The sequence below is a fragment of the Pedobacter nyackensis genome, assembly GCF_900176505.1.
Lineage (GTDB): Bacteria > Bacteroidota > Bacteroidia > Sphingobacteriales > Sphingobacteriaceae > Pedobacter > Pedobacter nyackensis.
Genome location: NZ_FWYB01000002.1, coordinates 544,280 through 601,950, shown reverse-complemented (window position 1 = coordinate 601,950; position 57,671 = coordinate 544,280). Strand labels below are relative to the sequence as shown.

General features: G+C 39.6%; 53 protein-coding genes (2 of these 53 running past the window's edge). 27 read left to right on the top strand and 26 right to left on the bottom strand.

Going from position 1 to position 57,671, the window contains the following annotated elements; all coding sequences use genetic code 11:
- From B9A18_RS06780 to B9A18_RS06765, 4 genes are all read right to left on the bottom strand, one after another.
- On the bottom strand, positions 1-919 hold the 5' portion of the coding sequence (locus B9A18_RS06780; protein ID WP_084288456.1) for an ABC transporter ATP-binding protein. Its footprint begins 914 nt before the window's first position; 919 of the gene's 1,833 nt are visible here — the first part of the coding sequence; it begins with the start codon at positions 917-919; its stop codon lies beyond the left edge, outside the window.
- 51 nt (positions 920-970) lie between these two features.
- Positions 971-1,960, bottom strand: coding sequence for a glycosyltransferase family 2 protein (locus tag B9A18_RS06775; RefSeq protein WP_235005253.1), 990 nt, complete (start codon positions 1,958-1,960; stop codon positions 971-973).
- 2 nt (positions 1,961-1,962) lie between these two features.
- Complete coding sequence (locus B9A18_RS06770; RefSeq protein ID WP_084288454.1) at positions 1,963-2,841, bottom strand: glycosyltransferase family protein; 879 nt, start codon at positions 2,839-2,841, stop codon at positions 1,963-1,965.
- Between the two features lie 63 nt (positions 2,842-2,904).
- Positions 2,905-3,561, bottom strand: coding sequence for a glycosyltransferase family 32 protein (locus B9A18_RS06765; RefSeq protein ID WP_084288453.1), 657 nt, complete (start codon positions 3,559-3,561; stop codon positions 2,905-2,907).
- Positions 3,562-3,603: 42 nt separating this feature from the next.
- Between B9A18_RS06765 and meaB the strand changes: the two genes are divergently transcribed.
- The 6 genes from meaB (at position 3,604) to recG (ending at position 9,999) form a co-directional block, all read left to right on the top strand.
- Complete coding sequence (gene meaB / locus B9A18_RS06760; RefSeq protein ID WP_084288451.1) at positions 3,604-4,494, top strand: methylmalonyl Co-A mutase-associated GTPase MeaB; 891 nt, start codon at positions 3,604-3,606, stop codon at positions 4,492-4,494.
- Between the two features lie 345 nt (positions 4,495-4,839).
- The gene (locus tag B9A18_RS06755; RefSeq protein WP_084288776.1) at positions 4,840-6,165 is read left to right on the top strand and encodes an OmpA family protein; all 1,326 of its coding nucleotides are present in this window, start codon (positions 4,840-4,842) and stop codon (positions 6,163-6,165) included.
- 77 nt (positions 6,166-6,242) lie between these two features.
- Positions 6,243-6,377 (top strand): DUF6728 family protein, encoded by a 135-nt coding sequence (locus B9A18_RS25605; RefSeq protein ID WP_317048221.1) that lies wholly within the window; start codon positions 6,243-6,245, stop codon positions 6,375-6,377.
- 130 nt (positions 6,378-6,507) lie between these two features.
- On the top strand, positions 6,508-6,888 hold the full coding sequence (locus B9A18_RS06750) for a RidA family protein (protein ID WP_084288449.1): 381 nt from the start codon (positions 6,508-6,510) through the stop codon (positions 6,886-6,888).
- A 3-nt stretch (positions 6,889-6,891) separates the two neighbouring features.
- Positions 6,892-7,803, top strand: a complete 912-nt coding sequence (locus B9A18_RS06745) for an EamA family transporter (protein ID WP_084288448.1) — start codon at positions 6,892-6,894, stop codon at positions 7,801-7,803.
- A 90-nt stretch (positions 7,804-7,893) separates the two neighbouring features.
- Positions 7,894-9,999, top strand: a complete 2,106-nt coding sequence (recG, locus tag B9A18_RS06740) for an ATP-dependent DNA helicase RecG (RefSeq protein ID WP_084288446.1) — start codon at positions 7,894-7,896, stop codon at positions 9,997-9,999.
- Here recG and B9A18_RS06735 read toward each other — a convergent pair whose 3' ends face one another.
- Positions 10,000-11,244, bottom strand: coding sequence for a serine hydrolase domain-containing protein (locus B9A18_RS06735; protein ID WP_084288445.1), 1,245 nt, complete (start codon positions 11,242-11,244; stop codon positions 10,000-10,002). It abuts the gene before it with no gap.
- Between the two features lie 162 nt (positions 11,245-11,406).
- Between B9A18_RS06735 and fumC the strand changes: the two genes are divergently transcribed.
- The 7 genes from fumC (at position 11,407) to B9A18_RS06700 (ending at position 18,363) form a co-directional block, all read left to right on the top strand.
- Positions 11,407-12,804, top strand: a complete 1,398-nt coding sequence (gene fumC, locus B9A18_RS06730) for a class II fumarate hydratase (RefSeq protein ID WP_084288443.1) — start codon at positions 11,407-11,409, stop codon at positions 12,802-12,804.
- 18 nt (positions 12,805-12,822) lie between these two features.
- Positions 12,823-13,323 (top strand): fumarate hydratase, encoded by a 501-nt coding sequence (locus tag B9A18_RS06725; RefSeq protein ID WP_084288441.1) that lies wholly within the window; start codon positions 12,823-12,825, stop codon positions 13,321-13,323.
- Between the two features lie 118 nt (positions 13,324-13,441).
- Positions 13,442-14,254 carry a S1/P1 nuclease gene (locus B9A18_RS06720; protein WP_235005252.1) on the top strand — a complete coding sequence of 271 codons (813 nt, stop codon included), beginning with the start codon at positions 13,442-13,444 and terminating at the stop codon, positions 14,252-14,254.
- Positions 14,255-14,273: 19 nt separating this feature from the next.
- Positions 14,274-14,711 (top strand): low molecular weight protein-tyrosine-phosphatase, encoded by a 438-nt coding sequence (locus B9A18_RS06715; protein WP_084288439.1) that lies wholly within the window; start codon positions 14,274-14,276, stop codon positions 14,709-14,711.
- Positions 14,712-14,720: 9 nt separating this feature from the next.
- Positions 14,721-15,290 (top strand): DUF1543 domain-containing protein, encoded by a 570-nt coding sequence (locus B9A18_RS06710; protein ID WP_084288437.1) that lies wholly within the window; start codon positions 14,721-14,723, stop codon positions 15,288-15,290.
- A gap of 60 nt (positions 15,291-15,350) precedes the next feature.
- Positions 15,351-16,031 carry a tetratricopeptide repeat protein gene (locus tag B9A18_RS06705; protein ID WP_084288436.1) on the top strand — a complete coding sequence of 227 codons (681 nt, stop codon included), beginning with the start codon at positions 15,351-15,353 and terminating at the stop codon, positions 16,029-16,031.
- Between the two features lie 157 nt (positions 16,032-16,188).
- Positions 16,189-18,363 (top strand): carboxy terminal-processing peptidase, encoded by a 2,175-nt coding sequence (locus tag B9A18_RS06700; RefSeq protein ID WP_084288774.1) that lies wholly within the window; start codon positions 16,189-16,191, stop codon positions 18,361-18,363.
- Positions 18,364-18,448: 85 nt separating this feature from the next.
- On the opposite strand, the gene B9A18_RS06695 is transcribed toward B9A18_RS06700, so the two are convergent.
- Entirely contained in the window at positions 18,449-19,378 is a 930-nt protein-coding gene (locus B9A18_RS06695) for an SPFH domain-containing protein (protein ID WP_084288434.1), read from the bottom strand.
- Between the two features lie 141 nt (positions 19,379-19,519).
- On the opposite strand from B9A18_RS06695, the gene B9A18_RS06690 reads away from it, so the two are divergent.
- On the top strand, positions 19,520-19,705 hold the full coding sequence (locus B9A18_RS06690) for a hypothetical protein (RefSeq protein WP_084288432.1): 186 nt from the start codon (positions 19,520-19,522) through the stop codon (positions 19,703-19,705).
- Here B9A18_RS06690 and B9A18_RS06685 read toward each other — a convergent pair.
- The gene (locus tag B9A18_RS06685; protein ID WP_084288431.1) at positions 19,702-20,802 is read right to left on the bottom strand and encodes a CapA family protein; all 1,101 of its coding nucleotides are present in this window, start codon (positions 20,800-20,802) and stop codon (positions 19,702-19,704) included. The genes B9A18_RS06690 and B9A18_RS06685 overlap by 4 nt on opposite strands.
- A 69-nt stretch (positions 20,803-20,871) precedes the next feature.
- Entirely contained in the window at positions 20,872-21,426 is a 555-nt protein-coding gene (locus B9A18_RS06680) for a C40 family peptidase (RefSeq protein ID WP_084288429.1), read from the bottom strand.
- A gap of 394 nt (positions 21,427-21,820) precedes the next feature.
- Here B9A18_RS06680 and pdhA point away from each other — a divergent pair, with 394 nt between their 5' ends.
- The 3 genes from pdhA (at position 21,821) to hisS (ending at position 25,997) form a co-directional block, all read left to right on the top strand.
- Entirely contained in the window at positions 21,821-22,816 is a 996-nt protein-coding gene (gene pdhA / locus B9A18_RS06675) for a pyruvate dehydrogenase (acetyl-transferring) E1 component subunit alpha (RefSeq protein WP_084288427.1), read from the top strand.
- Between the two features lie 30 nt (positions 22,817-22,846).
- Positions 22,847-24,496, top strand: a complete 1,650-nt coding sequence (locus B9A18_RS06670) for a pyruvate dehydrogenase complex dihydrolipoamide acetyltransferase (RefSeq protein WP_084288425.1) — start codon at positions 22,847-22,849, stop codon at positions 24,494-24,496.
- Positions 24,497-24,611: 115 nt separating this feature from the next.
- Complete coding sequence (gene hisS, locus B9A18_RS06665; RefSeq protein WP_084288423.1) at positions 24,612-25,997, top strand: histidine--tRNA ligase; 1,386 nt, start codon at positions 24,612-24,614, stop codon at positions 25,995-25,997.
- Here hisS and B9A18_RS06660 read toward each other — a convergent pair whose 3' ends face one another.
- Positions 25,998-26,468 (bottom strand): nuclear transport factor 2 family protein, encoded by a 471-nt coding sequence (locus B9A18_RS06660; protein WP_084288421.1) that lies wholly within the window; start codon positions 26,466-26,468, stop codon positions 25,998-26,000.
- Positions 26,469-26,816: 348 nt separating this feature from the next.
- Between B9A18_RS06660 and B9A18_RS06650 the strand changes: the two genes are divergently transcribed.
- From B9A18_RS06650 to B9A18_RS06640, 3 genes are all read left to right on the top strand, one after another.
- Complete coding sequence (locus B9A18_RS06650) at positions 26,817-27,164, top strand: hypothetical protein (protein ID WP_144009414.1); 348 nt, start codon at positions 26,817-26,819, stop codon at positions 27,162-27,164.
- Between the two features lie 105 nt (positions 27,165-27,269).
- A complete protein-coding gene (locus B9A18_RS06645) occupies positions 27,270-29,570 on the top strand; it encodes a TonB-dependent receptor (RefSeq protein ID WP_084288416.1) in 2,301 nt (766 codons plus the stop codon).
- A gap of 306 nt (positions 29,571-29,876) precedes the next feature.
- Entirely contained in the window at positions 29,877-30,866 is a 990-nt protein-coding gene (locus B9A18_RS06640) for an alpha/beta fold hydrolase (protein WP_084288414.1), read from the top strand.
- Between the two features lies 1 nt (position 30,867).
- Here the strand turns inward: B9A18_RS06640 and B9A18_RS06635 are convergent, their stop codons facing one another.
- Entirely contained in the window at positions 30,868-31,650 is a 783-nt protein-coding gene (locus B9A18_RS06635; RefSeq protein ID WP_084288412.1) for a M90 family metallopeptidase, read from the bottom strand.
- A 3-nt stretch (positions 31,651-31,653) separates the two neighbouring features.
- The gene (locus tag B9A18_RS06630; RefSeq protein WP_084288410.1) at positions 31,654-32,667 is read right to left on the bottom strand and encodes a Gfo/Idh/MocA family oxidoreductase; all 1,014 of its coding nucleotides are present in this window, start codon (positions 32,665-32,667) and stop codon (positions 31,654-31,656) included.
- A gap of 138 nt (positions 32,668-32,805) precedes the next feature.
- On the opposite strand from B9A18_RS06630, the gene B9A18_RS06625 reads away from it, so the two are divergent.
- Positions 32,806-33,171, top strand: a complete 366-nt coding sequence (locus B9A18_RS06625; protein WP_084288408.1) for a hypothetical protein — start codon at positions 32,806-32,808, stop codon at positions 33,169-33,171.
- Positions 33,172-33,270: 99 nt separating this feature from the next.
- Here B9A18_RS06625 and B9A18_RS06620 read toward each other — a convergent pair whose 3' ends face one another.
- The 7 genes from B9A18_RS06620 to B9A18_RS06590 form a co-directional block, all read right to left on the bottom strand.
- Positions 33,271-33,951 carry a YiaD family glycine zipper/OmpA-like lipoprotein gene (locus tag B9A18_RS06620; RefSeq protein ID WP_084288406.1) on the bottom strand — a complete coding sequence of 227 codons (681 nt, stop codon included), beginning with the start codon at positions 33,949-33,951 and terminating at the stop codon, positions 33,271-33,273.
- 163 nt (positions 33,952-34,114) lie between these two features.
- Positions 34,115-34,813 carry an ABC transporter ATP-binding protein gene (locus B9A18_RS06615; protein ID WP_084288404.1) on the bottom strand — a complete coding sequence of 233 codons (699 nt, stop codon included), beginning with the start codon at positions 34,811-34,813 and terminating at the stop codon, positions 34,115-34,117.
- A gap of 85 nt (positions 34,814-34,898) precedes the next feature.
- The gene (locus tag B9A18_RS06610; RefSeq protein WP_084288402.1) at positions 34,899-36,374 is read right to left on the bottom strand and encodes a DUF5687 family protein; all 1,476 of its coding nucleotides are present in this window, start codon (positions 36,372-36,374) and stop codon (positions 34,899-34,901) included.
- Between the two features lies 1 nt (position 36,375).
- Positions 36,376-37,656, bottom strand: coding sequence for a replication-associated recombination protein A (locus B9A18_RS06605; protein ID WP_084288401.1), 1,281 nt, complete (start codon positions 37,654-37,656; stop codon positions 36,376-36,378).
- A 53-nt stretch (positions 37,657-37,709) separates the two neighbouring features.
- Positions 37,710-38,951 (bottom strand): DEAD/DEAH box helicase, encoded by a 1,242-nt coding sequence (locus B9A18_RS06600; RefSeq protein ID WP_084288399.1) that lies wholly within the window; start codon positions 38,949-38,951, stop codon positions 37,710-37,712.
- 49 nt (positions 38,952-39,000) lie between these two features.
- Entirely contained in the window at positions 39,001-39,768 is a 768-nt protein-coding gene (locus B9A18_RS06595) for a DUF4197 domain-containing protein (RefSeq protein WP_084288396.1), read from the bottom strand.
- 14 nt (positions 39,769-39,782) lie between these two features.
- Positions 39,783-41,660 (bottom strand): vWA domain-containing protein, encoded by a 1,878-nt coding sequence (locus B9A18_RS06590; RefSeq protein WP_084288394.1) that lies wholly within the window; start codon positions 41,658-41,660, stop codon positions 39,783-39,785.
- Positions 41,661-41,758: 98 nt separating this feature from the next.
- Here B9A18_RS06590 and B9A18_RS06585 point away from each other — a divergent pair, with 98 nt between their 5' ends.
- Together B9A18_RS06585 and B9A18_RS06580 are read left to right on the top strand one after the other, a co-directional pair.
- A complete protein-coding gene (locus tag B9A18_RS06585) occupies positions 41,759-42,337 on the top strand; it encodes an RNA polymerase sigma factor (RefSeq protein ID WP_084288392.1) in 579 nt (192 codons plus the stop codon).
- Positions 42,330-43,589, top strand: coding sequence for an energy transducer TonB (locus B9A18_RS06580; RefSeq protein ID WP_084288390.1), 1,260 nt, complete (start codon positions 42,330-42,332; stop codon positions 43,587-43,589). The genes B9A18_RS06585 and B9A18_RS06580 overlap by 8 nt, the downstream gene beginning before the upstream one ends.
- A gap of 78 nt (positions 43,590-43,667) precedes the next feature.
- Here B9A18_RS06580 and B9A18_RS06575 read toward each other — a convergent pair whose 3' ends face one another.
- From B9A18_RS06575 to B9A18_RS06555, 5 genes are all read right to left on the bottom strand, one after another.
- Positions 43,668-44,678: an inorganic phosphate transporter gene (locus B9A18_RS06575; RefSeq protein ID WP_084288389.1), complete on the bottom strand. Its 1,011-nt coding sequence runs from the start codon at positions 44,676-44,678 to the stop codon at positions 43,668-43,670.
- A gap of 12 nt (positions 44,679-44,690) precedes the next feature.
- Positions 44,691-45,332: a DUF47 domain-containing protein gene (locus B9A18_RS06570; RefSeq protein WP_200816318.1), complete on the bottom strand. Its 642-nt coding sequence runs from the start codon at positions 45,330-45,332 to the stop codon at positions 44,691-44,693.
- A gap of 86 nt (positions 45,333-45,418) precedes the next feature.
- The gene (locus B9A18_RS06565; RefSeq protein WP_084288385.1) at positions 45,419-46,444 is read right to left on the bottom strand and encodes a sensor histidine kinase; all 1,026 of its coding nucleotides are present in this window, start codon (positions 46,442-46,444) and stop codon (positions 45,419-45,421) included.
- 70 nt (positions 46,445-46,514) lie between these two features.
- The gene (locus B9A18_RS06560; protein ID WP_084288383.1) at positions 46,515-47,162 is read right to left on the bottom strand and encodes an HD domain-containing protein; all 648 of its coding nucleotides are present in this window, start codon (positions 47,160-47,162) and stop codon (positions 46,515-46,517) included.
- Positions 47,163-47,178: 16 nt separating this feature from the next.
- Positions 47,179-48,372, bottom strand: a complete 1,194-nt coding sequence (locus tag B9A18_RS06555) for a THUMP domain-containing class I SAM-dependent RNA methyltransferase (protein ID WP_084288381.1) — start codon at positions 48,370-48,372, stop codon at positions 47,179-47,181.
- Between the two features lie 72 nt (positions 48,373-48,444).
- On the opposite strand from B9A18_RS06555, the gene B9A18_RS06550 reads away from it, so the two are divergent.
- Positions 48,445-48,813 (top strand): DUF3127 domain-containing protein, encoded by a 369-nt coding sequence (locus tag B9A18_RS06550; protein WP_084288380.1) that lies wholly within the window; start codon positions 48,445-48,447, stop codon positions 48,811-48,813.
- A 146-nt stretch (positions 48,814-48,959) separates the two neighbouring features.
- Here the strand turns inward: B9A18_RS06550 and B9A18_RS06545 are convergent, their stop codons facing one another.
- Positions 48,960-49,673: a membrane or secreted protein gene (locus B9A18_RS06545; RefSeq protein WP_144009413.1), complete on the bottom strand. Its 714-nt coding sequence runs from the start codon at positions 49,671-49,673 to the stop codon at positions 48,960-48,962.
- Positions 49,674-49,808: 135 nt separating this feature from the next.
- Between B9A18_RS06545 and B9A18_RS06540 the strand changes: the two genes are divergently transcribed.
- Positions 49,809-51,644, top strand: coding sequence for a sensor histidine kinase (locus B9A18_RS06540; RefSeq protein WP_084288376.1), 1,836 nt, complete (start codon positions 49,809-49,811; stop codon positions 51,642-51,644).
- Positions 51,644-52,339, top strand: coding sequence for a response regulator transcription factor (locus tag B9A18_RS06535; RefSeq protein ID WP_084288374.1), 696 nt, complete (start codon positions 51,644-51,646; stop codon positions 52,337-52,339). The genes B9A18_RS06540 and B9A18_RS06535 overlap by 1 nt, the downstream gene beginning before the upstream one ends.
- Here the strand turns inward: B9A18_RS06535 and B9A18_RS06530 are convergent.
- Positions 52,336-53,094 (bottom strand): GLPGLI family protein, encoded by a 759-nt coding sequence (locus B9A18_RS06530; protein WP_084288373.1) that lies wholly within the window; start codon positions 53,092-53,094, stop codon positions 52,336-52,338. The two genes, B9A18_RS06535 and B9A18_RS06530, sit on opposite strands and share 4 nt — an antisense overlap.
- Positions 53,095-53,105: 11 nt before the next feature.
- The gene (locus B9A18_RS06525; RefSeq protein WP_084288371.1) at positions 53,106-55,850 is read right to left on the bottom strand and encodes an outer membrane beta-barrel family protein; all 2,745 of its coding nucleotides are present in this window, start codon (positions 55,848-55,850) and stop codon (positions 53,106-53,108) included.
- A gap of 149 nt (positions 55,851-55,999) precedes the next feature.
- Here B9A18_RS06525 and B9A18_RS06520 point away from each other — a divergent pair, with 149 nt between their 5' ends.
- A protein-coding gene (locus tag B9A18_RS06520) for a DUF4153 domain-containing protein (RefSeq protein WP_084288369.1) crosses the window boundary here: on the top strand, positions 56,000-57,671 show its 5' portion. Its footprint extends 131 nt past the window's final position; 1,672 of the gene's 1,803 nt are visible here — the first part of the coding sequence; it begins with the start codon at positions 56,000-56,002; its stop codon lies beyond the right edge, outside the window.

Below are 57,671 nucleotides of genomic sequence, written 5' to 3'. Positions count from 1 at the left end.
GTGCGCCCGGTTGCTTGCTCATGATTAATGATCCACCATACCATACGATAAAGGTGACCATCAAAACTCCTAAAAACTCGGATACGGGTGAGCCCAATTGTTGCCTCCTTACCATTTTTCTATTCAGATTGGAATAAAAAACATTTTCATCATGGAACTTGTCTTTTATTCTTTGTGTAGCATTAAATGCTTTGATGATTTTTATACCACCTAGGGCTTCATCTAAAAACCCGATCATCTTCGCAAAAGACTCATGCGATTCTTTGGCTTGCTGTTTTAATCTTTTTACAATCTTACTAATAATAAAGGCAGACACGGGGATCACCATTAAGGAGAATAAGGTCAGCTTTACTGATATCGTTAATAGGGCAATTACATAAAAAATGAGTGTAACGGGCTCCTTAAATACCACTTGTAAGGTGTTGGTGACTGTAAACTGTACGACCTGCACATCAGAAGCAACTTTTGAAATGATATCTCCTTTGCGCTCATTATTAAAATAACCTACATGTAAGTTCATCACATTGTTAAATACTGTCTTGCGGAGATTCAATAAGGTGTGTACTCTTAAATCTTCCATAGTCCTTTGAGAAAAGTACTTGAAGATGTTAGAAAGCAATACGGAGATGATGATGATAATACAGATATAACTTAATGTTTTTTCCGGCCCATAGGTAGCCAGGGAATGATCAACAAACTCCTGGAATTTTGCAGTGATGTTAAAATTAGAAACTGCAGCTTCAGTTGGTGCCGGTGCAGCTTTGGTTTCCCCGTCTGACATCATTACGCCGAAAAGAGGTGATAATAAGGTAAGGTTTAATAGCCCAAAAAGTACAGCAAGTAAGGTGGTGATAATATATGGTATTGCAAATTTTTCTATTGGTTTTGCAAATGATAATAATCTGAAATAGGTTTTCATTTATAAAAATTAGGCTGCAAAGTTACGCTTTCTATAATAAAAGGTAAGTTGTTACAGGAATACTACATTCTTGTTGGAAATAGAGTCGTTAATCTTATCGATAATATCCTGCACTTCAAGCTCAGAATTGTGTTTTTTTTGGAGTGATACAATGGTTGCTCTTGAAGCTTTTACTTGAGGGATGTGCTGCAGATATTCCTTATAGCTTGCCATCATCCATGATTTTCCGAGAATCAGCTTCGGTAATACCTCCAAAAGGAATAAATAAGCAGGCCATATCCATCCTCTGAATCCATTTAGGTGGATTTTGTGAAATATAAACCTGTTCCGGTAATAGATCTTTTTAATAAAATCTGATTTAATCTGAGTTTTTGTACTTCCGCTAACCTGATGAAAACAGATTGATTGGTGCTCATAATAGCATTTCCATCCAACAAGCCATGCTCTTAAGCATAGATCCGAGTCTTCGGAAGAGAAGGGAGAGTAGATTTCATCAAAGCCATTTAGTTCTTTGAGTTTTTTGGTGTCTACTAGAGCATTTGCTCCGGAAAGGTAGGCCGTATAGGCATTTTGTTCGTTCGGGTCAGTGGAATAATAAAAACGATTTGCTTTAAGCCGGCAACCCTTGCGAAATAAAATCCGGGCTGCATCTTCTATTTTACTCCCGTCGGCACTCATAATCCGACCCATTACTCCAAAGGTGTCCTCGTGTTGGAAATATTTCCATTGTTTCTCGAAGTAGTCTTCAGTAAGTCTTACATCCGAATTTAAGAGAAACGTGAGTTCATATTGAGCTGCTTTTATGCCTTGGTTACAGGTATAAGAAAAACCGCGATTCTTATCATTTACCAGCAGGTTAATCTCAGGATAATTTTGTTCTATAAAATCTATGCTTTGGTCTTTTGAACCATCGTCGATGACAATGATTTCGAAGGGAACCTCTGCTTTTTTGACTGCTTGAAGTACTGATGGTAAATAGGCTTCCAGTAAGTGTTTGCCATTGTAGTTTGGGATAATGACAGAAAGGCTTTTCTTCATCATGATTATTTAACGATCTTATAATTACGGTATTCAAATAGTCTGATTCCTGTTAGATCTTCTATTTTTTGTAATACTCTTCTTTTAAAGTTCATTTTGAGAGTTTTTTTCGTCAGATCCTCATTAAATGTCCAGTTTGTTGCTGCTATCCTGTTTTGAATCACTTTGGGATGTGTGCCTTCAAATCTAACCAGACGATCTGCATTCCGCATATCAAAAGCTTCCTGAACCGGAAAGTTCTGCTCAACCCAGTCTTGGGTTTGATAGAACTGATTAAAGTTTCTGACCTTTCCTTGCAGGGCCTTAGGTGTTTTTACCCAGCCATAATGGTAGATATAGGCGTCAATTAGTTTTACCTTTAACTTCCTTTCATTGATTCTGAAACCTTGTGCATCTCTGTAAGAATGTATTCCAGGTAAGTTTTTCAGCACCCGGATTTCTCTTCTGTACCAACGTCTTGACTCCGCATAATAGTCATAAGAGCCATAGAAGTGCACATATTTTAAAAGCAGCCCTTCTATTTGCTCATCATTCAGGTTATCTTTCATCTCCTGTTTGATCACATCATGGTACTTTTCATGTATGCACTCATCACCCTGTATATAAATCATCCAATCAGTGTCCGGTGAAATCGCTTTTAGAGCTTTGTTGGTTTCCTCTGCAAATACCTGCCCTCCTTTTTGAAGAGAATCATCCCAAACCGTATTGATTATTTTTATCTTATCGGGTGAAATTGATTTTATAAGTTCGGCTGTTTCATCGGTTGAAATCCCTAAGGCAACAACAAATTCATCGCATAGCGGTAAAACAGAACGAATGGCTTCCGCTACCGGGTAGTCGTTTGCGATTGCATTTCTTATAAAGGTAAAGCCTGTAACTTTCATTGATGGTATTAAAAAGGTATTTTTTGCAAATGTAAGTTTTATTAAAGCAGAATTTGCTTTGCACTATTGGTTTACCTTAAGTACAGGCTGTGTTAATTGCTGTTTTTTCCAATGTGTGCCTTTCTGATATAGCAGCTTACTTAGTGGATACTTAAACTTAAAATGACCATTATAATCTATTCCAAGTTTACGGTACGGGATGTTAGGGTTTTCCTTTAAGCATTGCTTTATCGCCTCTGAATAAACCGTTGGCCCAGTCATTTTATGTACGTCGTGCGGGTATTTGTTATTCCTGATGTTGTCGGACATCAATTCCATAGTTTTTTGCAGAAAGGGGTGATTGGCTTCAAATACCAATGCCCACTGTACGGATAAACCAGGATTGCGCTCATCAGAAATAATGGCAACATCATCCGGTAGGATGAAATCATTTAAACTCCCTTTTATCGAGCTGTCAATATCCAAATAAATCCCACCCTTTTTTAACAATATGGCATACCTAAAGAAATCAGCCTTTGCTGCACCAATGTTAAGTCGCTGATATAGCTTCAATGTCTCCTCGCTATAAGCTTCTTTCAAAAATGATTCAATCCTTTTATCATCATAGAATTCATAGCTGTAATCCCGGTTTTTGTTTCTGAATCTTGAAATGTGCCAGCGTGTAATAAATGGCAGCTTATCTGATTTAAATGTTTGGTAGATGATCTTCGGTATTGACATTCCTAATAAATTCTATTTCTTTGTAGCAAAGATACTTTATTAATGGATGCCAACGACCCACTTTTAAAAGGAATTGAACAGGGAAGCTTTCTCGCTTTGGCAAGAGCATTAACTTTTGTTGAAAATAGTACCGCCTACTCAGCAGATTTGCTCCGTCTATTGAAAGTAAATGGTGAAGTGCCCGTGATTGGGATTACAGGCCCTCCGGGGGCAGGTAAAAGTACCCTGGTAAACGCTATTACTTCCAAGTTTGTTCAGGACAATAAGCGGGTGGCAATTCTTGCTGTTGACCCAACTTCGCCATTTAATTTTGGTTCTTTGCTGGGCGACCGGATCAGGATGTCTCAGCAATTTAATAATCCTAATGTTTACATCAGGTCGGCAGCAACTCGGGGTGCTTTGGGAGGGATCTCTGCCAAAACCATTGAGATGGTGGATGTCATGCGCTCGGCCGGTTTCGATCTGATTATTGTAGAGACCGTAGGTGTTGGTCAGTCTGAAATTGAGATTGCCGGACTGGCAGATAAAACAGTGGTGGTGCTTGTACCTGAATCAGGTGATGAGATTCAAAATATAAAATCGGGACTGATGGAGGTAGCTCAGGGTTTTGTGGTGAACAAAGCCGATAGAGAAGGTGCTGATACTTTTGCTAATAACCTTAAAAAACTAGTTCATCAACAACATCAGCATATTCCTGTTTTTAAAACTGTAGCGGATAAGCAGGAAGGTATAAGTGAGTTGTGTGACTGGCTGCTTGAGCCCGCTTTTGTTGATAATAAACGCAAATCGTTTCTGCTTGCAGAAAAAGCTTTTAAAATTATACAGCACTACCGTATGGCCAATGTAGACAGAAGGAAGCTACATGCTGATATTGAGGAGGCTATGAAGCAGAAGGACTTTAATATCTATCGTTTTACTGATAATTGGGCCTGATCGTGATCATTGACCTGTCTTAAAAATAGGACTCATCTGTATTGTGGCTCAAATTGGCAATTAAGGCTGTTTTTACTGTTTTATCAGGTAATTGAAACACTGCTGAAGTGTATTTTGAACACCGATTTTCTAAAGCTTCATTTCTTTTAAGGACATATGTAGTTTTTTTTAGTGTTTTAAAGGCCTGCAGGTGTATTTTGGCGCTTTTGGTACAGTTATTTATGAAGGATTTAGAAGTTTGGAACGGAGTTTGTATAAGTGTTTTGAGAATTTAAAAATTTGTTTAATTTTGCTACACAAAAAAATTATACAATTAAAATTTGTTTAACCTTAAAAAAGAAAATTATGAATTATTCTACTTTAAAAAAGAGTCTTGCAGTCTCTTTCGTAGCATTAATGGGAGCGACGACTCTTGCTAGTGCACAAGATGCAACGACTTCTTCTTCAGCCAAGGTATTTGGTGGAAGATCACAGTACAGAACATGGTCAATCGGTGTTAACGCGGGTGTTTTATCTCCATTCGTTGCTATCGGTGGTACTAATGATTTCAACAAAATGGACGTTAACTTAGGTTACGGTATCTCATTGAGAAAACAACTAGGTCATGCATTTGGTTTAGAAGGTAACATTTTCCGTGGAAAAGTTTCTGGTACTAACGAAGCTGGTCCTGATGCACTTGGTGGTGGTATTAGAGGTTTTGAAACTGAAATGCAATATGGCGTTGATTTAAGAGGTGTTGTTAATGTAGCAACAGTTGACTTCTTACGTCGCGAAAATTCAGTAAACTTCTTCGTAACTGCTGGTTACGGTTTGCTTGCTTATAACCCAATCGTTGACGGAAATGACAGAAAAGGACAATTCGGTGAAGATGGCGATAAAGATTTCATCAAAGAAGCTTACATCCCAGTTGGAGCAGGTGTTAAATTTAAAGTTTCTGATCGCGTAGCATTCAACTTAGGTTACACTATGCACTTTATTGACGGTGATAACTTTGATGGAGTATATGCAAAAGCAACTACTAAAGATAAATTCTCTTACGGATATGCTGGTTTAGAATTCTCTTTAGGTTCTAAATCTAAACCGAACTTGGATTGGGTTAACCCATTAGCTTTAATGTATGATGAATTGAAAGATCCTTCATTACGTAACGAAGTTGAAGCTTTGAAAACTCGTGTATCTGCTGTTGAGGCTTCTGTTGAAGCTTTGAAAAAAGATAGCGATGGTGACGGTGTATCTGATCAGTTTGATAAATGCCCAGGTACTCCAGCTGGTACTGCTGTTGATGGTTCAGGATGTCCTCTACCTAAAGCACCAGAGCCTACTGCTTTAAATGCTGGTAACTTAACTGGTTTCGAAACTATCCAATTTGAATTCAACTCTTCAGTTTTAAAAACTGAGTCTTACCCTACTTTAGATAAATTATCTTCAGTATTGCGTGAAAACGGTGGTAAAGTAACTGTAAACGGTTACGCTTCAAGCGAAGGTACTGCTGCATACAATTTGAAATTATCTAAAGACAGAGCTAACTCTGTTAAAACTTACTTAGTTAACTCTGGTGTTAACGCTAGTCAAGTTGTAACTAAAGGTCATGGTGAAGCTAACCCAATTGCTTCTAACGATACTGAAGAAGGTCGTATCCAAAACCGTCGTGTTGAATCAGCTAGAAACTAATTATTTCTAAATTAAATACGAAAAAGAGGGCTTCAATTTTGAAGCCCTCTTTTTTTTATTTATACCTTTGTGTACGTATGTACTTATTCAGAAAAAAGGGTCCAAACAGACCCACAAATACCAATATCAAAATCATGCACATTATTAATGCGATTGCAATTACTGTGTTTGCAGCGGGTATATTGTGGAAACTTATAGATTGGTTTTTTTAAGCATATGATAGCTTCATTACAAATAAAAACAAAACTATAACCCAATGAAACCTGCATAAGCTTACTTATTACAAAACACAGTGAATAAGCTTTGCAAGCTTCATAACCGTAAAAAAACAATTTATATACTATGAAAAAGGTAATAAACACCATCGACGCTCCAGCTCCAATCGGACCATATAGCCAGGCAATAATTGCTAATGGCTTTTTATTTTTGTCAGGCCAGATAGCAATTAATCCTGAAAATAATGAGTTAACTGAATCTTCTATAAAAGAAGAAACACACCAGGTAATGAGGAACATTAAGGCTGTGCTAATTGAAGCGTCTTATAAATTTGAAGATGTAGTGAAAACTACTATTTTCTTGTCAGACATGAGTTTATTTGCAGAGGTAAATGAAGTTTATGGTTCTTATTTCGTTCGTGATTTTCCTGCCCGTGAAACGGTTGCTGTAAAAGGTTTGCCAAAGGGTGTAAATGTGGAGATTTCAATGACGGCATATAAAGGTTAAGCTTTGCCTAAGTCAAATTTACGGTATTTTTTCGCAGGCATCTTATCATTTGCTATCTGGGGGTTTTTCTCAATTCCTTTAAGGAACCTGAAGGCTTTTCCTTCGGAAGAGATCCTGTATTACCGTATTTTTACTTCTCTTGTTTTTATCTGGGTGGCCATTCTTATATTCAGAAGAAAGCACTTGAAAAGTGACCTGGCTTATCTTTCGTCAGTAACCACCAAAGAGAAGCGTAATATTCTACTGCAGCTTGTTGGCTCAACGCTGTTGCTTACCTCTAACTGGTATACTTATATTTATGCGGTAAACAATGTTAGCCTGCAGTCAGCAGCCTTCGCTTATATGGTTTGTCCGCTGATTACCGCTTTTGGCGGGTACCTGATTTTAAAGGAATCATTATCAGGTTTGAAATTGATTTCGCTTGGAATCGCATTGCTCAGTATTTTACTATTGGCTACAGGATCATTTGTCGAAGTGTTATGGTCTGTCGTTATCGCTTCTTTATATGCATTTTACCTCATCATTCAGCGTAAAATGCAGAACCTGGATAAGCTGAATGTGCTTGCCGTTCAAATTGGCCTGGCCGTTATATTGATGCTGCCTTTTTATTTATTGAAGCATGAAGGTATTCCTCAAGGGCTCTGGTTTTGGGGAAATATCACCGTTATTGCAGTTTTCTTTACAATTATTCCCTTGTTTATGAGTTTGTATGCCTTAATAGGTATTCCTTCATCTACTTTAGGGATCATCATTTACATTAATCCGATCATTGCATTTGCTGTGGCCATCTTTTATTTTGGAGAGCATGTTGATGCACATAAGCTGTTTGCTTACTTACTGCTCCTGGTCTCAGTGATCGTATTTAATTGGAGTATAATAAAAGATATCTTTACATTTAAGGGTAAACCATCATGAGCAAACGCTCGGGAGCTTGAAAAATATTGCTCATGATAGCTTCAATACCATTGAAAAAAGATTATATTCCATTGAAAAACCATTAAAGCTTTGTTTGCTTCAACATTAGACACGACTATCGAATTTCTGAAGGGCGTAGGACCCAAACGCGCAGAACTTTTGCAGAAGGAACTGGGTATCTTTACTTACGACCAGTTGCTGAACTATTTTCCTTTCAGGTATATAGACCGTACCCGGTTCTATAAAATAGCTGAACTTAGTCCGGAGCTCCCTTATGTGCAGATATTAGGTAGGATTACGGGCAAGGAACAGATTGGCGAAAAGCATAAAAAGCGAATTGTAGCAAGATTAACTGATGAAACCGGATCTATCGAACTGGTATGGTTTCAGAGTTTAAAATGGGTGGATGAGCATGTAATGAAGGGGAAGGTTTATATCGTGTTTGGTAAACCTACTGTTTTTAACGGGAGTTTTAGTATTTCCCATCCGGATCTGGAGACTTATCCACGGCCTGCTACTATTACAGGAAACCTGAGATTGCAGCCGGTTTATAATTCGACCGAAAAGTTAAAGAAGTTTTTTCTGGATAGTAAGGGTATTCAAAAGCTGCAGACGCTATTACTCGAACAGCACCTCTACGAGGTTAAGGAAACGATCCCCCTGTATATCCTCGATAAGTATCACATGATTTCGAAGAAGGAATCTATTCTAAATATTCATTTCCCTAAAGATGTTGCTATGCTAAAGAAGGCTGAGAATCGCCTGAAGTTTGAAGAGCTTTTCTTCATTCAATTGCAAATGCTGCACAATAAACAACTCAGGGAACTCAAGTTTAAGGGGCATTTGTTTCCGGTTGTAGGGGAGCGTGTAAATACGTTTTACAATGAGATACTCCCTTTTGAGCTTACCGGTGCGCAGAAGCGTGTAATCAAAGAGATCAGAATAGATACGCAACGTGGTATCCAGATGAATAGATTGGTGCAGGGAGATGTAGGAAGTGGTAAAACCGTGGTGGCGCTGATGAGTATGCTTCTGGCTAATGATAATGGCTACCAGGCCTGCATGATGGCGCCTACGGAGATATTGGCCCGTCAGCATTATGAGTCTATTGCTTCGCTTCTGAAGGATCGTCTTGTTAAGGTTGCAATTCTTACCGGGAGCACCACCAAAAAGCAACGTACGCAGTTGCATGCGGCATTGGAATCTGGTGAAATTGATATTCTGGTGGGTACCCATGCCTTGATTGAAGATAAGGTGGTGTTTAAAAACCTTGGTTTGGTAGTAATTGATGAACAGCATCGCTTTGGTGTTGAGCAACGGGCTAAACTGTGGCGCAAAAATATCATCCCCCCACATATATTAGTTATGACGGCCACGCCTATACCACGAACACTGGCAATGACGCTGTATGGCGATTTAGATGTGTCTGTGATCGATGAATTACCAGTGGGAAGGAAACCTATAGAAACGAAGCATTTGTTTGAAGGGCAACGTCTGAGGATGTTTGGTTTTATGAAGCAGGAAATTGCTAAAGGCCGGCAGGTGTATATCGTTTATCCGTTAATTAAAGAAAGCGAGAAGGTTGATCTTTTACACCTTGAAGCGGGTGTGGAGCAGATGAGTTACCAGTTCCCAAGACCCGATTATCAGATCAGTATTGTTCATGGTAAAATGAGTAATGCCGATAAGCAATATGAGATGCAGCAATTTATAGATGGAAAGAGCCAGATTATGGTGGCTACTACCGTAATTGAGGTTGGTGTGAATGTTCCGAATGCATCGGTGATGATTATTGAAAATGCCGAGCGCTTTGGACTTTCTCAGCTGCATCAGCTGCGGGGGCGAGTAGGTCGTGGTGCCGAGCAGTCTTTCTGTATACTGATGTCGGGAAATAAACTAAGCGCTGATGGAAGACTGCGTCTTGATACCATGGTAAAAACCAATAATGGTTTTGAGATTTCAGAGATAGATTTGCAGCTTCGCGGGCCGGGTGATATTACAGGGACACAGCAAAGCGGTGTGCTGGAGTTAAAATTGGCTGACCTGGCAAAAGACCAGTTGATTTTGCAGGAGGCCAGAAATACGGTTATTGATTTGCTTACGGCAGATCCACATCTGGAGCTGCCGGAAAATAGTTTGCTGAAGACATATCTTTCGAAGCGACGTGTAGGTATCGCATTCGATAAGATCTCCTAATTAATCCTCATCACTTCCAGGTAAAGATCCTGCACCAGAATAGGCTCCCTTACGAATAACAGGCACGCCAAGGTGTTTATATAATTCATCAAGCTGCATCAGACTGCCATTGGTTAAATTACCTAAAAATATAATGACAATATCCTTTTGGAAATCACGTACATAGATGTGTCTAAACCCATGCCACCAACCTGTATGGTACACCACTTTCCGGTCTTTTTCTCCATCAAACATACGCCAGCCGTATCCATAATTGAAATGACCTTTAATCGCTTTGTTGCGGCCTTTGTAAGCTGAATCCAAGCTTTTTTGCGTTAATAATCTGCCGTTCTTTAGATATTTATCAAATAAGACTAAGTCATGCAAAGTGCTATAAATACCTTTATCGCCGACAGGACCATCTAAAAAGTTTTGCACTACAGAATATCGCCAGCTGTTGCGGTCATGACCTACTACGTCTACAGGGATTTTCTCATATTCCGCTTTAGAATAAACATGTGTATTTTTCATTCCTGCTGGCTTAAACACATGTTCCATCATGTATTGCGAGAAGCGCTGTCCCGTTACCTTTTCTACAATTGCGGCTAAAACCATGAAGTTGGAGTTGTTGTAATGGAAAAGCCGGTTGGGTTTGGTATAAGGGTTGGGTTTTTTTTCAGCAATAACCTGCATTACTTCCTGGTTAGACACCCCTTTTTTCATGTTGCGTTTTTCCTTGCGCCAAATGTCGTCTATGAAGTATACATAATTCATCATCCCACTACGGTGAGATAAGAGTAAGTCTACGGTTATTCCATCGTAAGGAAAGTTGGGATAGAATTTTTTTACATCATCTGTTAGTTTTAATTTCCCCGCTTCCACCAGTTGCATGATGGCTACTCCAGTGAAAGTTTTGGTAATGGATGCCAGTTCAAATTGTGAGCTTATTTTCAGACTGTCGCGGTGCAGGTAATCTGCCCAACCTATTGCTTTTTCATACAGGATTTTTCCATCTTTCGCCACAAGCATATTCCCATTGAAGCCGTATTTTTTATGTAGGTTGTGAGCAAAGTCAGCAATCCATTTATCTCCCTTTGCAGGATTATAAACTAATAATAAACTGTCAGCTTTATCGTCATCTTTGACTCTTATTTTTTTATTTGCTGCGGCCTTTTTAGCTTTCTCTTCAGGACTTGAACAAGATGATAGTAATGAGAGCGATAAAACGGTGAGTGATAGGGCTATGGTTAGTAGACGAAACTTCATGAACAATGCAATACAGGTTAAAAAGTCGAAAAATAAGGATTTTTAACCCTTTAAACGTAAAAGAGTTTTAAACATTGCATACTTTGTAGTTGATTAATTACATAAAACCAACTCATTGAGGCACAAAAACCTTAAATTTGCCGCAACAAAAATTAGAACACTATGAATTTTAGAACCGAACACGATACGATGGGTGAAGTGCAGGTGCCTGCTGATAAATATTGGGGTGCTCAAACTGAACGTTCAAGAAATAATTTTAAAATTGGTCCGGAGGCTTCTATGCCTAAAGAGATCATTCATGCTTTTGGATATTTGAAAAAAGCAGCTGCATTAGCCAATACTGAGCTGGGTGTTTTAACTCAGGATAAAGCAGATCTAATTGCAAAAGCTTGTGATGAAGTGATTGCTGGTAGTCTGGATGATCAGTTCCCTTTGGTAATCTGGCAGACGGGTTCTGGTACGCAAAGTAACATGAATGCTAATGAGGTTATTGCTTATCGTGGACATGTTTTAAATGGTGGTGATCTTGCTGATGATAAAAAAGTATTGCATCCTAATGATGATGTAAACAAGTCGCAGTCATCTAATGATACTTATCCTACGGCAATGCACATTGCTGCTTATAAACAAGCGGTAGAAATTACCATTCCGGGTCTGGAGAAATTACGTAACACTTTAGCAAACAAAGTAGTTGAATTTAGTGACATCGTAAAGACAGGTCGTACTCACTTTATGGACGCGACTCCTTTAACATTGGGACAGGAGTTCTCAGGATATGTACAGCAGATTGATAACAGCGTTAGAGCAATTAAAAATGCACTGGTAATGATCAGCGAACTGGCATTAGGTGGTACTGCAGTAGGAACCGGCTTGAATACGCCAAAAGGATATGATGTGTTGGTTGCTAAAAAGATTGCTGAATTAACAGGCTTGCCTTTTGTAACTGCTCCGAATAAATTTGAAGCTTTGGCGGCTCATGATGCAATGGTAGAGCTTTCTGCTGCATATAAACGGACTGCAGTTGCATTAATGAAAATTGCTAATGATGTAAGGATGTTGAGCTCTGGTCCACGTTGTGGAATTGGTGAGATTATCATTCCTGACAATGAGCCGGGATCTTCTATTATGCCTGGTAAAGTTAATCCTACACAGCCGGAGGCATTAACAATGGTATGCGCGCAGGTGATGGGTAACGATGTTACTGTTGGAATTGGCGGAAGTAACGGCCATTTCGAACTGAATGTTTTTAAACCTGTTATTGCTGCAAATGTATTGCAATCAGGTCGTCTGATTGGTGATGCATGCGTTTCATTTAATGATAAATGTGCTGAAGGTATTTTACCTAACCTTCCGGAAATTAAGAAGCACTTAGAAAACTCTTTAATGTTGGTTACAGCATTAAATCCTCATGTTGGTTACGAGAATGCAGCTAAGATTGCTAAAAAAGCACATAAAGAGAATAAAACATTACGTGGTGCAGCTATCGAATTGGACTTACTTACCGGCGAACAATTTGATGAGTGGGTTCGTCCGGAAGATATGGTTGGTAGTTTAAAATAGGCACCGAAATATATTTGTATGGGTATGTTGAGAATGGTGTTTTTTCTGCTTCTTATAGTGTGCGTGTCTGCTGCATGCAGGCGATTGCCGGATGTGCAGGGAAAAGGTGAAGTTTTTTTACAGGGGGTATGGAACCAGGATAGTATCGCAAATGCTGATAAACTGTTAAGCTATACACAGCATAAGTTTAAGTTTACCTGCGATTCGTTTTACGTTGACCTGACCACACATTCCAAAGTAAACTATTATTCCGATTCCTGTTTTAACGGAGGTGTATGGAAAGAGTATGCCAAGGGTGTGTACGAAGTAAGAGGAGACAGCTTATTTTTAGCGGGTACTTATACTAAAGCAAATTATAAACAAAAAGTATCAGGTTGTTATCAGATTGGACGGTATGTAAAGGCATTTTACATCAAATCCTCTGAACCAAACAACCTCCACTTGGAAAGTATAGGCAATCAAAGAGCATGTAATCTGGTTTTAAAAGAACGGATTATCTGTGAGCCTAAAGCATTGTAAAAAACGGCGGTAGCACTTAAAATGCTACCGCCGTTTTTGTAATCATCAAAGGTTCCATCTGACAAGTAAAACCGCCTAAGGACATACAATACACCTGAAAAAACATAAAAAGAAACAGATGAAAGCAAGAAAGAATTTAATGACGAGGGGCTGTAAGGCCATATTGGCTTTAGCAATTGTTTTATATCTTCCGCTAAACGCGGGCGCCTGGGGAATGCTTGGACATAGGATTGTCGGACAAATTGCAGAAACCCACCTTACTGGCAAAGCAAGAAAGGGCGTGAAAGGTGTTTTGGGTAATGAGAGTCTTGCCATGGCCAGCAACTGGGGCGATTTTATAAAATCAGATCCTGCTTATGACTACTTGTATAACTGGCATTTTGTGAACCTGCCTGCAGGTTTGGATAAAAATGGTGTGTTTGATATTCTGGGCACTGAGAAAGGAGCAAACGTATACAATAAGATTCCGGAGATGGTTGCTGTTTTAAAGAACAAACATAGTACTGCGGATGAAAAAAGACTGGCTATGCGTTTGATCATCCATCTTGTTGGGGATTTGAATCAGCCGATGCATACTGCAAGGAAAGAAGATCTGGGTGGAAATAAGGTTTTTGTAACCTGGTTTGGAGAGAAATCTAACCTGCACAGGGTATGGGACGAGTCGCTTATTGAATACCAGCAGTTGAGTTATACCGAATATGCAAATGCGATCAATTATCCAACGCCTGTACAGCTAAATACCTGGAAAGGTAGTTCATTAAAGGACTTCGTTTATGGATCTTACATGGCTTGCAATCGCATTTATGCGAATATTAAGCCTGAAGAGAAATTAAGTTATAAATATAATTTTGAATTTATAGGTTTGCTGAATGAACAGTTGCTAAAAGGTGGCATTTGTTTGGCTAATGTACTTAACGAGATTTATAGTTAAATAATAAACATATATACTGATGAAAATATTGATGGTTTGCCTGGGTAATATATGCCGCTCGCCACTTGCCGAGGGGATTATGAGACATTTAGTAGATGACCAGAATCTAAACTGGGAAATATCCTCTGCCGGGACAGGTGATTGGCATGTGAATCAGCCTGCTGATAGAAGAAGTATTGCTGTTGCCCGAAACTTTGGGTATGATATTTCTGAGCAAAGGGCAAGGCTTTTTAATCAGGATATGTTTGAAGATTTTGATCATATCCTGGTTATGGACCAGAATAATTTAAGAGATGTGCTGAAGATGGCTTCAAATGACGAACAGCGAAATAAAGTAAAATTGTTTCTGCCTGATGAGTTGGAGGTAACTGATCCTTATTTTGATGATCGCCTGTTTGAACCTGTATTTTTGGAAATAGAAGAGCGTTGTAAGCAACTTATTGAAGAGTTTAAATAGAATTTTGTAATGGAACAAAGCGCTCAATTTAAGTTGTTTATGCTTTTGCTTGGTTGCAAGCCTGAAGGAAGGCATACTGAACAGCATGATGTATTTTTTGCAATAGGTCAATCGATAGCAGATTTGAAAATAGATATTGCTGATTTTTGGCCCGAAGCAAAAGAAAAAATACATATCGATGCCTGGAGGGAAGTCACCATGGTGGATGGATTTAGCTTGAAAATTCTCCCTGCCGTAGAAGCTTCTGATGCCAGTTTGAAGAAGCTATTCTTCATTAACCTTGGCGGATATAAGACAGATGAATTTGACGAACTTCATTATAAAATGCTTATTGTTGCAGATTCATTAGCGGAGGCTAGCAGTCGGGCTAAAGAAACAGCCTTCTATAAGCATACCTGCTTCGAAGGAGCGGTTTCACATATTGACGATAAGTATGGAGTAGATGTTGATGACGTTTTTAATGTCGCAGATGTGCTTCCGGCATCGGCGAAAAGTAGGTTTTGCATTCAGATAGAAAAGGGATCGCATGCTCCAGAAGACGCTTTCCATCTTGGTTACCTACCCATGAGTAAGGTCTGATTATTCTCCTTTTTGTTTAGTATCCAGCTGTTTACTCTAAAATTGTTATATATTTACCCGATGAACAAAATTTGTTTAGTATTGGTTTTTCTTTTTGTTTCCGGTAAGGCGATGTCTCAGGCAAGTCCTTATTTGTCACAACAACCGCAGTCGGTAAATGGAGCTGTGAATATTGTTGTGTCTAACCTGGAGGAAAATACTGGTGACGGATATTTTGCTGATGCGGAGAAAAACGAGCGTAGAGGTGATTTGAACGATGCTGTTACCTTGTTTGGTAAAGCAGCATTTGAATACAATAGCGCTAAAAAATATACTCAGTATGGATCAGCCTTATTGAGACTTGCTAATGCTCATTATTTATTGGCTCACTATAGTGAAGCTGAGCAGGTTACACTTAATGTGGCCTTAAAGAATTATTCTAAAATTGGCAGTAAAACAGGGCAGATGGAATCTTACCGTCAGCTTGGAAAAATATATCTGGCAGCGAATAAATTAACCCAATCCTTATGGTTTTATACCCAGCAAGGAATATTGGCAAAGCAAATTGGGGATAACAATGCTTATATAGAGTCGATTTTGGGACTCGCACAGGTAAAAACAAAGAAAAAAGAATATACACTGGCGTTAAAGGATATAAACAGGGCTGAACTTCTAGCTAAAACTTCAAATCCTGCCAGATTTAAAACTCAGATTAGAGAAGCCAAGGCTCAGATCCCCGCCAAGGTGATTGCAAAGAAATAACAGGTCAGGCAATAAATGAGATTAAAAGTAGTTTTTTGTATTACTGATGTAATTGTAATTTCAAACTTTTAGTATGTTTACAGAAAAGAGACAGTGTTATACTGTCTCTTTTCTTTTTATTTATGAAATTGGTATCATATTAGTGCTGTGTATAAAAATGGATTTTAAAATAGTTAAAGAGATGTTAAAAAAGATATTACTGGTAACCTTCACTGCGGCTGTTCTTGCGTGCCATGCGGCACCACAGCCTCAACAAATGGTTCAGGGCGTAAGCAATATTGTGCCCGATGAAAAACAGGCTCTGGTATGCAAGGAGATCGTTGCACTGATTGAAAATTACAACTATAAGAAGATAAAAGTTAATGATTCGATCTCTTCATTGGTTTTAGATAAATATATCAAGGATCTGGATCCATACAAATATTATTTCCAGGCTTCGGATATTAAGGAGTTTGAGCAATTCAGACATTCGCTGGATGATGATTTCCGTAATGGGAATCTAAATGCTCCATTTTATATATTTAACGTTTATTTGAAGAGATACAACGAATTCATCAACTATGCTTTTACTCAAATTAAAGCAAAACAGAGCTTCAACACGAATGAAACTTATGTTTTTGATCGTGAAAAGATGCCATGGGCAAAATCAAAAACAGAATTGGATGATCTTTGGAGGAAAAGGGTTAAATATGAGCTTGTAAATTTAAAGATTGCAGGAACATCTGAGGCTAAGAATGCTGAGACGCTGAAAAAACGTTATGAGGCACTTAAGTCGCAGGCCACAAAATTAAACAACCAGGACGTTTTTCAAACGGTAATGGATGCATTTACTGAGACTATAGATCCGCATACAAACTATTTTAATCCTAGTAATGCGCAGCAGTTTAACGAAGATATGGCCCGATCTTTTGAAGGTATCGGTGCCAGATTACAACTGGATAATGAAGTGCTGAAAATTGCTGAAGTAATCCCAGGTGGTCCGGCTTTTAAAAGCAAATTACTAAGTGCTGGAGATAAGATTATTGCTGTAGCACAGGGTGATGGAGAGTTTGAAGACATCATTGGCTGGAGAATTGAAAATTCAGTATCTAAAATTAAAGGTCCAAAAGGCACAAAGGTTAGGTTAAAGATCATTCCTTCTGGCAAGGAAATGTCGGCCAAGCCAGTAATCATTGAACTGGTAAGGGAGAAGATTGTAATGGAAGACCAATCGGCCAAAAAGAAAGTAGAAACGATCTTGTCAAATGGAAAGCCTTACAAAATAGGGATCATTTCTGTACCTGCTTTTTATGCTGATTTTAAAGCTGCGAACGCCGGTGATCCTAATTATAAAAGTACAACACGTGATGTAAGGTTATTGATTGATACTTTAAAGAACCGCGATAAAGTGGACGCTATTGTAATGGACCTTCGTGCAAATGGTGGTGGTTCTTTAGTGGAAGCAATCGATCTTACAGGTTTGTTTATTGATAAAGGACCTGTGGTGCAGGTAAAGGATCTTAAGGGTGATGTAGAGGTTAGTGACGACACCAACTCAGGTGTAGCATGGGCTGGACCATTTGGAGTGATGGTGGATCGATTAAGCGCTTCTGCGTCGGAAATTTTTGCAGGTGCTATTCAGGATTATGGAAGGGGAATTATCATGGGTACCCAAACCTATGGTAAAGGAACAGTTCAATCTTCAATTGACATGAACAGATTGGTTAATCCATCTATATTGCAAAGGCTATCGGCTTTGGTTAATAAAGGCGGCATTGCAGGGAAAAACGATGGGGTTAAGTTGGGCCAGATCAATCTTACAATGGCTAAGTTTTACCGTGTTACGGGTAGCAGTACCCAGCATAAGGGTGTAATGCCTGATATAGAGTTCCCATCTTTATATCCAATGGATAAAATTGGAGAAGATACTGAACCTTCTGCTCTGCCTTGGGATGAGGTGAGAAAGTCTAATTTTGCTTCTATTGCTGATTTGAATCCGCTTAAGCCAGGATTGATCAGCTTACACAAGCAAAGAATGGACAAGTCGCTTGATTATAAAATTATGGAAGAAGATATCGCCGAAGCTAAAAAGCGTGAAGGAGAAGTGTCGTTACCTTTAAATGAAGTTAAATTGAAAGCAGAGAGAGACAGTATTGAAGCTAAGACTCTGGTTAAGATAAACATATTAAGAAAATCAAGGGGATTGGCTCCTGTGAAAAAAGGAGACAAGATCAAGAAAGAAGAAGGCTTTGATTTTATTCAGAATGAAAGCTTAAGAATTATGGCTGATTTCATGCAATTGGCAAATCCTAAGGGGAAAGCCGTTGTTAAAGCTTCGCCTGCGTTTAATTAAGACGAAGGTTTTAAATTAAAAAAGGGCCCGCATCATAATTATGATGCAGGCCCTTTTTTGTACTTAACAATTCAGTTTTTTACTGTTATTTCTTTTCTTGTATCGTTTTCTGCATCTGCATAGCCATCATTTCTTTCATGGTGCGATTCATTCCCTCTGTAGATCCATCAAGGAAAATAACATTGCCTTCGCTGTTCTCCGCAAACTGTTTGATAGATTCTGTCCACATCGTGAATAAGATTACCGAGATATCCAGGTTAGCTTCTTCCATTTCCTGAGCAGCTTTAGTCATACCGTGTGCAACTTCAGCTCTGAATAAGGCTATACCCTGTCCGCGTAACTGAGCAGCTTCACGTTCAGCTGCAGCAGCAATTTTAATGGCGTTACCATCAGCTTCAGCACCTTTGGTTTTGGTAATCAATAAAGCCTGACCTTCATTCTCAGCGGCAGCTTTTAAGTTATTAGAGGCCACAACGCGACTCATTGAGCGCATGATTTCCTCATCAAATGTAATGTCGTTTAATTGCAAATCCTGTAAATGATAGCCCCAGCTTTCCAATACCTGGTCAATCTGGTGCTTAACATGATCTACGATTTCATTTCGTTGTGCCAGTACATTGGCTTGGTTTTGCGTAGCAACATAGGCTCTGATCGACCCCTCTATGGTGCGGATTAAAGCTTGCATTAAGTTTGTTGAGTCCACAAACTTAAAGGCTACATTTTTGATGGTCTCTTCATCGTGGTTGATTACTGAATAAAGCAACATGGCCTTAAAGTAAACATTTGCCTGATCCTGGGTAACCGCCTGAAAAGATAGTTCAACCGATCTGTTCTGTATAGAGATGCGGGAATGAATGGTTTCTATTAAGGGGATTTTTAAGCTAAGTCCGGGACTAAGCAATCTTCTGTATTTTCCAAAAATTGTAACTACAGCAATTGTGCCTTGTTTAACGGTAACAAATGAACTGATCAAAATAATTACAAGGAGTAAAAGAATGATGTACGTTGTATACATAATGGGTTTTTATAGGTTATGAATATAATGATATCAAGGTACTAAAATTCTTGTCTTATTTGAATATTTAATGATCAGGTTGTTGAATTTTCATACAGGGCATGGATATTGTAATACAATTAATACTAAATCATAATCATTATGAATGTTAAACGTATTTTTGGCGCTGTACTGACCATATTAGGTATTATAGGCCTTATTTATGCCGGTTACGGCTTCGTAAATCATAGCCTTCACAGCAGGGAACTAATTGTTGCCGGAATTATTGGCTTAATATTTTTTGTATCGGGCATTGGCCTGGTTAAAAATACAAAGGATGAGTCTTAATCTTTTAACTGGATTCGCCCCGTTGTAGAGAAATCTAAATTGTGTGCGGGGAAATCAATATCAGTTAGTGATTTGATTTTCTTGAAGGCTCCGTCCTGGTTATCTAACGTCAGGCGATTGATCTTATCCTGTTTTACAGAAACAATATCAGCAAAGAGGAAATCTCCCTTGCTGTTTATTTTGAGTTGTACTAAGGGGGCAATTCCATTTGGGCCTTTAAGACTAAACATGCCATAGGTGCAAAAATTGCCCAGGCTATAAGCGATAAACTTGTTTTTGTAGACTTCTACAGCTCGGGTTACGTGGGGGCCATGACCTAAAACCACATCGGCACCAGCGTCAACTACAGCATGAGCAAATGCATATACATTACCGCGGTTTTCATTGTAAAATATTTCCTTTTTTCGGGTTACATGTTCAGATTTAGCACCTTCTGCACCACCATGAAAAGAAACAATAACAATGTCGGCTTCCGCTTTTAAACGCTTAACCAGCTGTTTGGCGCTGTCAACTTTATTTATCGACACCGTATTCTCGTTTGGCGCAAAAGCACAGAAGGCATATTTAACGCTATCCTTTTCAAAAATTCGGAATGGGTGCGACTGCAATCCCGCATAATGAATATTGAGCGAATCTAAGATGGCCGCTGTCTGTGTTCTACCTCTAAGTCCGAAATCACCTACATGGTTATTGGCAACGCTTAATAAGTTAAAACCAGCCTTTTGAATGATACCCGCATAACGTTCCGGCATTCTAAAAGCGAAGCAACTGTTGCTGATGGTGTCTTTACACTTGGTTGATTTACCATTGTTTAGAAAGCAGCCTTCGAGATTACCAAAAACGATATCGCCTTTTAAATAATCGGCTACAGTTTTAAAGCTATTAACCGCATCATCAGATGGCAGATTTGATTTGCTAGGGTAGGCTGAGCCTAACATAATGTCGCCAACAGCTACAATGGAGATCGTATCCTTTTTTATCACCCTAGGGGTGTCCTGGATAGGTAACTGTTTAGGAACACTGGCGGTGTTGCTGCTGCAGCCTAAAAAGGCAAAAGCGATTGCGGTAATCAGAAAACCGGAGGTAGAAAGCTTCATCTGTATTTGGGTATAAAAAAAGTCCTTCTAAAATGCTTAGAAGGACCAGTATTGTTAAAGGCTAGGATTTTATTCCTGAATCAGGTCTTCCTTAATACCGTCTAAAATGCGGCCACCTTTGTAAAAATATCTTGAGTAATAAGGTTCGTTTAAATTACTGATAACCACACCACGACTTGACGATGCATGTGCAAAGCGGTTGTCGCCAAGGTATATGCCAATATGTGTTATGCTTCTGCTTTTTATTTTAAAAAATACCAGATCGCCTTCTTTCAATTCATCTTTAGGCAATGGATCAACCATGCTAAAAATATCACGTGAATTTCGCAATATGGTAGTGTTGAAAACTTTATCGTAAATGGCTTTGGTGAAAGCCGAACAGTCGATGCCTTTTTCTGTATTTCCTCCAAATCTGTAAGGCGTTCCAATCCATTCATAAATGAATTTGTACAGCTTTACGTTAGAAGTTGCATCAACAGCAACACCCATAACCTGTGAAAAATATTGTGAGGCTAAATTATCAGGATCTGCTAATTTGTTGGTTTCCTTTGTTTTCGTTTGTGCCTGGATAGCTGAATAGCTGCACAAACCAATTAGGGTGGAAAACAAAAACTTTTTTATCATGTTATACTGTTAAGTTTGGGTATTAGGCACTTACACTTAAACGTACACCACTACGGGCTTATTGTTAGGGTGGCAAACATATACATTTTACAAATGTTATCCAAATGTCATTCAATTTATATTGAAAGTTATTAACATTTCAACAAGAGAACGATATTTTTTCCGCCATATAAGTTTCGGCTACTTCGGTTTTGGGTGCAACATATGATTGCATTCTTAAGGATCTGTTTGCTTTTAATTTGTTAATGTTGGGATATGTGCTAATATTGACCTTGTTAGAAGCATTGTACGATGTTAGCAATTCTATAACCTTAGTGTGCATTTTACATCATTTGCTTCGATATATTGCAATAAAAAAGTAGCTTTGCTCTCGTAAAAAAATCAACACCCCAAAATGAGTGCAGTAGAAATAAATAAAGATACCTATCTAAAGTGGTTTGAGTCGATGTTGCTGATGCGCAAGTTCGAAGAAAAAACCGGTCAACTTTACGGACAACAAAAAATCCGCGGTTTTTGTCATTTATATATCGGTCAGGAAGCAGTAGTAGCCGGAGCAATTTCTGCTATGCAGCTAGGAGACTCCATGATTACTACGTATCGTGATCATGCTCATGCACTAGCCTTGGGCGTAAGTGCGGATAGCATTATGGCAGAGATGTATGGTAAAGCTACTGGTGTATCTAAAGGTAAAGGTGGCTCTATGCACATGTTTAGTAAAGAACATCATTTTTATGGTGGACATGGTATTGTAGGTGGACAAATTCCATTGGGAGCAGGTATTGCATTTGCTGAAAAATATAAAGGCACAAATAATGTAAACATTTGCTATATGGGTGATGGCGCTGTTCGTCAGGGTGCTTTAAACGAAGCGTTCAATATGGCCATGCTTTGGAAATTACCTGTTGTATTTGTTTGCGAGAACAATTTTTATGCAATGGGAACTTCAGTGGAGCGTACCACGAACATGACTGATATTTACAAAATAGGTTTAGGTTTTGATATGCCATGTGCTCCGGTAGATGGTATGGATCCGGTTGCTGTTCACAATGCAATGGATGAAGCCATTCAACGTGCAAGAGCCGGTGAAGGTCCAACCTTCCTGGAAATGAGAACATACAGATACCGTGGACACTCTATGTCTGATCCTGCTAAATATCGTACAAAAGACGAGTTGGAAGAATATAAAGCTAAAGATCCTATCGAGTCTGTAAGAGAGGTTATACTTAAAGAAAAGTATGCTGATCAAGCTTGGATTGAAGGAATCGAAGGTAAGATAAAACAGATCGTTGATGAGTCTGTAAAATTTGCAGAAGAATCTCCATTCCCTGAAGCATCAGAATTGTTTACTGATGTTTATGTGCAACAGGATTATCCTTACGTAAAAGATTAATTAAGAACTCATTTCAATAGATATTATAGAATGGCTGAAATAGTTAGAATGCCCAAGATGAGCGACACCATGACTGAAGGTGTGATGGCTAAATGGCATAAAAAAGTTGGCGATAAAGTTAAAAGCGGCGATGTAATGGCCGAAGTGGAAACCGATAAGGCGACCATGGATTTAGAATCATACTGGGATGGTACCGTTTTATACATTGGTGTAGAAGAAGGTAAGGCTGTTCCTGTTGATGCGGTTATCGCTGTAATTGGTAAAGAAGGTGAAGATTACAAAGCAGCACTTGCTGCTGAAGAAGGCGCTGCTGCGGCTCCTGTAACTGAAACTAAACCAGTTGAAGAAAAGAAAGAAGAAAGCGCTCCAAGCGCAGCAACAGGCCCAAGTGAAGCTGATCTTACAAAGATGGGCGTTACAGTAGTTAGAATGCCGTTGCTAAGTGATACTATGACTGAAGGCGTAATTGCTGAATGGCATAAAAAAGTTGGTGATAAAGTTAAAGAAGATGATATCCTGGCTGACGTAGAAACCGATAAGGCAACTATGGAAGTTATGGGTTACGCTGAAGGAACTTTATTGCATATTGGTGTTGAAAAAGGACAGGCCGCTAAAGTAAATGGTATCATCGCCATTGTCGGCCCTGAAGGAACGGACATCAGTGGAATTTTAAGTCAGGGTGATGCACCGGCTAAGCCAGCTGTTACTGAAGATAAAAAATCTGATGCACCAGTTGCTGAAAAAGCTGCTGAACCTCAGGAAGAAGCTCCTGCTTCATCTGGTGGTGGAGAACGTTTAAAAGCATCTCCGTTAGCTAAGAGAATTGCAAAGGATAAAGGAATTGACCTTGCTCAGGTTGCAGGTAGCGCAGATGGTGGTCGTATCATTAAAAAAGATATAGAAAACTTTAAACCAGCTGCGGCATCGGCAAAAGCAGAATCTTCGTCAGCTCCGGCTGCAGAGAAAGCTGCGCCAGTTATCCCTCAGTACGTAGGTGAAGAGCGTTTTACCGAGAAGCCAGTATCGCAAATGCGTAAGGTGATCGCTAAACGTTTAGCGGAAAGTTTGTTCACTGCGCCACATTTCTACTTAAACATTAGTATTGATATGGACAATGCAATGACTGCACGTACGGCTATTAATGCAGTTGCTCCGGTTAAGGTTTCATTCAACGATATTATAATTAAAGCTGTTGCTGTTGCATTAAAACAACATCCTGCAGTTAACTCTTCATGGCGTGGAGATAAAATCCGCTTCAATGAGCATACTAATATTGGTGTAGCTATGGCCGTAGAAGATGGCTTATTGGTTCCTGTAGTTCGTTTTGCTGATGGTAAGTCATTATCTCATATCTCTGCAGAAGTTAAAGAGTACGGACAGAAAGCAAAAGCTAAAAAATTACAGCCATCGGATTGGGAAGGTTCTACTTTCACCGTTTCTAACCTGGGTATGTTTGGTATTGACGAATTTACATCAATCATCAACTCTCCGGATGGTGCAATTTTATCTGTAGGTGCGATACAACAAGTTCCGGTTGTTAAAAACGGCGCAGTTGTACCTGGCAACGTTATGAAGCTGAGCTTGGGCTGTGATCACCGTGTGGTTGATGGCGCTACGGGTGCTGCCTTCCTGCAAACGCTTAAAGGATTGCTGGAAGAGCCAATCAGGTTATTGGTTTAATTAGAAAACATATCTGTTTGAATTTTTAAATAGATAATTACCATAAAATACTAAGGTTGTCTGTGTAAAAGCAGACAACCTTTTTTTATGCCTCTTAGTTTTGTACTTTTGCGCCATGTCGAATATCAAACCCTCTTTAGCAAAAGGAACCAGAGATTTTTCACCTCAGGAAATGGTGAAACGCAATTACATTTTTGATACCGTGAAAACAGTATTTAAAAAGTATGGTTATGCCGAAATACAAACTCCTTCTATGGAGAACCTTTCTACTTTAACCGGTAAATATGGTGATGAGGGCGACAAACTAATCTTTAAGATTTTAAATAGTGGGGATTACCTTTCTAAGGTAAAGCCTGATTTATTGACTCAGGCCAATTCCAATGCGATGATTTCATCGATTAGCGAGAAGGCTTTAAGGTATGATTTAACAGTGCCCTTCGCCCGCTACGTGGTGATGCACCAGAATGATATTTCTCTTCCTTTTAAACGTTTCCAGGTACAGCCGGTATGGCGTGCAGATAGACCGCAAAAAGGACGATACAGAGAGTTTTATCAGTGTGATGTGGATGTGGTTGGTTCTGATAGTTTGCTAAATGAAGCTGAGTTTATCCTGATCTATCAGGAAGCACTTAGCAACTTAGGCTTGAAGGACTTTACCATAAAGATCAATAACCGCAAGATTCTATCTGGTATTGCCGAGGTGGTTGGTAAGCCTGAACTGATTATCGACATGACAGTAGCCATTGATAAGCTGGATAAAATTGGCCTGGATGGTGTGATTAAAGAATTATTGGAACGTGGGTTTGCTGAAGCGGATATTGACAGGTTAAAGCCAGTTATCTTATTGGAAGGTACCAACGAGCAAAAGCTGGATAGCCTTAAAACCGTACTTCAGAGTTCTGCTATAGGATTAACAGGTATCGCTGAAATTGAAACGGTATTTGATTATGTACAGGAGATGCTTAAAACAGACTCATCATTAAATCCTGATGTGGAACTGGATGTAACCTTAGCACGTGGACTAAACTATTATACGGGTTGCATCTTTGAGGTTAAAACCAACGAAGTGGCTATGGGTAGCATCGGTGGTGGAGGAAGGTATGATGACCTAACCGGTATGTTCGGTTTAAAGGGACTAACAGGAGTTGGGGTTTCTTTTGGTGCCGACAGAATTTATGATGTACTGCAAGAACTTAATCTTTTTCCTGAATCTGCAGCTGTCGGTACAAAAGTACTGATCAGTAATTTCGATAAGGACGCCGAAAGATACGCCCTGCCGATCTTACAGCGTTTACGTAGGGCTAACGTTGCCACAGAACTATATCCTTCCTCAGCGAAGCTTAAAAAGCAAATGAGCTATGCCGATGATAAGCGCATCCCTTACGTAATCTTAATTGGAAGTGATGAGATGCAGACTGGCTTCTTAACGATAAAAGATATGCAGAGTGGATCGCAGAAGCAGTTATCAATTGAGTCAATTGTTGAATTGCTGAAAGGCTAGTTAATTAGCCCTCGACATAAACTTTGTCAGGTTTCCTTTTGCTGTTGTGCTGATCTTGTTTTTTAGGAAGCTGGTCCAGCCCAACAGTAAACCTGTAAAGCCAAGCGCCTGTCTGGCCCATTTGTAAAAGCTGAATTCGTCAGTATGGTTTACAATTTTCCCATTTTCAATAATAAATGATGCCTTAATCTGGTTATGGACCTTGCTGCCTGTCGCTGAAAAAGTATACCAGGCATCCCATTCAGCATGTGTGCCGTTTTCATCTTCGCGGATGTTTTTGAATTCGATGCGTAGGTCTTTGCCGTTTTTAAGTAGCATCGCCCACATCGACTTTACCTCTAAAGCATTTAGATTGGTAAAAACAGGATCACTAAACGTAGCATTGTCGGCATAGCAGTCTTGCATAGCTTGTACATTCTTGTTTTGAAAGCTCGCATAAAATTGACGGATCAGGTCTTCGTTAGCACTCATAAGGACGGGTTTTCGTCTAATTTACGAAATTACCTTCAATCCATTGGACTCGTATTTGCCATCCGTTGTGGTTTGATCCATTTGTCTTGCCTGAGTCATTAGTATATACGGAAATGGGCTTCTGTATATTTAATAAACGCAGTAAATAAAAAAGACTATAATAAATGAAACCTTTTTCATCTATTATAGTCTTATATGTAGTTTTTAGTTTTAGGTTAAGAAAGGGAGTGACTGTGGCGGTTGTTCCCTTTCTTTTTTTACCCCCTTTTCTGGGCTCCTTGTCATCTCTTAGCAATGTTCTAATCCTATAGGGTGGATTTATATTGAATTCACTAATTTTGACCTGAATTGAGGGAAAGGCATTTATATATTCATCGGATATTATCGATTTTGCTGTTATGGGTATTTGCCATAGCACTTACGCCTTTTGGTGCACTTCACCATCATGATCATCACCACAATCATGCACCTAAATGTGTAACGAAAGAAAAGACCTGTACGCATAAACTGCATGTTAGCAGTCAGACCGAACACTGTTTAATCTGTAAGGCTCATTTCGAGAAAAACTATATTACCACAAAGCAGTATGTTCAGATTTATACTGTTAGTAAACCTGTAATCCGGGTTTATCAGATCGTAAGTAGTTCTTATACCAAATTAATTGATCTGGCGCTTAGGGGGCCTCCCGTTGCCTAATAACCTCCTTACACAGGTGAAATAACCTGTCTGATTTCTTAATTATCTATTTTGATAGACCGGTATCCCGTATACTGGTATGTCTTTTTTAAACAATTTTTCTAAATGAAAAGATTACATCTTTTATTATTCATAGCGCTATATCTGTTTTTTCCTGTATCGACTTTCGCATCCGAAATGGCCCAGTTTAGGGGTAAGGTTGTTGATGCGTCTACTCAGGCCCCGCTTCCGGGAGCAACCATTTACATTACAGATTTAAAAGCCATAACCATTACTAACAATCAAGGTGAATTTATATTGAAAAATGTCCCTGCAAAAGGGAAGTTTTTACTTGAAGTTCGCTTTGTGGGCTACAAAACTTACTCAGTGTTGGTCGACCTGGCCACTCAGAATAGTTTAACTATTGACTTGTCTCCTTCGATTATCGAAAGCGCCGAAGTAGTAATTACTGGTTCGCCTTTTAGTTCAAACAATAAAACCAACAGCTTGTCGGTAGTAACAGTTGGTAAAACAAAATTGGCTCAATCTGGAGGAACAAACCTGATTGATGCTATTGCGAAGATCCCGGGGATTTCGCAGGTGAGCACTGGTGGCGCCATTTCTAAGCCCATCATTAGAGGTCTTGGTTACAACAGAGTGTTAACGATGGTTGATGGTGCAAGAGAGGAATCGCAGCAATGGGGTGATGAACACGGTGTTGTAGCTGATCAGTTTTCGGCAGCAAGGATAGAGATTTTAAAAGGACCTGCAAGTTTATTATATGGCTCAGACGCCCTTGGTGGGGTGATTAATGTAATCGATGAGCTTGTCCCTGCTCCTGGTGTACACAATGGTACATTTACCTCAACCTATAGCACCAATAACGGTCTTACAGCCTCTTCTTTAATGCTGCAAGGTAATGAAGACGGTTTTGTTTATCGTGGGCGTACATCGTACAAAAATGCCTTTGGTTTTGGCTACAAGGATATCACAGTGCCAAATTCTGGCTTTAATGAGATGAATTTTAATGGAATGCTAGGTTTAAATAAAAGCTGGGGTTATTCGCATTTAACATTTTCGCGTTTTCATACCAATGTTGGTCTGGTAGAGGAAGGACCTGATGAGCAGGGCCGTTTTATGAACCATGATGGAGAAGTTCTGAGCCAGTCTGAAGCCAAGGAAAGACGATTGGATTTACCATTCCAGAATATCACGCATTACCGTACTGCCTTAAACAGTAATATCATTTTGGGAAAAGGTCAGTTGAAAACTGTATTCGCATTCCAAACTAACATCAGAAAAGAGTTTGAAGAAAGTGCACAAGAGCCAGGACTAAACCTAAATCTTAAGTCATACACTTATGATGTGAAGTACAATTTTCCAGCTATAGGTCAGTGGCAACCAGCTATTGGTATACAAGGGATGTATCAAGACAACGTTAACAAAGGGGAGGAATTTTTGATTCCGGATTACAATAGCAATAACATTGGTGCATTTGCCTATCTGAAACGCAATTTCACTAAAGGAGCTATTAATGCGGGACTTCGTTACGACTATAAAAAGGTAAATGGCAAAGACCTGAACTTTGATGGCGAACAGATTTTCACCGGATTTAGTAACGAATTCTCAAATGTCTCTGCTTCATTAGGTTTTGCTTTCGAGATTGCCAAAAATATGGTGCTTAAAGGTAATGCGGGTTCGGGCTTCAGGGCACCAAACATTGCTGAGCTAGGTGCTAACGGAAGACATGAAGGTACTTTTAGGTATGAAATAGGTAACAGTGACCTTAAACAGGAAACCAGTCTGCAATTCGACCTTGGCTTGGAATATACTGCCGAAAGTGTAACCTTTGGTTTGAATGCTTATGCCAACAGGATCTTTAATTACATTTATCCGGGTAACTTTAATGAGGAGACGATGCCTTTTCAAGACGAGGATGGTAGTTCTCATGATCTGCCGGTGTATCGTTATGTACAAACAAATGCTGATCTGGTGGGTGCCGAGGCTTCAGTAGATTTTCACCTGGTGAAATCTCTGCATTTTGAAAACTCTTTTTCTTACACCAGGGGAGTGAATAGAGCTACGGATCAACCCTTGCCTTTTATTCCGGCCGCAAGCATCAACAATGATATCAAGTTTGAGCCGAACATTAAAGGGTTCTTGGATAGCTATATTAAGGTCGGTGTAACGAATGTGCTTAAGCAAGGTCGTTTTGATAGCTTTGAGACGCAAACCAATGGTTATACTTTATTGGATGCGGGGATTGGAACTACGATCACTACTGGGAAAGGAAAACTTAATATCTGGGTAACTGGCCAGAATCTGTTAAATAAGGAATATTATAATCATTTAAGCAGATATAAACCTGTGGGAATTTATAACCCCGGCCGGAACGTTACATTTGGTATTTCCGTCCCATTTTTATAACCGGATTTGTCCGAATGGATAGCCTGCGCATTGCCACCCTAATGTGTTCTGGCAGTGTCTTAGTTAGCCCATATCTAAACAGGGTCTAACCTCGGTCTAAACAGGGTGCAAACAGGGTCGTTGATATCGTTTTCAACCTGTTTGTACCCTGTTTAAATATTGTTAAAAATGAGGGTGACTCGGACACTTCTTTATGCCTGCTTTGACACTGTCTTAAGGGTGTTACGTTTAAATTTGTTTCAAAAAATAAATTATGTGTAAGTTTAGGCCTTTCACTGATTTTATTTGTTGATTCAGAAACGACCCATGTTAAAAAAAATAGCCTTATCCCTTATCTTCTTTTGTTCATCTGCCGTTGCAGTATTTGCGCAAAAGTCCGATACCTTATCCATCACTTTAGAGAATGTTAAATATGCTTATCCTGTGAAATACTTTCCGATATCGGTAGAAGGGCAGGATGTACGCATGGCTTATATGGACGTGGCGCCTACACAAATGGCAAACGGCAGAACGGTAATGCTTTTTCATGGTAAAAACTTCGGCGGGTATTATTGGACTGAAGTGATAAAGTCTTTAACCGGTAGAGGATTTAGGGTAATTGTTCCTGATCAGATTGGCTTTGGTAAGTCGTCAAAACCATTTATACATTATAGTTTTCACCAAATGGCCGCATGGAACAAAGCCTTGCTTGATGCGCTGGGTGTGCAAAAAGCAAGCGTATTAGGTCATTCAATGGGCGGGATGCTGGCAACTCGATTTGCATTGATGTATCCTGATCAAACGGAGAAGCTGTTACTTGAGAATCCAATAGGACTGGAAGATTACCGTCGTTTTGTGCCTTATATCTCTACCGAACAAGCTTATGCAACAGAGCTGAAATCAACAGCGGAGAGTGTTAAAAAGTATTATCAAGGTTCTTATTTCACTATTTGGAAACCAGAATATGAAGAATTGGTACGTATTGCAGGTGGCGTTACAAATAGCGCTGATTTCCCACGCGCGGCTAAAGTTTCGGCAATGACTTATACCATGATCTACGAGCAACCTGTAGTGTATGAATTTATCAATATAAAGGTGCCAACGGTTCTGTTTATTGGTAAGGAGGATAAAACCATTGTAGGTAAAGGCTTGCTTAGTCCTGATCAACAGGTTTTATACGGACAATACAGGTTTTTAGGCAAGCAAACTGCTGCGAAAATACCAGGCGCTAAAATCATCGAATTTGATGCTTGTGGGCATATCCCGCACATCGAAATCCCAACAGAATTTACGGTAGCACTATTAGGTAGCCTGTAAATTATTTCTTTGCAGGGTCCTGTAAAAAGGTCTCTGATAATATGTGATACAGCTCTGGATGTTTATCTTTTAGTTGCTGAGGCTTCTCAAAAAAGTACTCAGAAACAACTGCAAAGAATTCTGCTTCATTCGTGATGGCGTATGGATTGATATCTGATTTGCCCTTTTTTATATGCTGCATTTCCTGATGAATCATTTTTACCCATGGACGGGTATATTCATGTTTCATCAGGTTGTCGGGAACACCATCTGTTGCACCATCAGATTTGTCTAATAAATGCACAAACTCATGTATGGCTGTGTTCTCTTTATCCACAGCGTTGGAGAATCCGATCAATAAGGCCGAACGGGATAAGATCATTTGTCCATTCATGTAGCCTTCGCCTACCATACCAAGGATACTTCTCTCTCCGCCCTCAAACTGAAAGTCTTTATTAAAAGTATCAGGGTATAAAAGCACACTCGTTAAATTTTTATATCTCCAATCCTCAAAGCCAAACACTGGTATAATGGCACTGGAGGCAACTAATACGCGATCTAATGACTCAATTGTTATGCCGACGCCTTCTATGCGCACATAGCCTAAAAATGCAGCTAGCTTATCTTCAAACTTTAGTTTGTTTTCATCATTTAGCTGCTGGTAAAAATGTACGCGCTTTAATAGTAAGTCACGCTCTTCTTCCGTAAGCTTTACCATGTTCTTCGATTTAGAAGTATTGCCACGGAGTATAAAGTAGACCACAATGACAAATATCGGAATGAGGATAAACAGTATGGTATCCATAGTTTAAGCCTCCAGAATTTCAAGCTGTGTAATCACATCTGATTCTGTTATTGGGTAGGCCTGTCCATTTCTAATGCTCTGGTATACGGCTTCAAACAATGGCAGGTAATTTCCTGTAAGCGTAGGAATAGTTTGTTGTGTTCTTTTGCCTGCTTCATCAATAAGGGTTAGTCTACCCGTCTTATCGACAGGCTCTTTCCCATAAATTGCATCTGTAGGCTTTATGCCCTTCAACAATTGTTCTTCCTGTACATCGACTCTGTCTTTTATAAATGTACCATTGCTACCGTGCAATACAAATGCAGGCAGTGGATCGGCAACCAGAAGGTTGGCGTGTACAAAGACGTTAACGCTGTTTGGGTAGCTTAAATGGATGGAGAAATAATCATCTACTTTAGTGTCTTTTCTGTTTTTGCCCAGTATTTTGTTAAAACAATCAGGCTTGCCGAATAAACTGATGGCCTGGTCCAGTAAATGCGGACCAAGGTCGTATTGGAGTCCGCTCGCAGCCAGAGGTTCTTCTTTAAAAGTCTTTGGACCTATGGCAGCACGGTAGCGGTCAAATCTGAAATGTACTTCATTTAATTTCCCGAGTTGTCCGCTTTCTATGATTTGTCGTACTGATGTGAAGTCGCTGTCCCATCTTCTGTTCTGGTAAACAAATATTTGTTTATTTAGATTTTTAGCCAGGTTAAATAGTTCTTTAGCTTCGTTTGTAGTTGCTGTAAAAGGTTTTTCAACGAGAATATGCTTGCCAGCATTTAAGGCTCTTGAAGCATATTCATAATGGGTGTGGTTTGGGGTATTGATGACGATGAGCTCTATCTTTTCATCAGCAAGTAAGTCTTCAATGGTGTTGTAGCTAATGATGCCGGGATAATCGGCAGCAGCATTTTTATGGCTGCGTTCAGTTACAGCACGTAATTCGAATTCCGGATGGGCGTGGACAAAGGGTGCGTGAAAAACTTTGCCTGACATACCATATGCCATTATACCTGTTACAATTTTTGAGCTCATTCTTAATTTTTGTATGATGGATTATTTTGCTTTCGCTTGTTTATTCAAATGCTAAATTTACTTAAATCACTTTACAAGTATGTAAACTCATTATGGTTTATTGTAATAAAGCTGCATAGCTAATTGTATCTTTGCTGTATGAAGCCTGCAGAAACACATGCAAAATGGAAAATTTTGCAACAAAAGATAGCACAGGAGTTTGATTCTGATATCCCTGATTTGAAGGTGGTACTGTTTTTAATAGGTGTACAGGAACTTGGTAAAGGACCTGGCAAATATAGTAAACGCCAGAAAGAGGAATTGATGCATATCGCTACCTGTCGCTTGTTAAGCGAAATGGGTTTCTATGAACTGGAAGGTCTCGATCAGGACGGCTGGCCACACTGGAAGTTAGTTAAGCCGGTTCCATCTTTTGCGATGATGGAGCAAGAGCTATTGCTAAAATCACTGGCAATCCATTATTTTGAAGATATCTACGGAGAGCATCAGGACGCTGCGATTTAATTTGTAGTCTCCTAGCATAAAAACCCTTTAAAAATTGAAAACCCGAAGTACATTGTACAACGGGTTTTCGTTTTCATAGGTGGATGTAAATGTCTTGAACTATTTGCTTTTTTGCTGAGCTTCTTTTTTCAATTGATCGTTTGCAACGATAACCACTTCAACCCTACGGTTTGCAGCTCTACCTGCTTCAGTAGCATTGTCTTCAATTGGTTCAGAGAAACCTTTTCCAACGGTGATTAAGCGTGATGACGGAACTCCTTGAGAAACTGCATAGGCTTTAACAGCTGCTGCTCTTCTTTCAGATAAGCTCATGTTATAAGCTTCAGTACCTTTATTATCAGTATGGCCAATTACTTTAATGTCCGTTCCAGGATATTGATTGATTGAGCCAGCTAATGATTTGATGTTTGTTTTTGCTTGTGCAGTTAAATCAGATTTGTCGAAACCAAATAAGATACCACTGTCGAACTTAACGATAATACCTTCGCCTTCACGAATTACTTCAGCGTTAGGGATTGCGTTTTGTATTTCAGCAGCTTGCTTATCCATTCTTTTTCCGATAAAACCACCTGCAGTACCACCTACAGCAGCTCCAATAATGGCGCCTACAGCAGTGTTACCGGCCTTTTTACCAATGATAGCTCCAATTACACCACCGGTAGCAGCTCCAATACCTGCTCCTTTTTGAGTTTTTGTTAAACTATCGCAACCCTGAAATGCCATGGCACCAAGGGATAATGCTATACTTAATGTTGCTATTTTAAATTTTGAAGTCACCATAATCTTGTCTGTTTTGACGAAAGCTAAACAAACCTGATGCCAAGTTTTGTTGTTTCCGGTTTATAGGCACTTAGATTATTAAAAAAAGAGCAAAATGCGGTTGAATGTAAGGAGAGTGAAGGATGTGTAACTATGCTGTGACTATAATTCTAGACAATGTCTTTTATTCAGAAAAGTATTCTTCCAGTTCTTTTAGGGTGTTTTCGTCTTTATTGAAATCTTTAATGATCAGACCTTTTTCTAGCAGGATAATTCTATCGCACACCTCCGTAACATGATTTAAATCATGACTAGAGATCAGCGTTGTTATTGCACTTTCCTTTTTAAGGGATTTCACAAGTGTTTTAAGTCTGATTTGCGTAGTGGGGTCGAGGTTGGCAAAAGGCTCATCCAATACCAGCAGTTCGGGCTTTTGCATTAAAGCGGCGGCGATGCCAATTTTGTTTTGGTTGCCTTTAGAAAAGTCGCGGATGTATTTCCCCTTATTCAGAATCTCGCCATTAAAGAACTCTTCATATTGACTGAGATAATCGGTTACCTGTACAGATGTAAAATTATGTAGGCTTCCAACAAACATGAAATACTCTTCAGCTGTCAGGTAATCAATTAAAAAGCCTTCATCAAGGTAGGAAGCAGTATAATCTTTCCATTTATCACTACTGGCCACATCTATCCCTTTCGAAAATACTTGTCCATGGTCTGGGCGGATCAGATCCAACAGCATTCTGAATAAAGTCGTTTTTCCAGCTCCATTATTGCCAACCAGACCAATGGTCTCTCCGACATTAATTTTTAATTCGCTAATATTTACAACCGTTTTGTCGCCGTAAACCTTCTTTAAGTCTGTAATTTCTAAGATCATATTTTTCTCTAATGGTTCTCCCTGTACTTTCGTATGTGCTCAATGCTCTCAAACGTTCTCAAGCGCTTTCGAATGCGTTCGACCGTTAAGTTGCTCTAAAGCCTTCAGCAATTTTATATCTTCTCTTTTTTAATGATTTTAACAGGATCTCAATCCAATAGGAACGTGTAAATAATGCTGCTAATCCAGCTATGCCAAGGCAAGCAACTCCCCAGTAAGGATGGCCAGCTAATGAAAAAGGTAAATAGAAAACGTAGGGAATCAGGAAATAAGGAATTGTTAAGATAAACTGAGTGGCACTTACGCCCTGATAGTTAAATGTAGCGCCTTTATTTAAGTCGATAGCTTTGGAATTCCATGTTGCAAAATAGAGGACAACCACAGTACCTATGCCTATGTTATAAAAGTAAGCTGCAAGCTGTATGAATAAAAGCTTGAAGCTGATTAGTCCATAAAAGCTGGTTAGAATGGTTACTGCTGTCGAAATAATAGTAAAAAGCAGAAATTTTGCCTTAATAAAGTCCTTAAGGTTGGTTTTGTTTACGAGTAATCCGTCAAAGTGGGCCGCTTGCCAGCCAAACATGAACTGCCCATAGATACTAATGCTGCTCCCTGTCATAAATACAGCCGCAAAAATCATCATATTAAACTCATCCTTTTCTATTAATGACTTTTTATAAAACAGGAAGCCATAAAGGACAAAGAAGAGGCTCATCATTATGGCCGATCGGGTCCTTTTATGTCTAAGTATCAGCTTAATTTCCAGTGCAGTCAGAACGCCGACGGCTCCAAATCTGTCCAGAAAGGGATAATCAACGCTTACCCTTTTTACCTGCGCTGTGGTTAACTCCTCGGTATACATGTTGTTGCGCAAATACCTGGAGTTTATGATATAAATGATGACGGCGGCTAAGGAGAAGGTAAGACCGCTTAGTGGATATAGGATAAGAAAGCCAAATACCCGATTAGAGATTTCTGCAATAGAAAGGATATTAAAATACTGGAGTGATGCCAGTGTAGCAATGACAATAACAGCTAGTGTAATGGCTTTTGTACTTACAGTAGTGAGCCGCTTAATGAATAATGCCGCATAATTGTTAAAGGCACATAGTGAAACGATAGAGACAACGTACATTAAGGCGACAAGGGAGCCGTATACATCGGCAATGGCGGTACAACAGAAGGGGACAAATATAAACAGAGGTAATATGTTGAAGGCGCTAAATAATGACCTTAGGTTTAAGAAGTTTACTATTTTTTGTCGGGTGATCTTTAAATGCAGATAAGGGACAATACTTAAAGTTGGCAGTTCCTGCATTTGAAGCCGCATTAAAAAGTCGAAGGTAAAATAATATAGGATAAAACCATTAAAGACATGAAAAACATCTTTTCCGGGTAATAGCTTTTCTATAATTACTTCCATTCCAAAGCCTACGGCAATGGCGATAACTATGATATAAAGTATGGCTAAACCCAGAAAGATTTGTGCGGCAATGCTAACACCCTTGTTTCTTGAGCGCCAAAACGCTTTCCATTGGTGACTTAAAAAGACCGCTATCATATTAATAGTTGTATTTGTTTTTCCAGTTTTTCCTTAGCTGTTCCCTTAGTTTGTCCTCCGCAGGATTATTTCCAGGATCGTATAGTTTTGTTCCGCTCAATGGCTCAGGTAAATATTCCTGTGGGGCAAAATTGCCTTCATATCCATGTGAATATTTGTAGTCTTTACCATATCCGATATTCTTCATCAATTTAGTAGGTGCATTACGAATATGCAGTGGAACGGGTAAATTACCTGTTTGTTTGACCAGCGCCTGCGCCTGGTTTATCGCTTCGTAAGCGGCATTACTTTTAGCAGAAGCAGCCATATAGGTTGCTGCCTGTGAAAGAATAATTCTTGATTCGGGATAGCCAATCACATTAACGGCCTGAAAACAATTATTTGCCATTAACAAGGCATTGGGGTTAGCATTGCCAATATCTTCAGCAGCCAGAATCAGTAATCTGCGGGCAATGAACAAAGGATCTTCGCCGCCCTCAATCATTCTTGCCAGCCAATAAACGGCTCCATTGGGGTCGCTGCCTCGTATTGATTTTATAAATGCTGATATGATATCGTAATGCTGTTCTCCAGCCTTATCATACAAAGCCAGGTTTTGCTGGGCATGTGCTAAAACATTCTCGTTGGTTAGTACTATTTTATTGCCACCAATGCCATTAATTGCAATTTCGAGTACATTGAGTAGTTTTCTGGCATCACCTCCGGATAAACGAATTAAGGCTTCATGTTCCTTAATCGTAATTTTTTTCTCTTTTAGGAGTACGTCTTGTTTAATGGCTGTTTGCAGTAAGCCGGCCAGTTCATCTTCATCCAGTGCTTTGAGGATATAAACCTGGCAGCGTGACAATAATGCGGAGATGACTTCGAAAGATGGATTTTCTGTTGTAGCACCAATTAAAGTGACCAGTCCACGCTCAACAGCACCTAGCAGGCTATCTTGTTGCGACTTACTAAATCTGTGGATCTCATCAATAAACAGGATCGGCAGGCCCATGAAACTATCTTTCAATAAAGCTGCACGGTCTATCACATCCCGGATGTCTTTAACACCTGAGTTAATCGCGCTCAGATTAAAGAAAGGGCGGTCCAGCGTTTGCGAAATGATGTAGGCAAGTGTTGTTTTTCCTACTCCGGGTGGCCCCCAGAATATCATCGACGGCAGTTGTCCGCTTTGTATGGCCTTTCTTAATACTGCATCAGGCCCTACCAGGTGTTGTTGCCCAACATATTCGTCCAGATTCTGTGGGCGCATACGTTCGGCTAAAGGAGGGAGATTTTGCATAAAAGTAAAGATACAAAAATGTGGGTTATCCCTCCTCTAACAAGAAGCATTTACTACGACGCTTTTGGTTTCTTTTTCCAGAATTTACGTTTTGGCTTTTCTGCGCTTGTACCTGGTTTTCTTGCAGCCTTCGGTGCTGATGGATCTGCTGCGGTTTCAACCGGGGCTGCGCCAATATGTTCCGGCAAAGGCATTCTTTCAACTTCTTTTTCAATTAGTTTCTCGATGCTAGCCAGTTTGCGTTTATCCCTATTGTTTACCAGTGTAATGGCTGTACCTTTTGTCGCTGCTCTGGCTGTACGGCCAATTCGATGCACGTAATCTTCTGCATCATGAGGTACATCAAAGTTCACTACCAGGTCTATGCCTTCAACATCAATACCGCGACTTAAAACATCAGTTCCGATAATGATTGGCAGCTGCTTGTTTTTAAACTTCAGCAATATCCCTTCTCTCTCTTTTTGTCCAAGGTCAGAATGAAAGGCTTCAGCTTTAAGACCCAGTGTTCTGAATACTTTACCAAGGTTTTTTACCTTTTCCTTTGTTGAGGCAAAAACAATAATGCTTTTGTACTCATTTGTTTTTAAGATAGAACTTAACAAAGGCACTTTTTGCTCATCATGAATCATGTATACCTGTTGAGAAATTCCTTCTGCAGGCTTAGATATGGCAAGACTGATTTGCTCTGGATTGTTGAGTAGGGTTGCGGCAAGCTTCCTGATTTTTGGAGGCATTGTGGCCGAAAACATAACCGTTTGTCTTATCTGTGGCAGGTAACTTACAATCTTCACGATATCATCGTAAAAACCCATGTCCAGCATCCTGTCGGCCTCATCCAACACCAGGTGCTGTAATTGATCAAGCTTTAGTACTCCTGAAGAAAGATGTGAGATCAGTCGGCCCGGAGTAGCAATAATGATGTCTACGCCTTCACGCATAGATCTTTTTTGCTGCTCATAGGCAATACCGTCGCCGCCACCATAAACGGTTAGGGAGCTGATATTGGTAAAATAAGAAAGCGCCTCTACCTGCAAATCTATTTGCTGGGCGAGCTCTCTTGTTGGGGCCAGTATCAATGTATTGTTATGACGCACCTCAGTACCAGCAATCATGTTCATGATGGGTAAGAGATAGGCGCCTGTTTTTCCTGTTCCTGTTTGTGCGCAGGCAATTAAATCTTTCTTAGCTGAAATGAGTGGAATCGCCTGCTGCTGGATTGGGGTTGCATTACGGAACCCCATTGCTAATAACCCTTCTAGTAGTTCGGGGTTAAAATTAAAATCTTTAAAATCCAATATACTTTTATGTTGTTAGTATTTACCGTATAAAAGTAACCTTTTTATTTTACTTATTCTTATCTGCGTAGCCAAACACCTTTTGTAAGAGCGGAGTAGACCTTGATCCCAGGCTCTCTCTGATCTTAAGTTCTTCCTGTGCTACCTGTATAAACATCCCATCAATAGCTTTTTGAGCTACATAATCAGAAAGGTCAGTGCTAACAGGTTTCACCATTGGAAGTCTGTTGTATTGATTGGCGGCATCTCCCCAATATTTGGTTGCACCGACTTTGGCCAGACTGGTATTGATTGACGGTTTAAATTTTTCCATCAGCTGGGCAGTCGTAACTCTTTTAAAATAGTTGGTTGCTGCATCTTTGTTACCGAGCAATATATTGGTAGCATCTGTAATGGTCATTTGTTTGATCGCCGAAACGAAGATTGGCTTTGCTTCCTTTGCAGCATCTTCCGCAGCGCGGTTCAGACTTAAAATTACATTGTCAGCCAATTTTCCCATCCCCAGTGTACGTAAGGTTTTCTCTACCTTTTGTGCTTCCGGAGGGAAAAGGATTTTTACCGCCATATTGCCCATAAAACCATCTTTTGCCGAAAGTAAATCTGCACCGCGTGATGTTCCTATTTCCAAAGCTTGTTTTATCCCGGATGCGATCTCTAATGTGCTTGGCGTTCCAGTGGTTGTTCCGGTTCCAGTCGTTGTTTTACTCCCTATTACTGTTTTCAAGACATCTCCAATTTTAAATTGAGCCTGAGCGGTAGCAGCATTCATTAAAAAACAGGCGAATAGAGCCGGGTAAACAAGTTTTGTGCGTTTCATTATCGTGTGATTGGTTATTTTTTGATCGAAGATAGCAAATCTTCGGCCATTAATTTTGCCGACTTGGCCAGTCTAATGAATTCAGAACGATAACCCTCTTTGTCTGTTCCCATTGCTTGTGTGGCCGTACGGATTACGTGGTCAAACGTGGCATTTTGCTTAAAGTCTGATTGCCTTAACAGCATGCCAAATTCAGCTACGCTTGCTGCGAATTTAAAGTTACTACTCGCACTTTCAAATGAGGCGGATTGATCGACAACAGCCTCCTGTAAAAGTTTACTCGAATCCCCATCAGGGTCTTTATAGCGAAGTTTTACGGTGAGCATCTCTTTGCTATTTCCACTGCGGGACTTTTTGTTTTCCTGGTATTTTAAATCATCTACCGAACCCGAAAAGCTACTCTTTACGCCAGTAGGGATCACTTCATATAGGGCTGTTACCGTATGTCCTGAGCCCATCTCACCGGCATCTTTTTTGTCGTCGTTAAAATCTCTGTCTTCCAGTAACCTGTTTTCGTAACCAATTAAACGATAGGCCTGTACTTTGTCGGGATTAAATTCAACTTGTAATTTTACATCCTTGGCAATGGTAAACAGTGTGCCACCAAATTCGTTAATCAGTACTTTTCGTGCTTCGCTGATGTTATCGATATAAGCATAATTTCCATTCCCCTTATCAGCCAGGGTTTCCATTTTGCTATCTTTTGTATTACCCATGCCATACCCCAGCACCGTTAAAAAGATCCCGGTTTTACGTTTCTCTTCAATCAGGCTTTCCATGTCTTTATCACTAGATGCACCTACGTTGAAATCGCCGTCTGTGGCCAGGATCACTCTGTTATTTCCTCCTTTGATATAGTTTTTTGAAGCTATATTGTAGGCCAGTTCAATTCCGGCGCCACCTGCAGTTGATCCTCCTGCGCTTAATGCATTCAGCGCATCTTTGATTTTGGCTTTATCATTTCCAGATGTAGCAGGTAATACCAGACCGGCATTCCCTGCATATACGACAATGGCTACCTTATCTTTCGGACGTAGCTGGTCGGTTAATAATTTGAATGAGGAAACCAGTAAGGGAAGTTTGTTAGCATAATTCATCGAACCTGATACGTCGATTAGAAACACCATGTTCGATGCAGGAAGGTTGTCTGTTGATATTTTTCTTCCCTGCAATCCAATCTGTACTAATTTGTGCTTCGTATTCCATGGTGCAGTGGCAATTTCTGTAACAATATTCACCGGGTCTTTGCCCTTTGGTTGCTGATATTCATAATCAAAGTAATTGATCATTTCTTCAACTCTCACCGCATCCTTAGGAGGTATGCCACCATTGTTGATGAATCTGCGGACATTGCTATATGCCGCTGCATCTACATCAATAGAGAAGGTAGATAGCGGATTTTTGTAGGTATTTTGAAAGCCGTTTTCTTTAATGGAAGCATAGCTTTCTGTGTTGGGCTGTGTAGGATTATAGGATTTATTTGAACTACTTACTCCTCTAATCATAATATTTTGTGATGCCGTAACTACCGCCCCTGTAGTTTGACTTTTCATTTTGGGAGCATAGCCGGTTATAACTACTTCGCTCAGCGTCTGGTGGTCTTGCTCCAGGGCAACATTGATTACTTTCGATTTACCGATTTTTACAGTAAGGGTTTTATAGGCTAAGTAAGAAAACCGAAGTTGCTGAGTATTGTTTTCGACCGTAATACTGTATTTGCCTTCTATGTTTGTTGTTACGTATTTATTGACTGATGTACTTACGATTACACCGGGGGTCGGCTGCCCGTAGGTTTTATCGGTAACAGTTCCTGTAATTATTTTATCTGATGCGCGACTTTCCTGAAAGCCCATAAATATCAGCAGAAATAGAGGTAGTAATATCGTTTTCATAGTCTTCTGTTTTTTTAATGATGTCGGCTTTATAGAATTTCCATACCAGTGTCAGAAAATATTTTTATACTTGAGCAGATTATGTCATAAACAGCCCTTTGAAGTTTATAAAAAATAACGCCAGGATACAGGAGCAAGATGATGCTGCTTTAATTGCACACTACAAAAGTAGCGGCAATCTGGAAGCATTGGGTAAGCTCTACAACAAGTATATGCACCTGGTATTTGGGGTTTGCCTGAATTATCTGAAGGATGAGGAGCAAAGCAAAGATGCAGTAATGCAGATTTTTGAAGAGCTGGTATTGAAGGTAAAAATCCACGAAGTACAGAACTTCAAAAGTTGGCTGCATGTGCTTACCCGTAACCATTGTTTAATGGCGCTCCGCAAACAATCAAAGAATACTACCGTCTCAATAGATGATACTTTTGTGGAAAACACTGATTTTGTGCATCTTGATATAGATGATACGAAAGAGAGGCAGCTAACCGTTATGGAAAAGTGTATGGAGACGCTTTCTAAGGAGCAGCGCGTGAGTGTTGATCTGTTTTATTTACAAGAGAAATGTTATAAGGAAGTGGCAGACCTAACAGGTTATGAAATGGTGAAGGTGAAGAGTTATATCCAGAACGGGAAAAGGAATCTTAAAATTTGTATAGAAAAGAATAACGGTGAATAAGGATTGGTTAGATATAAGTGTTTTAGAAGATTACCTTGATGGTAAGCTTGATGCTAAGACCATGAACAGGGTAGAGCGTGAAGCTTTAGACGACCCATTTGTGGCTGAAGCATTGGCGGGCTTAAGCGAGTCGCCAAAACGCTCCCTGCAATCTATATCCATGCTTCAGAAGCAATTGCATGAAAGGGTTGCCGAGCTTCAAAGTGTAAAGAAAACATCAGTCATTACCTGGCAGCGCTTAAGCATTGCGGCAACTGCTGCGGTGATGTTTATTGCAGTAAGCGTTATGTTCTGGATGCGTGAAAATAACCTTCAGAAGGAACTGGCAGGCAGACCTAAAAAGGTTGATGTAGCCATTGCACCAAGAAATCCTGCAGAAACACCTGCGGTACAGGCTGATCAGGTACAAGAGAAGGAAATTGACCAGGCGATTAAGGATGCAAAAACGAATACCTATGCAGCGAGGGTAAAGCCGAAAATCAAATCGGCTATTCCCCAGACCGCGCCACAACAATTAAATGAGGTGGCAATAACCGGATATGCTGTTCAGCAGAAACGAAGCATGACTGGCGCAGTTTCTTCAGTAATGGTGTTAAATGCGACAAATGTATTGAGTGGCAAAGTGGTCGCTCAGGATGATGGAAAACCTTTACCTGGAGTTTCTGTAAGGATTAGCGGTACCGATTTAACTGCGGTTACAGACAGCAATGGCGAATTTAAAATCAAAGCAGATACTGCTATAAAAGAGGGAAAGCTTTATGTTAGTTATATTGGGTTTAAACCGATGGAGTTACTCGCTAAAGCGAACCAACCTGTAAATGTCTCCCTGGCGCCGGATCATCTGGCGTTGAATGAGGTAGTGGTTACAGGTTTTGGTAAAGCAAAGAAAGAAAGGATAATGGATAGCGCTAAACTTAATACAGGAACTCCGAGGTACACTACAAATGTTCAGATCAGAGGCCTGAGCACGCTACCAAATAAGGAAGCAATGATTTCCAATCCTATTGGGGGCTGGGAAAAGTTATTTGAGTATATCAAGACAAACAATACTTTCGCTAAGTCTGAAACGGCAGGGCAAAGTGTTGAACTGAGCTTTAATATCGACAAAGATGGAAGCCCTACAGCGATTAAGGTGTTAAAAGGTGCTGATGACAAGTATGAAGAGGAAGCAATCAGATTAATCATCAATGGTCCTAAATGGGAGCAGCCGAAGAAGGCGGGCAGCAAGATGACTTTTATAATAGATTTCTAGATAAATAAAAAGCCGCAGTTATAAACGTTATAAACTGCGGCTTTTTATTAGAATATTAAGGTCTTAAAAACTTATGGTTTAAAAGAATAAGTGTATTACGCTAAATACTATAGCTGCAAGTGTTGCTGATACCGGAATGGTTAAAACCCATGCCCATAACAAACTTACTGTAACTCCCCAGCGTACTGCAGAAACCCTTTTTAACAAACCAACACCAACAATAGAGCCAGTAATGGTATGTGTTGTAGAAACCGGGATACCGAAGTGCTCAGTGATACCTAAGGTTACGGCGCCAGCAGTTTCAGCTGCAACACCTTCAAAGGCGTTTACTTTAGTGATTTTCGAACCCATAGTCTTTACAATTTTCCATCCACCACTCATTGTCCCTAAGGCAATGGCAGCATAACAGGAAATTGGAATCCACTCTGGCATTGCATCGCCAGTGTGTAAAACGTTACCTGCAACCATAGCTACGTAGATTATACCCATAACTTTTTGAGCATCATTACCACCATGAGTGAAACTCAAGGCTGCAGATGAGATCAACTGCAGACGTTTAAACCATTTTTCTGCCACAGAAGGACGGGCATTTTTTGAAATGTGCAGGATGATGATTGAGATAATCACCGAGATCACCATACCAATAACAGGTGCAAGTACAATAAATGCTACCACTTTTAATATTGGGGCAAGGTTAATGGCCGACATAACGCTAACACCTAAAGATGCTGCTTTTGCCATACCCGCTCCAGCGAAACCACCAATAAGGGTATGCGAAGAGCTGGAAGGAATACCAAACCACCATGTAAATAAGTTCCAGGTAATAGCGGCCAAAAGACCTGCTAAAATAACTTCAAGTGTAATAAAGTTCTCTATTACAGTTTTAGCAATGGTATTGGCAACTTTGTGATCAGTGAAATAAAAATATGCAGCAAAATTGAATATTGCAGCCCATAATACCGCCTGAAAAGGCGACAGTACCTTTGTAGATACGATGGTTGCAATAGAGTTTGCTGCGTCGTGAAAGCCGTTTATGTAATCGAAGGCAATAGCCAATACGATTACAACAACCAATAAAGTAGTTACCATTTTTTAGAGGTTTTAAGCGTTCTTTACCAAAATAGATTCCAGCACATTCGCTACATCTTCACATTTGTCAGTCGCCAACTCTAAGGTTTGCAATACTTCTTTTTGTTTAATCAACTCAATCGCGTTAGTTTCGAATTCAAACAAGCGTGCAATGGCAAGATTACAAACGTAATCAGCTTGATTTTCTCCACTGTTGATGCGTACACAGGCATCGGCAATAACGCGGATGTTTTTAAAGCTTCTTAATTCCTTAACCGCTTTCTCAAGATCGGTACACATTTCCACTAAAAGCTCAGCAAGTTTAATCATCGCATCGCCAATATGGGTTATGTTATACAGTTCTATATTACTAGCCGAAGCGTGGATATAATCTGCAATATCATCAATCGCACTAGCTAGTGCATGGATATCTTCCCTATCGAAAGGGGTGATAAAGTTTTTACTTAATTCAAGAAAAATCGAATGAGTAATGTCGTCACCAACATGCTCCAAACGCTCCACCTCTTTGATGTATTCTTTTCTTTTTTCAAGATCTGTTGCACTAAGTGCAAGCAATAAAGCCTGAGAGATTTTTAATACGTTGCTTCCCGCTTGCTCAAATAGTGGTTGGAATTTCTTGTCTTTCGGTGTAAAGAACTTAAAAATGCTATTCATATTAATTTAAAATATGGTGCAAAAGTATGAGTACAATGTTAAGTTAGTGTTAAGTGTTAACATATTTTTACAAATATATCGGACTGTTAGCCAATCTTTTCGAGTGTAAAGGCAAAGGTTGTCCCGATTTGTTGGGTGCTTCTTACGGATATAATTTGCTCATGAGCTTCTAAAATATGCTTTACAATGGCTAAACCAAGCCCTGTGCCGCCTTCTTCTCTTGATCTGTGAGAGTCTATCCGGTAGAAGCGTTCAAACAATCTGGCCAGGTGTTTTTCTTCAATACCTATTCCGTCATCTGTTACCTCAATTAAATACTGATCATGTAATTCGAATATTTTAACAGCTGTAGATCCATGCGCTTTCCCGTATTTTAAAGAATTTTGGATCAGATTGATCAATACCTGTCTGATTTTTTCACGATCGGCTCTTACAAAAGCGGGGTGGGTATATTTGTCTTTAAATGAAAGCTTAATATTTCTTTTGCTGGCGGTGTCTTCCAATCCCTCCATTACTTCCCTTGCAAGGGGAACAAAATCAAAGCGCTCATAATTAATCGGGATCTCGCCGGTTTCCAGTTTGGAAATCGAGTCCAGGTCGTTAATCAGGTAGCTCAGGCGTTCAACATTCCTTCCTGCCTTATTCAGAAATTTAGCTGCCATTTCCGGATCATCTGTTAAGCAATCCTGAAGGGTTTCTATATAGCCCTGGATGGCAAATAGCGGAGTTTTAAATTCATGAGATACATTGGATAGAAATTCTCTTCTAAATTGTTCCTGTTTTTTCAGGACTTCAATCTCCCTTTTTTTCTCTCCCGCCCATTCTTTTACTTCATGCTCCACATCATTAATAGGATCTGAGCTGACATATTCGCCCAAAGCATCTTTAAGATCTTTGCCTAATTTTAGGTTGTGGATCATTTTATAGATCAGCACTATTTTAGAATAGATGTATTTTTCGAGGAGATAGTAAAAGACAATATAGCTGGTAATAAAGGTTACTGCGAAAGAAACCAACATATAATACCAGTCCTGCTGGAAATAGAAATTTACCAGGCCTATAGAAAGACCTACTGCAACTGCAGCAATTAATACCAAAATACTTAATTTCATCCTTATAAATTTACTGTAAGAGTGTTGCTTACGCTGTGAGCAATTTACAAGATATATTTATAATTGTATACTAATTCTTTCCTTCCCATTCATTATAGAACTGTTCCAGGTAGAGCCGCATGAAATCATGGCGTTGTTGTGCGATTTTTTTTCCCGTTTCTGTCTTCATCAAGCCTTTGAGCAATAGTAATTTCTCATAAAAATGATTGATGGTTGGGGTGGTTGAGTTTTTATATTCCTCTTTACTCATATTGAGCTGAGGCTTTATCTCGGGATCATAAAGCACTCTGTTTTTATATCCGCCATAGGTAAAAGCGCGTGCTATTCCAATCGCACCAATGGCGTCTAGTCTATCGGCGTCCTGCACCACATCTAGCGCTGTAGATTTAAAGGTTACCACACCAAGACTTGCTTTGTAACTTAAATTCCTGATGATCTGCTGTACGTGATCAATAAGTTGCGGACCTAAGCCCAGCGTATTTAAAAAGTCTCCGGCCGTTTTTGGACCGATTTCTTCATCACCGTTATTGAATTTAGCATCGGCAATGTCATGTAGTAACGCTGCCAATGCCACTACCAGTGCATCCGCTTTTTCAACCGCATTAATGGCAATGGCATTTTTATAAACACGCTCTATGTGAAACCAGTCGTGGCCGGCTTCAGCACCTGCTAGGGTATCTTTAACAAATTGTACAGTTTTCTCAATGATAAGATCCATGAAATAGCTATGGGTTCTATACTGTTGGTTTAACAGGTCTTTCGTCTACAGGCCTTCTGCTGCCGTCATACAATTCGTATTCTAACATGCGACAATCCAGCTTACCATTATAAAATTCTACTTTGCGCTCGGCTTTTAAGCCAATCTTTTTAGCCAGATCAGGATTTCCGGTAAATATATAGCCGAAATAACCTTTGCAGGACTGCTTCATAAAGTCGCCCATACGTTTATAGGTTGCTTCCAATTTGGAGTGTACACCCAAACGTTCTCCGTATTCCGGATTAAATACCACCACACCTTTTCCGGTTTCAGGAACCTGAGTGTCGGCAAAATCACATACTTCAAAAGTAATCAATGTATCTACACCTGCAGTTTTAGCATTTCTGCGGCTCACATCAACAGCATCTTCTGATAAATCGGTAGCAACAATTTGCAGATCAACGTTTTTAATAACCTGATCTTTTAATATTCTGCGTTCATTAAAAAACACCTGTTCATCGTAGCCCATGATATGCATGAAGCCGTAGTTCATACGGAACAAACCGGGGCGACGGTTAGTGGCAATTAAAGCAGCTTCAATAGCTAAAGTTCCGGAACCACACATTGGGTTTATAAATGGAGATTTATGATCCCATTTGGTACTCATTACTACGCCTGCGGCCAGAGCCTCCAGCATTGGTGCTTTCCCCGGAATTTTACGATAACCATGTTTGGCCAAAGTTTCTCCCGAGGTATCAATGAATATATCAGCTTCGCTATCTTTCCAGTATAAATGGATCACTGCTTTGTTGGCGTCAGATCCTGAATTTGGGCGGATGCCTTTTTTCTCTTTAATCCTGTCGACAATCGCATCCTTTACCTTTAAGTTGGCAAAAAGTGGAGTGGTGATAGTTGGGTTATCCACATTTGAAGTTACTGAAAAATAGCCAGAAAAGTCGATTAGGTCTTCCCAGGGCATGTCTACCATTTCGCGATATAATTCTTCAGGGTTATTGGCTTTAAAGCTTTTCAGACAATATAAAATCTGGCTGGCACACCTTAAATTCAGGTTTAGCTTAATGCATTCTGACAAGGTGATGTTCAGTTCTACGCCTGTGGGGAAATCTCTTACAATTTCATAACCCAGGTCTTTAACTTCCCCTAATAAATAAGGAGAAAGGCGTTTATTGCAGGTTATAATAACCTTACTTTTTGTGTGGAAAACTTGCATAATATATTGTGCGAAGTTATCAATAAAAATATAGAGATTTGAACTTCGTAGTAGAATAAAAGAGTATTTGTTATGGAAATAAAAGGAAAAGTGCATGAAATCGGTGCATTACAGCAAGTGAGTGAGACTTTCAAGAAAAGAGACCTGATTATAGAATATGCAGAAAACCCTACTTATCCTGAATACATCAGGTTTGAGGCTTTACAAGATAAAACGGCTTTGTTTGATAGTTTAAAGCAAGGTGATGATGTAGAAGTTTCATTCAATTTACGTGGTCGTCCGTGGACTGATAAAGCCGGAAAAACATCTTATTTTAACAGTTTAGTAGTATGGCGTATCAATGCGTTAACAAATGGCGCAGCGGCAGCATCTACTCCAGCATACGCGCCACCAGCGGATTTAAACAGCGCTCCTGGCGAGGAAGATGATCTTCCTTTCTAAGAACTTTTTTAAAGTAAACAAATTTACCAGTATGCCGGAAATACCTTCCGGCATTTTTTTTGGATAAGAATTTAACTAGTATTCTGTGTCTTTATTCAAAATATTGTAAATCAAATATTTGGACCTTTGTTTTTGTGGAGGTTTACTCAATTAGCCTTGCCAATCCTGCTCCAGATTTCATAAATTTTTGCGCCTTTACTACTTAATCCACTATGGTGCCAATCGCCATTTTCCAGTTTGCCATCGAAATTTAATGAAGCGCCAACGCGACTGTTGTCCCGGGAAAAGAATTCGATGTGCTCTGTGTATTTCCCGTCTTTAAATGTATAGCTGCCACCGCCGGTTCCTGAAAACTGCTTTTTTTCCGGATCCATCGCTACCCATTGGAATTTGCTGCCGGTAAGTAGCTTGTAGGTCTGCCGACTACCCGTTTGATGGATAGGTGTAATTTTACCATCCTGCATTCGTCCTGTAATTCGCCAAACGCCAGCTAGCGGTGCCTGGCCCTCATCTACCCGTTGGAAATTTACCTGGCCTTGTGAAACGGATATGGATAGTTGATTGCCTGTGAAAGAGAATGGGACGTCGATTGCATTGCCAATCTTGGTAGAATCCATGCTGTTAAATAATACACGGGTAGAAATTACTTTATTATTTACTTCATAATTACCGCCATCCGAACCTATAAATTGATTGCCCTGCTGAATGGTATGAAAATAAAACCCATCCTGGAAGAAAATATAATGAAGCTTTTCGTCCTCATTAAACGTCCATGCTCCTTCTACCTGGGCAGGTGTTTGTGCTTTCAAATTACTAAAGGTGATCGTCAATGCAAGAATAGAGAATAAAAAAGTTTTCATAATTTCTATTTCAATAACGTTTAACATGGTGACTAAAGAGATAATAAATATAATGTTTATCCTTCACGACCGTGTTAAATTTTGTTAAATAAAGGGACTTTATGTGAACGCTTCTCTATTTTTGAGTAATCTATAATGAAGAAGAAGAGCCTTTGGCTAATTACCGGCCTCATGACCGTAGCGTTGCTAGGGGTGTTTGTAATGCAATTGTATTACATCAGGGAGGCTTATAATCTAAAATCTCAACTTTTTGAACAGGATGTAAAGCAGGCTTTAAATGCTGTCGTAAATAAGGTGCAAAGACGTTATGCGGCCACCCATATCACTAAAAAGGATTATGAAATCAGAAAAGAGCGTGAGCGCGATTTCAGAGACAAAGCACAGCAGATCGTTGATTTTAAGGAACGCTACAAGGAGAAAGAAGCTAAGCGGAAACGTGAGCAGCAAAAGAAGATTATAGCCAACCTGAATATGCGGGATAGTATGGTTAGGGCAAATTTCCTTAAGCCGGAGCTGATCAGTGAAGAGGTATATCAGGAAATCTCAAATGTAAACCATAAAGGAAGCCCCTCTCTGCAGGTGCAGGTCGATTTCGGTATTGATGCTTTTGGTAACGTACGTGGTAATGTGAATCAAACGGTTGTTTCCAAAAGGATTTCTACCTTTAGCATGGCGCCCGATCGTTTGGCCGACAGCATCAGGTATCTTGCGTATAATCCTCAAAATCTTAATCCGATAACCATAACGCTTGAAAGGGTAACGCCTGATCTTGCACTCAAGTTTAATATTGAAGATAAGATTGCTATTCAGAAATATAATGAAGGGCTGAAAGAGCTGGTGGAAGATACCGTGGTTTTGGAAGGGAATAATTTAAACTACCTGGAAGATGTGGCTAAAGAAATGCGCCAGGTATATGTGCCCATCAATCAGCGGGTGTCAAGAGATGTTTTAGATACAATCATAAAGAAGGAGTTGCTGGACAGGAATGTAAACTTAAACTACGATTTCTGGTTAAAGCTGGCGAATAAGGACTCAGTTCTCTATCAGAAAGCCTCAAATCTTTCGACAGATATTCTGCCCCAGAATACTTATCGGACAACCTTGTTCAGTAATGAGATTTTCCGTGATCCGGGGATGTTGTATTTGTATTTTCCCAATAAAAATTCTTTGATACTTAGCAATATGTGGTTCACCATGGCCTCTTCTGCAGGATTGTTGCTGGTGTTGATCTTTATTTTTGCTTATACCATTTATGCTATATTGAAGCAAAAGAAGATCTCTGAAATGAAGAATGATTTTATCAATAACATGACCCATGAGTTTAAAACCCCGGTGGCTACCATTATGATTGCCAGTGAGGCATTGAAGGACCCGGAAGTCGTAGAAGATAAAAGCAGAATTAGTAGACTTGCAGGGATTATTTACGATGAGAATGTACGTTTAGGAAATCATATAGAACGTGTTTTAAGTATTGCGCGACTAGAAAAGAAAGAGCTGAAGCTGGAACAACGTGAAGTAAATATTCATGATCTGATCGCTGCGGTTGTAGATAGTATGAGCCTGCAGTTGCAGAAAAAAAATGCAAAGCTAACCATGAACCTAAGGGCTTTACATCCGATTGTTTATGGCGACGAATTACATCTTTCTAACGTATTTTACAATCTGGTTGATAATGCAAATAAATATAGTGCTGAGGATCCTGAAATCACAATTGAAACAAGAAGCACTGATAAAGCGCTGATTATTGAGATTACAGATAAAGGAATTGGGATGACCAAAGAACACACTAAACGTATTTTTGATCAGTTCTACCGTGTGCCTACGGGCAACCTTCATGATGTAAAAGGCTTCGGACTCGGATTAAATTATGTACAGGATATTGTTGATCAAATGAACGGGACCATAAAAGTGCACAGTGAGAAGGATAAAGGAACTACATTTGAAATAAGTTTACCACTAAACCACAACTAATGAAAAGAATTCTATTGGTAGAAGATGATCCCAACCTTGGATTACTTTTGCAGGATTACCTTCAATTAAAAGGAAAGTTTGATGTCGTATTATGCGTTGATGGAGAAGAGGGGTTACGTGCATTCAGTAAACAGGAATTTGATCTTTGCATATTGGATGTGATGATGCCTAAGAAAGACGGCTTTACCTTAGGTAAGGAGATCAGAAAGATCAACCAGGATATTCCAATCATATTTGCTACTGCAAAAGCAATGATAGAAGACAAAGCCTCCGCTTATGATCTGGGTGGAGATGACTATATCACTAAGCCGTTTAGGATTGAAGAACTTTTGTTGCGCATCAATGCCTTGCTTAAACGTGTCGCGGTAAAAGAACATGTGGATCCCGGACCGGCACAGACGCAGTTTCAAATTGGCGATTATACCTTCGATTATACCACACAGTTGATTCATTATCAAGGCATGCAACAAAAGCTTTCTACTAAAGAAGCCGAATTGTTGCGTTTGCTTTGTATGAAAAAGAACGCTGTGCTTACCCGCGAAGAGGCATTGTTAAGCATATGGCATGACGATAATTACTTCAATGGTCGTAGTATGGATGTTTTTTTAAGTAAATTAAGGAAGTATTTAAGAGATGATCCTAAAGTAGAGATTCTGAATGTACACGGTAAGGGCTATAAGTTACTGGTCAATTAGAGTAACATCATTTTGATTAAACTATCCATATGTTTGCCCCACCTGCTCTTTAATTTAGTGAGCGCCTCTAAAACCCCTTTGTTGTCTGTTGATTTACCTTTTACTGGTGGCTTTATTTCTGCGGCGGGAATGGACTTATCTGCTACCGTTTTGGCAAACCAGGTGGTGTTATCATGCGGAAGCGCAACGCCAAGGATCATACCAGGTAGTCCGGTAAATGATTCCGGTCCTCCGGAAACAGGGATTTTATCGGTATAAAATGCAACTACATAAACTGAATCCATGATAACAGCATTTGCTCTGCGACACTCGTAACCTGCAATAGTGCGCATTTCACTGGTCAGTTTCCAATTGATTTTCCTTGTACTATCTTTTACCAGGAAGGTCTCCTCAAAAAACGTCTTTTCTGTGGTGAAAGTGTTTGTGTTCAGGTCTGTATAGGTAACGTTTGGCTGTTCTCCGCTGGGGCCAAACATACCTCGGCTATTCTCTTCGGCAACAGGTTTAAAAAACGTCTTGTTCTCTGAAAACGTAAGAGTGCTTTTGAGTATTTTAAACTGTGGTATTGATTTTTTAAAATCATCAAAGGAGCCGCCCAACATGCTTCCTCCCGCCAAAGATTTTTTAAGAGCTGCGTGCTGATTGATGCTTTTTTCAAATTCTATGACACCACTAAAGGTAAATCTTGCATTTTGAGCAAATAGGCTATTCATGCTGAAAATCAGGGCTGCGAGTAAGATGAATCGTGTTTTCATTGTGTTTTTTATTATAATCCGCCCATTTTATTAAAGTCCCAAGTTAAGGACAGCATAAAATAACGTTGAATAGTGGTGTAATTGCTTTGATTAATGGTGTTGTTGTAAACTGACCTGCTGAATCCGGAATTTTGGTTGAGCAAATCTTTCCCTGTTAACGAAAGGTTCAGGCTTTCTGTTTTCAGGAATTTTTTATTGATCGATGCATTCCATATCAATCGGTTCTGCGAATCCTTAAAAGCTTGACTTTTACCCGTGTACTGATAGTCTCCATTTGTATTGAGTTCTATTTTACCGGGTAGGCGCAGCATAAGATCGAAATTCCCATTTGCTCCATAGCTGTCGTTGTTGGTCTGTACTCCAAGTAAAGAAGTGCTGGAAGTATTATAACTTGGGATTAATGATAACATGATCTCATATTTTTCATTGTGCCTCTGTATGCGTGGGCCAAATGAGTAGTTAAAAGATTTTGATGTATTTAATGAATTGTTAGATATGTTATAGCTGTAGTTGCCACTCATATTGGCTTCGATATTCAGGTGTGTTTTTTTGATTTTTCTACCAGTTGATACATTTAACTGAAAATTTATAGGCGTCTTATCGCTTAGATTTATGCTCTGGATAGTAGTTTTACCAGCCTCATCAGTAATTGTATTGCTTGTAATGGCATCGGAGGTAAAACCAAAACCACCGTTTATCATGAGTATCTGCTCGCTGAGGATCTTAAATGAATGATAAGAAAGGCTAACATTGTTATTAAATGCTGGTTTTAAATTGGGGTTACCCAAAACGATGTATAGTGGGTCTGTATTGGCTCTGTATGGCTGAATCTGTTCTATCCCTGGCTGCTGGGTGGTGCCGTTGTAATTAACCCGCAAGGCAGTAGCTCTTGAAATGCTATAGGTGTAATTTACCTGGGGACTCCAGTTTATAAAGTTTCTTTTTAAGGTACTGTCCTGATAGATGTCATATTGCTTAAAGCTTACGGCAGTAAGTCGGGTGCCAAAATTAACGGTCGATTTGTCTTTCCTATAAATGAAGTTAAGTCCGCCATTATTAGTCAACTGGGCGAGTTTGAAGTTGTTGCTGTATTGGCGGTCCAGATTCTGGTATTCGCCTTCTGTGTTCTTGTTGAAGGATTTTTTATCTGAGCGGCTGTTGTTCAGACTTAACCCGTAATTAAGCACAAGAGAAAGGGTTTTTGAGATAGGCTCGGAATAAGTTGTATTTGTATTAAATGAAGATTTTAACGTATTGTTTGTTTTTAGTTGATCTACATAGGCGATACTGTCCTGTTGGTCTTGCTCATCGAAGAACTTATTTGTCGAATTTAGGTAGCCTGTACCGGTGGTTTGATTAAGGGATTGCTTAAAGTTTACTGATACTGTTCTTCCCGTCTTTCTGAATTTTTTGGTCCATAATGCAGTGGTATTAAATCCTTTGTCATCCCCCTCATTGTTAATTGTTCTGGTGCCTTTGTTTAAAAAGGTGTTGTCTTCTCTTTGGGTTGAAGATTCGTAAATGTCTGTTGAATTGCTGTTTTTTAACGATCCGCTTACAGAGACTTTAAGTGTTGAGCTGGAGTCTATTTGCATGGTCATTGTTCCGTCCAGTTTCTGGTTGAAAGAGAAGCTATCGGATTTCTGGTTGGAGGCGGCGGTATTTGTTTTGCCTGGCAGCGCGTTTATGCTTAGACTATTGGTTTCTCCTTCAGTATTAACAGAATTCAACTTGTAATTGGTATTAATACCGTACTTGTCTTTCCATTTATTTTCGTAATGCAATCCTCCGGTTCTGGTTACAGAGATTCCGGTTCCTCCTCCACCCATACTAAAGTCATCTCCGCCATCCATTGAGATCATCATCCCTCCGTCGTCTGAATAGTCAACGCTGCCAAAAGATATATTGTAGCCCATAGGTTCATTGGTGTTTCCTATTGACCCATATGCGGCATATTTCTGTTTCCCTTTAAAAACATTTACTGTGGCCTGGTTCTGGTAAAAGTCCTTCGTGCCAATTCCCGATTTTAGCTTTCCGAAGTAACCATTCTTTTTATCTTCCTTTAATTTAAGGTTGATGGTTTTTGATTTTTCTCCGTCATCTATTCCTGTAAAGGTTGCCTGATCACTTTTCTTGTCGTAAAGTTGTACCTTATCAATCATATCGCTACGCAGATTTTTAGTAACCAGGGTTGGGTCGTCGCCAAAAAACTCTTCCCCATCTACAAGTACCTTGTTTACCTTTTGGCCTTGTGCGGTGATTTTTCCATCCTTGTCTATCTGGATTCCTGGTAATTGCTTTAAAAGGTCTTCCACCTTAGCGTTCGGTTGGATGTTATAGCTGCCGGCATTAAACTCCGTGGTGTCACCCTTTATAGTGATTGCTGCTGATTTGCCTTTTATAATTACCCCTTCTAACAGCGTTGATTTCAGCATAAGGTTAACACTTCCGAAATCTTTAGCAGGATTAATGGTGTCCAGTGTGAAATTCTCCGCGTAATCTGCATATCCGGGATAAGTAACCAATAAAATAAACTTGCCAGAGCGTAGGTTGTTGATCGAAAAGGAGCCTTCATCGTTCGCTCTGGTGTATTTTACCAGCGTAGAATCTTTTTGATTCAATAGTGTTATGGTGGTGTTGACCAGTTTATAAGTGGCCATGGTATCAATTACCGATCCTTTAATGGTGTAAGGGCGTTGTGCAAACGAAAGCATGGTGTTACATACCATTAAGAGGGCTAAATAAGTCAGTTTCATTATGGGGATTTTGCTGGGATAAAGCTATAATTTAAAATTCTATGAACATATGACTCATATTGTTAAAATTTGTTAAAGAAGTGGGAAAATAAATTAACCTAATTATTGTTTACTTTTATAAAAGCAATTAACACGATTAAATTGTCTCTATGAAACTCAAACTTCCTTCTCTACATTCGTTATGGTTAAGCTTCCTTAAGGTTGTTTCTCGTTTTCCTTTGCAGGTTCTGGTGGCAGTAGCAGCTACTGTGGCATGTTGTATCCTTGTTGATACCAATAGGAAAGCCGAAGAACACCTGGTTCTATTTATTGCGGTATGTAACCTGGCTTTGACCTTGTTGCTCACCGCAGATTTGTATGCCGAAGCAAATCAACTAAAAAATGCGAAAAGATGGGGATTGCGACTAATAGCGGTACTGATCTGTACTGCCTTGTATTTCGTGTTAAATCCAACTTTTTATCTGGCGGATGTTTACCGGATCGCACTACTTGCTTTCGCTTTTCATTTGCTTGTAGCCTTTGCTCCATTTATAAATAAGGGAAGTGTTAACGGTTTCTGGCAGTATAATAAATCCTTGTTTTTAAGATTTCTTACTTCCGGATTGTACGCTGGAGTACTTTTTGTCGGGCTGGCAGTAGCGCTTCTTGCTATTGATGGCTTATTTAATGTGAAGATTGGCTGGGAAACCTATATGCGTTTGTTTTCAGTGGTGACGGCAGGGTTTATGACCATCTTTTTTCTTGCAGGTATACCTGACAATTTTGAAGCACTGGATAAGGATGAAAGTTATCCTAAAGGGCTTAAAATATTTACCCAGTATGTACTGATCCCTCTAATGTCTATCTATCTGGTGATTTTATTGGTGTATGAAGCTAAAATCATCATCAATTGGGAACTGCCTAAAGGGCTTGTCTCCATGCTTATATTAGGTTATGCCGTTTTTGGGATTCTTTCTTTATTGCTCGTTTATCCCATCAAGGAAAAAGAAGGAAACGGCTGGATGAAGTTTTTCTCCAGGTTCTTTTATGTGATGATGATTCCATTAGTGCTGCTGTTATTACTTGCGGTTTGGAAAAGAGTAGGCAATTATGGTATTACTGAGTCCAGATACATCCTTATTATATTGGCGGGCTGGCTGACCTTAATTACTGCCTATTTTCTGTTTAGTAAAAGACAAAACATCAAAATTATTCCGGTTAGTTTATGTGTGCTTGCATTGTTGGCGACTTACGGACCACAAAGTGCATTTTCTGTGTCTAAGTATTCGCAAATAGCCAGGTTAAAAAAGTTGATGGCTTCTACTAAAGAAAAGGACATTGAACAGCGTGGAGAGGTGGTCGATTATTTGGTAGATCGACATGGTTTAAGTGCTCTGCAGCCTTTTACCAAGGTGAATCTAACTGCGCTGGAGGATAAAATTGAGCAAAAGGACACGACTCAATCCCGCTATTCCATTAAAAGCAGTAAAACGGATACAGCCTATGCTTTACTTCAGCTAAAAAGGGAGCGTCGTAGTTTTATGGATAACCTCAATTTTATGCCTTTGGAGGAGAATCTGGTATCTGTTAAGGGCTATGATTATTTCATTCCTATTGAAAATTATACTCAGCAGCAGACTTTGAAAATAAATAACCTGCCTGTTTTTGTGGAAAAGGAAAGTCAAACCGGAAAGCTCAGGGTAAAGATCGGAGTATGGCAGGGTGAATTTGATCTGCAGAAGTTGGCGATAGCCGCAGTTGAGCAATTTAAACAGGGTAAATTAAAAGCGCGACCTAATGGGGGACGAGCTTATTTTCTGCCTCAGGACTCCCTTTCCTTAA

Coding starts and splice junctions, on each gene's coding strand:
- B9A18_RS06775 (WP_235005253.1), bottom strand. CDS start 1,960: ATGATGAAGAAAAGCCTTTCTGTCATTATCCCAAACTACAATGGCAAA.
- B9A18_RS06770 (WP_084288454.1), bottom strand. CDS start 2,841: ATGAAAGTTACAGGCTTTACCTTTATAAGAAATGCAATCGCAAACGAC.
- B9A18_RS06765 (WP_084288453.1), bottom strand. CDS start 3,561: ATGTCAATACCGAAGATCATCTACCAAACATTTAAATCAGATAAGCTG.
- meaB (WP_084288451.1), top strand. CDS start 3,604: ATGGATGCCAACGACCCACTTTTAAAAGGAATTGAACAGGGAAGCTTT.
- B9A18_RS06755 (WP_084288776.1), top strand. CDS start 4,840: ATGAATTATTCTACTTTAAAAAAGAGTCTTGCAGTCTCTTTCGTAGCA.
- B9A18_RS25605 (WP_317048221.1), top strand. CDS start 6,243: ATGTACTTATTCAGAAAAAAGGGTCCAAACAGACCCACAAATACCAAT.
- B9A18_RS06750 (WP_084288449.1), top strand. CDS start 6,508: ATGAAAAAGGTAATAAACACCATCGACGCTCCAGCTCCAATCGGACCA.
- B9A18_RS06735 (WP_084288445.1), bottom strand. CDS start 11,244: ATGAAGTTTCGTCTACTAACCATAGCCCTATCACTCACCGTTTTATCG.
- fumC (WP_084288443.1), top strand. CDS start 11,407: ATGAATTTTAGAACCGAACACGATACGATGGGTGAAGTGCAGGTGCCT.
- B9A18_RS06725 (WP_084288441.1), top strand. CDS start 12,823: ATGGGTATGTTGAGAATGGTGTTTTTTCTGCTTCTTATAGTGTGCGTG.
- B9A18_RS06720 (WP_235005252.1), top strand. CDS start 13,442: ATGAAAGCAAGAAAGAATTTAATGACGAGGGGCTGTAAGGCCATATTG.
- B9A18_RS06715 (WP_084288439.1), top strand. CDS start 14,274: ATGAAAATATTGATGGTTTGCCTGGGTAATATATGCCGCTCGCCACTT.
- B9A18_RS06710 (WP_084288437.1), top strand. CDS start 14,721: ATGGAACAAAGCGCTCAATTTAAGTTGTTTATGCTTTTGCTTGGTTGC.
- B9A18_RS06705 (WP_084288436.1), top strand. CDS start 15,351: ATGAACAAAATTTGTTTAGTATTGGTTTTTCTTTTTGTTTCCGGTAAG.
- B9A18_RS06700 (WP_084288774.1), top strand. CDS start 16,189: ATGGATTTTAAAATAGTTAAAGAGATGTTAAAAAAGATATTACTGGTA.
- B9A18_RS06695 (WP_084288434.1), bottom strand. CDS start 19,378: ATGTATACAACGTACATCATTCTTTTACTCCTTGTAATTATTTTGATC.
- B9A18_RS06690 (WP_084288432.1), top strand. CDS start 19,520: ATGAATGTTAAACGTATTTTTGGCGCTGTACTGACCATATTAGGTATT.
- B9A18_RS06685 (WP_084288431.1), bottom strand. CDS start 20,802: ATGAAGCTTTCTACCTCCGGTTTTCTGATTACCGCAATCGCTTTTGCC.
- B9A18_RS06680 (WP_084288429.1), bottom strand. CDS start 21,426: ATGATAAAAAAGTTTTTGTTTTCCACCCTAATTGGTTTGTGCAGCTAT.
- pdhA (WP_084288427.1), top strand. CDS start 21,821: ATGAGTGCAGTAGAAATAAATAAAGATACCTATCTAAAGTGGTTTGAG.
- B9A18_RS06670 (WP_084288425.1), top strand. CDS start 22,847: ATGGCTGAAATAGTTAGAATGCCCAAGATGAGCGACACCATGACTGAA.
- hisS (WP_084288423.1), top strand. CDS start 24,612: ATGTCGAATATCAAACCCTCTTTAGCAAAAGGAACCAGAGATTTTTCA.
- B9A18_RS06660 (WP_084288421.1), bottom strand. CDS start 26,468: ATGAGTGCTAACGAAGACCTGATCCGTCAATTTTATGCGAGCTTTCAA.
- B9A18_RS06645 (WP_084288416.1), top strand. CDS start 27,270: ATGAAAAGATTACATCTTTTATTATTCATAGCGCTATATCTGTTTTTT.
- B9A18_RS06640 (WP_084288414.1), top strand. CDS start 29,877: ATGTTAAAAAAAATAGCCTTATCCCTTATCTTCTTTTGTTCATCTGCC.
- B9A18_RS06635 (WP_084288412.1), bottom strand. CDS start 31,650: ATGGATACCATACTGTTTATCCTCATTCCGATATTTGTCATTGTGGTC.
- B9A18_RS06630 (WP_084288410.1), bottom strand. CDS start 32,667: ATGAGCTCAAAAATTGTAACAGGTATAATGGCATATGGTATGTCAGGC.
- B9A18_RS06625 (WP_084288408.1), top strand. CDS start 32,806: ATGAAGCCTGCAGAAACACATGCAAAATGGAAAATTTTGCAACAAAAG.
- B9A18_RS06620 (WP_084288406.1), bottom strand. CDS start 33,951: ATGGTGACTTCAAAATTTAAAATAGCAACATTAAGTATAGCATTATCC.
- B9A18_RS06615 (WP_084288404.1), bottom strand. CDS start 34,813: ATGATCTTAGAAATTACAGACTTAAAGAAGGTTTACGGCGACAAAACG.
- B9A18_RS06610 (WP_084288402.1), bottom strand. CDS start 36,374: ATGATAGCGGTCTTTTTAAGTCACCAATGGAAAGCGTTTTGGCGCTCA.
- B9A18_RS06605 (WP_084288401.1), bottom strand. CDS start 37,656: ATGCAAAATCTCCCTCCTTTAGCCGAACGTATGCGCCCACAGAATCTG.
- B9A18_RS06595 (WP_084288396.1), bottom strand. CDS start 39,768: ATGAAACGCACAAAACTTGTTTACCCGGCTCTATTCGCCTGTTTTTTA.
- B9A18_RS06590 (WP_084288394.1), bottom strand. CDS start 41,660: ATGAAAACGATATTACTACCTCTATTTCTGCTGATATTTATGGGCTTT.
- B9A18_RS06575 (WP_084288389.1), bottom strand. CDS start 44,678: ATGGTAACTACTTTATTGGTTGTTGTAATCGTATTGGCTATTGCCTTC.
- B9A18_RS06570 (WP_200816318.1), bottom strand. CDS start 45,332: ATGAATAGCATTTTTAAGTTCTTTACACCGAAAGACAAGAAATTCCAA.
- B9A18_RS06565 (WP_084288385.1), bottom strand. CDS start 46,444: ATGAAATTAAGTATTTTGGTATTAATTGCTGCAGTTGCAGTAGGTCTT.
- B9A18_RS06560 (WP_084288383.1), bottom strand. CDS start 47,162: ATGGATCTTATCATTGAGAAAACTGTACAATTTGTTAAAGATACCCTA.
- B9A18_RS06555 (WP_084288381.1), bottom strand. CDS start 48,372: ATGCAAGTTTTCCACACAAAAAGTAAGGTTATTATAACCTGCAATAAA.
- B9A18_RS06550 (WP_084288380.1), top strand. CDS start 48,445: ATGGAAATAAAAGGAAAAGTGCATGAAATCGGTGCATTACAGCAAGTG.
- B9A18_RS06545 (WP_144009413.1), bottom strand. CDS start 49,673: ATGAAAACTTTTTTATTCTCTATTCTTGCATTGACGATCACCTTTAGT.
- B9A18_RS06540 (WP_084288376.1), top strand. CDS start 49,809: ATGAAGAAGAAGAGCCTTTGGCTAATTACCGGCCTCATGACCGTAGCG.
- B9A18_RS06535 (WP_084288374.1), top strand. CDS start 51,644: ATGAAAAGAATTCTATTGGTAGAAGATGATCCCAACCTTGGATTACTT.
- B9A18_RS06530 (WP_084288373.1), bottom strand. CDS start 53,094: ATGAAAACACGATTCATCTTACTCGCAGCCCTGATTTTCAGCATGAAT.
- B9A18_RS06525 (WP_084288371.1), bottom strand. CDS start 55,850: ATGAAACTGACTTATTTAGCCCTCTTAATGGTATGTAACACCATGCTT.